The organism is Paenibacillus lemnae (assembly GCF_012933385.1).
Lineage (GTDB): Bacteria > Bacillota > Bacilli > Paenibacillales > Paenibacillaceae > Paenibacillus_AQ > Paenibacillus_AQ lemnae.
In genome coordinates this window covers 1-57,671 of record NZ_JABBPN010000014.1, presented here as the reverse complement: position 1 = coordinate 57,671, position 57,671 = coordinate 1, and the positions used below count along the sequence as shown (strand labels likewise).

Annotated in this window: 50 protein-coding genes and 2 pseudogenes (1 of these 52 running past the window's edge); 12 read left to right on the top strand and 40 right to left on the bottom strand. The window is 46.5% G+C overall.

Features of this window, described 5'->3' with window-relative positions; all coding sequences use genetic code 11:
• The 5 genes from HII30_RS14895 to HII30_RS14875 all read right to left on the bottom strand — a co-directional run.
• A protein-coding gene (locus tag HII30_RS14895) for an ABC transporter substrate-binding protein (protein WP_169505833.1) crosses the window boundary here: on the bottom strand, positions 1-439 show its 5' end (the start). The gene continues 944 nt to the left of window position 1, outside the view; 439 of the gene's 1,383 nt are visible here — the first part of the coding sequence; its start codon is at positions 437-439; its stop codon lies off the left edge, out of view.
• 111 nt (positions 440-550) lie between these two features.
• Positions 551-2,167 (bottom strand): response regulator transcription factor, encoded by a 1,617-nt coding sequence (locus HII30_RS14890; RefSeq protein ID WP_169505832.1) that lies wholly within the window; start codon positions 2,165-2,167, stop codon positions 551-553.
• Entirely contained in the window at positions 2,164-3,915 is a 1,752-nt protein-coding gene (locus HII30_RS14885; RefSeq protein ID WP_169505831.1) for a cache domain-containing sensor histidine kinase, read from the bottom strand. Before HII30_RS14885 ends, HII30_RS14890 begins: the two co-directional genes overlap by 4 nt.
• Before the next feature lie 43 nt (positions 3,916-3,958).
• On the bottom strand, positions 3,959-4,789 hold the full coding sequence (locus tag HII30_RS14880) for a carbohydrate ABC transporter permease (protein WP_169505893.1): 831 nt from the start codon (positions 4,787-4,789) through the stop codon (positions 3,959-3,961).
• A 77-nt stretch (positions 4,790-4,866) separates the two neighbouring features.
• A complete protein-coding gene (locus HII30_RS14875) occupies positions 4,867-5,763 on the bottom strand; it encodes a carbohydrate ABC transporter permease (protein WP_169505830.1) in 897 nt (298 codons plus the stop codon).
• A 226-nt stretch (positions 5,764-5,989) separates the two neighbouring features.
• On the opposite strand from HII30_RS14875, the gene HII30_RS14870 reads away from it, so the two are divergent.
• The 3 genes and pseudogenes from HII30_RS14870 to HII30_RS14860 form a co-directional block, all read left to right on the top strand.
• Positions 5,990-8,605, top strand: a complete 2,616-nt coding sequence (locus HII30_RS14870) for a heparinase II/III domain-containing protein (protein ID WP_169505829.1) — start codon at positions 5,990-5,992, stop codon at positions 8,603-8,605.
• Positions 8,606-8,621: 16 nt separating this feature from the next.
• Complete coding sequence (locus HII30_RS14865) at positions 8,622-8,942, top strand: cupin domain-containing protein (RefSeq protein WP_169505828.1); 321 nt, start codon at positions 8,622-8,624, stop codon at positions 8,940-8,942.
• 145 nt (positions 8,943-9,087) lie between these two features.
• Positions 9,088-9,555: pseudogene (locus HII30_RS14860) on the top strand (DUF2268 domain-containing putative Zn-dependent protease); the annotation flags it as partial.
• A 241-nt stretch (positions 9,556-9,796) separates the two neighbouring features.
• Here the strand turns inward: HII30_RS14860 and HII30_RS22015 are convergent.
• From HII30_RS22015 to HII30_RS14810, 10 genes and pseudogenes are all read right to left on the bottom strand, one after another.
• A pseudogene (locus HII30_RS22015) lies at positions 9,797-10,254 on the bottom strand (RidA family protein).
• A gap of 29 nt (positions 10,255-10,283) precedes the next feature.
• Positions 10,284-11,021, bottom strand: a complete 738-nt coding sequence (locus HII30_RS14850; RefSeq protein ID WP_169505827.1) for a hypothetical protein — start codon at positions 11,019-11,021, stop codon at positions 10,284-10,286.
• 21 nt (positions 11,022-11,042) lie between these two features.
• Positions 11,043-11,477 carry an HIT family protein gene (locus HII30_RS14845; protein ID WP_169505826.1) on the bottom strand — a complete coding sequence of 145 codons (435 nt, stop codon included), beginning with the start codon at positions 11,475-11,477 and terminating at the stop codon, positions 11,043-11,045.
• Between the two features lie 38 nt (positions 11,478-11,515).
• Positions 11,516-12,196: a methyltransferase domain-containing protein gene (locus HII30_RS14840; RefSeq protein WP_169505825.1), complete on the bottom strand. Its 681-nt coding sequence runs from the start codon at positions 12,194-12,196 to the stop codon at positions 11,516-11,518.
• Between the two features lie 204 nt (positions 12,197-12,400).
• A complete protein-coding gene (locus HII30_RS14835) occupies positions 12,401-12,922 on the bottom strand; it encodes an NUDIX domain-containing protein (protein WP_169505824.1) in 522 nt (173 codons plus the stop codon).
• Complete coding sequence (gene yqeK / locus HII30_RS14830; protein ID WP_169505823.1) at positions 12,897-13,532, bottom strand: bis(5'-nucleosyl)-tetraphosphatase (symmetrical) YqeK; 636 nt, start codon at positions 13,530-13,532, stop codon at positions 12,897-12,899. The genes HII30_RS14835 and yqeK overlap by 26 nt, the downstream gene beginning before the upstream one ends.
• A 28-nt stretch (positions 13,533-13,560) precedes the next feature.
• Positions 13,561-15,186, bottom strand: a complete 1,626-nt coding sequence (locus HII30_RS14825) for a glycoside hydrolase family 9 protein (RefSeq protein WP_169505822.1) — start codon at positions 15,184-15,186, stop codon at positions 13,561-13,563.
• 27 nt (positions 15,187-15,213) lie between these two features.
• Positions 15,214-15,888: a ribose-5-phosphate isomerase RpiA gene (gene rpiA / locus HII30_RS14820; protein ID WP_169505821.1), complete on the bottom strand. Its 675-nt coding sequence runs from the start codon at positions 15,886-15,888 to the stop codon at positions 15,214-15,216.
• 285 nt (positions 15,889-16,173) lie between these two features.
• Positions 16,174-17,688 carry a response regulator transcription factor gene (locus HII30_RS14815; protein ID WP_169505820.1) on the bottom strand — a complete coding sequence of 505 codons (1,515 nt, stop codon included), beginning with the start codon at positions 17,686-17,688 and terminating at the stop codon, positions 16,174-16,176.
• A gap of 14 nt (positions 17,689-17,702) precedes the next feature.
• The gene (locus HII30_RS14810; RefSeq protein WP_211184613.1) at positions 17,703-19,487 is read right to left on the bottom strand and encodes a sensor histidine kinase; all 1,785 of its coding nucleotides are present in this window, start codon (positions 19,485-19,487) and stop codon (positions 17,703-17,705) included.
• 184 nt (positions 19,488-19,671) lie between these two features.
• Here HII30_RS14810 and HII30_RS14805 point away from each other — a divergent pair, with 184 nt between their 5' ends.
• The 4 genes from HII30_RS14805 (at position 19,672) to HII30_RS14785 (ending at position 23,555) form a co-directional block, all read left to right on the top strand.
• Positions 19,672-20,985 (top strand): ABC transporter substrate-binding protein, encoded by a 1,314-nt coding sequence (locus tag HII30_RS14805; protein ID WP_169505819.1) that lies wholly within the window; start codon positions 19,672-19,674, stop codon positions 20,983-20,985.
• A 21-nt stretch (positions 20,986-21,006) separates the two neighbouring features.
• On the top strand, positions 21,007-21,879 hold the full coding sequence (locus HII30_RS14800; RefSeq protein WP_169505818.1) for a carbohydrate ABC transporter permease: 873 nt from the start codon (positions 21,007-21,009) through the stop codon (positions 21,877-21,879).
• Positions 21,879-22,709 (top strand): carbohydrate ABC transporter permease, encoded by an 831-nt coding sequence (locus HII30_RS14795; RefSeq protein WP_169505817.1) that lies wholly within the window; start codon positions 21,879-21,881, stop codon positions 22,707-22,709. The genes HII30_RS14800 and HII30_RS14795 overlap by 1 nt, the downstream gene beginning before the upstream one ends.
• A gap of 180 nt (positions 22,710-22,889) precedes the next feature.
• Positions 22,890-23,555, top strand: a complete 666-nt coding sequence (locus tag HII30_RS14785) for a hypothetical protein (protein ID WP_169505816.1) — start codon at positions 22,890-22,892, stop codon at positions 23,553-23,555.
• Positions 23,556-23,590: 35 nt separating this feature from the next.
• Here the strand turns inward: HII30_RS14785 and HII30_RS14780 are convergent, their stop codons facing one another.
• From HII30_RS14780 to HII30_RS14750, 6 genes are all read right to left on the bottom strand, one after another.
• On the bottom strand, positions 23,591-24,202 hold the full coding sequence (locus HII30_RS14780) for an HAD-IA family hydrolase (RefSeq protein ID WP_169505815.1): 612 nt from the start codon (positions 24,200-24,202) through the stop codon (positions 23,591-23,593).
• Positions 24,203-24,224: 22 nt separating this feature from the next.
• On the bottom strand, positions 24,225-25,046 hold the full coding sequence (locus tag HII30_RS14775) for a phosphotransferase (RefSeq protein WP_246246497.1): 822 nt from the start codon (positions 25,044-25,046) through the stop codon (positions 24,225-24,227).
• A gap of 370 nt (positions 25,047-25,416) precedes the next feature.
• Positions 25,417-26,094: an HAD family hydrolase gene (locus HII30_RS14765; RefSeq protein WP_169505813.1), complete on the bottom strand. Its 678-nt coding sequence runs from the start codon at positions 26,092-26,094 to the stop codon at positions 25,417-25,419.
• 169 nt (positions 26,095-26,263) lie between these two features.
• Complete coding sequence (locus tag HII30_RS14760; RefSeq protein ID WP_169505812.1) at positions 26,264-27,859, bottom strand: extracellular solute-binding protein; 1,596 nt, start codon at positions 27,857-27,859, stop codon at positions 26,264-26,266.
• A 79-nt stretch (positions 27,860-27,938) separates the two neighbouring features.
• Complete coding sequence (locus HII30_RS14755; protein ID WP_169505811.1) at positions 27,939-28,829, bottom strand: carbohydrate ABC transporter permease; 891 nt, start codon at positions 28,827-28,829, stop codon at positions 27,939-27,941.
• Positions 28,830-28,843: 14 nt separating this feature from the next.
• The gene (locus HII30_RS14750; RefSeq protein WP_211184612.1) at positions 28,844-29,767 is read right to left on the bottom strand and encodes an ABC transporter permease; all 924 of its coding nucleotides are present in this window, start codon (positions 29,765-29,767) and stop codon (positions 28,844-28,846) included.
• 390 nt (positions 29,768-30,157) lie between these two features.
• Between HII30_RS14750 and HII30_RS14745 the strand changes: the two genes are divergently transcribed.
• On the top strand, positions 30,158-32,419 hold the full coding sequence (locus HII30_RS14745; RefSeq protein WP_169505810.1) for an AraC family transcriptional regulator: 2,262 nt from the start codon (positions 30,158-30,160) through the stop codon (positions 32,417-32,419).
• A 117-nt stretch (positions 32,420-32,536) separates the two neighbouring features.
• On the opposite strand, the gene HII30_RS14740 is transcribed toward HII30_RS14745, so the two are convergent.
• From HII30_RS14740 to HII30_RS14710, 7 genes are all read right to left on the bottom strand, one after another.
• Positions 32,537-32,956, bottom strand: coding sequence for a hypothetical protein (locus HII30_RS14740; RefSeq protein WP_169505809.1), 420 nt, complete (start codon positions 32,954-32,956; stop codon positions 32,537-32,539).
• 76 nt (positions 32,957-33,032) lie between these two features.
• On the bottom strand, positions 33,033-33,473 hold the full coding sequence (locus tag HII30_RS14735) for an NUDIX hydrolase (RefSeq protein WP_343045112.1): 441 nt from the start codon (positions 33,471-33,473) through the stop codon (positions 33,033-33,035).
• 182 nt (positions 33,474-33,655) lie between these two features.
• Complete coding sequence (locus HII30_RS14730) at positions 33,656-33,976, bottom strand: rRNA adenine N-6-methyltransferase family protein (RefSeq protein ID WP_169505807.1); 321 nt, start codon at positions 33,974-33,976, stop codon at positions 33,656-33,658.
• 131 nt (positions 33,977-34,107) lie between these two features.
• On the bottom strand, positions 34,108-35,805 hold the full coding sequence (locus HII30_RS14725) for an ABC transporter ATP-binding protein (RefSeq protein ID WP_169505806.1): 1,698 nt from the start codon (positions 35,803-35,805) through the stop codon (positions 34,108-34,110).
• A 149-nt stretch (positions 35,806-35,954) separates the two neighbouring features.
• Positions 35,955-37,007, bottom strand: a complete 1,053-nt coding sequence (locus HII30_RS14720; RefSeq protein WP_169505805.1) for an ArsR/SmtB family transcription factor — start codon at positions 37,005-37,007, stop codon at positions 35,955-35,957.
• A 213-nt stretch (positions 37,008-37,220) separates the two neighbouring features.
• On the bottom strand, positions 37,221-37,781 hold the full coding sequence (locus tag HII30_RS14715) for a DUF5662 family protein (protein WP_281363491.1): 561 nt from the start codon (positions 37,779-37,781) through the stop codon (positions 37,221-37,223).
• Positions 37,782-37,874: 93 nt separating this feature from the next.
• The gene (locus HII30_RS14710; protein WP_169505804.1) at positions 37,875-38,201 is read right to left on the bottom strand and encodes a hypothetical protein; all 327 of its coding nucleotides are present in this window, start codon (positions 38,199-38,201) and stop codon (positions 37,875-37,877) included.
• A gap of 162 nt (positions 38,202-38,363) precedes the next feature.
• Here HII30_RS14710 and HII30_RS14705 point away from each other — a divergent pair, with 162 nt between their 5' ends.
• Positions 38,364-38,639, top strand: coding sequence for a GNAT family N-acetyltransferase (locus HII30_RS14705; protein WP_169505803.1), 276 nt, complete (start codon positions 38,364-38,366; stop codon positions 38,637-38,639).
• Between the two features lie 76 nt (positions 38,640-38,715).
• Here HII30_RS14705 and HII30_RS14700 read toward each other — a convergent pair whose 3' ends face one another.
• Complete coding sequence (locus HII30_RS14700) at positions 38,716-39,582, bottom strand: C40 family peptidase (protein ID WP_246246488.1); 867 nt, start codon at positions 39,580-39,582, stop codon at positions 38,716-38,718.
• A 422-nt stretch (positions 39,583-40,004) separates the two neighbouring features.
• Between HII30_RS14700 and HII30_RS14695 the strand changes: the two genes are divergently transcribed.
• The 3 genes from HII30_RS14695 to HII30_RS14685 all read left to right on the top strand — a co-directional run bounded on the left by HII30_RS14695 (position 40,005) and on the right by HII30_RS14685 (position 41,901).
• On the top strand, positions 40,005-40,235 hold the full coding sequence (locus tag HII30_RS14695; protein ID WP_169505802.1) for a hypothetical protein: 231 nt from the start codon (positions 40,005-40,007) through the stop codon (positions 40,233-40,235).
• 80 nt (positions 40,236-40,315) lie between these two features.
• Positions 40,316-41,179 carry a class I SAM-dependent methyltransferase gene (locus tag HII30_RS14690; RefSeq protein WP_169505801.1) on the top strand — a complete coding sequence of 288 codons (864 nt, stop codon included), beginning with the start codon at positions 40,316-40,318 and terminating at the stop codon, positions 41,177-41,179.
• 2 nt (positions 41,180-41,181) lie between these two features.
• On the top strand, positions 41,182-41,901 hold the full coding sequence (locus HII30_RS14685; RefSeq protein WP_169505800.1) for a pseudouridine synthase: 720 nt from the start codon (positions 41,182-41,184) through the stop codon (positions 41,899-41,901).
• A gap of 87 nt (positions 41,902-41,988) precedes the next feature.
• Here HII30_RS14685 and HII30_RS14680 read toward each other — a convergent pair whose 3' ends face one another.
• The 11 genes from HII30_RS14680 to HII30_RS14630 all read right to left on the bottom strand — a co-directional run.
• Positions 41,989-42,411: a MarR family transcriptional regulator gene (locus HII30_RS14680; protein WP_169505799.1), complete on the bottom strand. Its 423-nt coding sequence runs from the start codon at positions 42,409-42,411 to the stop codon at positions 41,989-41,991.
• Positions 42,412-42,737: 326 nt separating this feature from the next.
• Positions 42,738-45,206: a DNA topoisomerase IV subunit A gene (parC, locus tag HII30_RS14675; protein WP_169505798.1), complete on the bottom strand. Its 2,469-nt coding sequence runs from the start codon at positions 45,204-45,206 to the stop codon at positions 42,738-42,740.
• A gap of 11 nt (positions 45,207-45,217) precedes the next feature.
• Positions 45,218-47,194, bottom strand: a complete 1,977-nt coding sequence (parE, locus tag HII30_RS14670) for a DNA topoisomerase IV subunit B (RefSeq protein WP_169505797.1) — start codon at positions 47,192-47,194, stop codon at positions 45,218-45,220.
• 97 nt (positions 47,195-47,291) lie between these two features.
• The gene (locus tag HII30_RS14665) at positions 47,292-48,281 is read right to left on the bottom strand and encodes an ABC transporter permease (protein ID WP_169505796.1); all 990 of its coding nucleotides are present in this window, start codon (positions 48,279-48,281) and stop codon (positions 47,292-47,294) included.
• A complete protein-coding gene (locus tag HII30_RS14660; RefSeq protein WP_169505795.1) occupies positions 48,274-49,242 on the bottom strand; it encodes an ABC transporter ATP-binding protein in 969 nt (322 codons plus the stop codon). The genes HII30_RS14665 and HII30_RS14660 overlap by 8 nt, the downstream gene beginning before the upstream one ends.
• Positions 49,243-49,272: 30 nt before the next feature.
• On the bottom strand, positions 49,273-50,175 hold the full coding sequence (locus HII30_RS14655) for a GDSL-type esterase/lipase family protein (RefSeq protein ID WP_246246486.1): 903 nt from the start codon (positions 50,173-50,175) through the stop codon (positions 49,273-49,275).
• Between the two features lie 180 nt (positions 50,176-50,355).
• A complete protein-coding gene (locus HII30_RS14650) occupies positions 50,356-51,063 on the bottom strand; it encodes a CAP domain-containing protein (RefSeq protein WP_169505793.1) in 708 nt (235 codons plus the stop codon).
• A 179-nt stretch (positions 51,064-51,242) separates the two neighbouring features.
• Positions 51,243-51,698 (bottom strand): GNAT family N-acetyltransferase, encoded by a 456-nt coding sequence (locus HII30_RS14645; protein WP_246246463.1) that lies wholly within the window; start codon positions 51,696-51,698, stop codon positions 51,243-51,245.
• Positions 51,699-51,837: 139 nt separating this feature from the next.
• Entirely contained in the window at positions 51,838-53,706 is a 1,869-nt protein-coding gene (locus tag HII30_RS14640; protein ID WP_169505791.1) for an ABC transporter ATP-binding protein, read from the bottom strand.
• Complete coding sequence (locus tag HII30_RS14635) at positions 53,703-55,481, bottom strand: ABC transporter ATP-binding protein (protein WP_169505790.1); 1,779 nt, start codon at positions 55,479-55,481, stop codon at positions 53,703-53,705. Before HII30_RS14635 ends, HII30_RS14640 begins: the two co-directional genes overlap by 4 nt.
• A 309-nt stretch (positions 55,482-55,790) precedes the next feature.
• A partial coding sequence (locus HII30_RS14630) for a dynamin family protein (protein ID WP_211184611.1) occupies positions 55,791-57,671 on the bottom strand: 1,881 nt, incomplete at its 5' end.

The following is a 57,671-nucleotide window of genomic DNA, read 5'->3' as shown; positions in this document are numbered from 1 at the left end:
TCGGCAGCGAATATACTTTACCATCGATCATATTTTTCTCTTCAATGATCAGGTCCTTGAATCTTTCCTTCATCTCGTCGCTCATATGATCATCAAAGGGTTCAACATACCCTTTTTTCACCCATGTGGGCAGCGAGGTCACTTTAAGAATGTCAGGCGCCTGTTTGCTGGAAAAAGCGATATCCACCGACTGCGCGTAATTCTCGGCCATGACCTTCATCTCAATGTCAATCCCGGGATTCAACGATTCGTATTCTTTGATTTTGTCCTCTATATAACCCGCATCATGACGATCCATTGTCCAATACACCAGCTTGGTTGTTCCATCCGTGCTTTCTGCACTTGTCTCGTTCTCTACTGCTCCTGAGGAAGAGCAGGCTGTGAGTGCTGCCGCCAGAATGAGTGCCATGCTCGTATGAAGCCATTTGTTCTTTTTCATCGATGTCCCTCCTGTTTTGTAATCGCTTTCTTAAGGTCATTATAAAAGACCCTTCCAGCATGTAGTGAAGGAGAAAATAACTGTGGAAGGGAGAGGAAACAACTATGCTGCCTAACTTTCATTTAGATTATATTTTGCACGGAAATCCGTCGGAGTCAGTCCTGTATGTTTCTTGAACAGCTCCGTGAAATAAGGCCTGTCTTCGTAACCTAACGATGCGGCGATATCCTGCACCTGTATGCCTTCCAGAACCAATTCGCGGGCACGCTCCATCTTCCGGCTGATAATATACTGGGCCAGTGTAGTTCCTGCTTCTTTTTTAAACAGGTTGGAAAAATAGCTCGGGCTCAAATGCACCGACTTCGCACAATCCGCGATGGTAAGGTTACGATGCAGATTACGGTCGATAAATTGGATCGCCTGATCTACCACCGCTTTGGCATCGCTGATCTGTTTTGCCTGCAGAATCCGGCAGCCCAGACGGCACAAATGACTGATCTGCTCTCGAAGTTCATCAAAGGATACGGCCAGATTCATGGAAGAAAGAATTTTCTTCAGTTCCTTCGCTTCCTCCTCGCTGACCTTTTCCATAAAGACGCGAAAAATCGAATGTCCCATCTCCAGGCACATCGTTTTCATCATGCCGGGGTCCGGAAGATCAGACACAGACAGCCAGTCTGTCCATATTTCCTGAAGCTGCTGCACGGCTTTGTCGAGATTGACTGAACGGAGACAATACAGCAGCTCTTTTTCTTTCTCATAGGAATAATGCGGAATATTACCCTCAGATGCATCAGCGTACAAAAAGACACTGTCCCCTCCGGTCATAAACGTACGGGCCAGCGCTGACATGGACTGCGCATAGGAGAGCGGCAACTGATCCGCTTTTTCCACTGTAGTTCCGATTCCGATTGAAACGGTCTGATAGGAATACCGGCTCACGTTCTCTCTGCAGGTCTCTGCCAGCTGCTCACGATCCAGCGTCTCCGGCGGATTAAACACCATAATGTACTGGTGGATATGTTCCCGAAACACAATGCCGTGGGTATGGCTCTGGATCGTCTCCTCCAAAATATTCTGGACAGCAAACCGAATCAGCTCCACCTCGTGAACAGAGCGTTTCGAAGTTTTTTCGTCAAAAAAATCAATTTCGGCTGTCATCACACAAAAACCGCGGCGCTCCATATCAATGCCGTAGAAATCCCATGGTTTCTGCTGATGATTGGGTGCAGATCCATACCGGACGAGAAGTTTCATATGCTCCTGTCTCAGAAAGGGCAGGCTTTCCCGCAGCTGCCGTTCAAGTCGGTACTTTTGCTCCTGGTCATTTTGTTCCCGTTCCAGCATTTTTTTAGCTTTCAAAACAGATTCCAGAACCTGATCCTTCGTGAAGGGCTTCATAATCAATTCAAGAGCTCCCAGCTTAATCGCTTCCTGGGCGTGGCTGAAATCCGAAAAACCGGTCAAGAGAATCAACTTCATTTGGGGCTGCTCCTGAAGTACAGTCTTCATCATTTCCAATCCATCCATGAAAGGCATCCGTATGTCCGTCAATACGATGTCCGGTTTCATTTCACGTATCATCTGCAGTCCTTCTTCACCATTTGAGGCTGTCGCTGCGACACGAATTCCGTACTCCTCCCAGGGTATACGGGTGGACAGGCCGCGTACGACGGCTGGAATATCATCAATGATACAAATGCTATGCTGCTCTGTGACTGATTTCATGATGGAATCCGCCTTTCCACGGGAATGAGAATCCTCGCTTCGGTTTCTTCATTCACTGTTCTATGAAGCGATAATATGGCTTCACTGCCGTAATATAATTCAAGTCTGCTCATAATGTTTCGGAGCGCATACCCGCCTGATTCAGGTGAACGGTTGATATTATCTTCCAGCTTATCTTCATCAATTCCGGTTCCATTATCCTTAACAAGGATGATCAGAAATCCGTCTTGTTCGCTGACTTCAATATGAATTAAGCCCTGCTTTCGAATATCGCGGAATCCATGCAGAATGGAGTTTTCCACAAGCGGCTGGAGGAGAATTTTAAGGATCGGCATGTCCAGCAGCTCTGGCGGCACTGTAACCGAATATTGAAACAGACCTTCATAACACTGCTGCTGCAGCCGCAAATATTGTGTAACATGCTCCAGCTCCTTCCCCAGTGTTGTCATTTCCTGTCCGCCATTGAGCCCCAGTCTGAATAAGGAAGAAAGAGAAATCACCATCTCCTTCACATCCTCGTATTCATCCATCTCACATTTCCAGAAAATTGTGTTGAGCGTATTGTATAGAAAATGAGGATCGATCTGAGCCTGAAGTGCTTTGATTTCCGCTCTGCGTTTTTCTTCTTCATTGTCCTTGACTTCACCGATCAGATCCTCGATCCGCTCCACCATCTGATTAAATCGGCGTCCGGCATAACCAATTTCATCCTGGAATGGACTCTCGAAGCGCGCGCTCAAATCTTCCTGTTCGACCCGCACCATCGCTTTTTGAAGTTTTAGCAAGGGGGCAAGCAGCAGCCCAGAAAGATACCTTGCAAGCAGCAGCGCGATGCCAATACAGATGAACATGACCATCAGCACCAGCCATTGAATGTTTTGAACCGGCTGGAGAAGCTCTGTTTTTGAAAGATAGCTGATCAAAATCCAGTCTTTCGCAAACGTTGAGCGTTCAAAGCTGACCAGTACGCGGTCATCTCCTGTTTCATATTCGAAGCTTCCTCGTTCTTCAGAGAGCATGAGGTCCATAAATGCATCAGAACTTGTCCAATCCGGCCGCTGCCTCTCCTCAAACACACTTCTTCCTGAAGTGTCCATAAGCAGCAGCCGGCCAGCATCTAAAGGAGCTCCTCCCTTTAAGCTTTCTTTCAATAGATCCCCTTTTACATTTACAACGAGAAATAAATCGGGGATATAGAACTCCATCATGGGCTGCATGATGAAGGATATCACCGGCTTATCTCCTGCAAATAACTTATCATGATGAGTCTCCACCCAGCCAGACTCGGGGTCATCCTTAATTCGCTGATACAGCAGCGTCTCCTGAATCGGGATACCGCTTCGACGCAGCCTGGATGGATAAAAGTCCCCGCTTGGTGTGCTGATCAGAATCGAGTCGATCGATTGTTCAATCAGTTCTGTCTGTGAAAAGGAGGTTTGAAGCAGAGAAAAATTCACATAGTACTGACTGGTATTCCCGGCTTGAATATCCCTCATGGTCTCCTTATAGCTCTCGTTCAGCATAATAGTGGAGGAAGCAACAATAATCTGTTTCAACTTCTGATCCAGTACCTTAACGGACTGATGAAGTACATTCCGGTTCAGATTGACTGCGTTGTTCTCCATGGCTCTAGCTGCCGTGAAATAAGACCATATTCCCGTCACAGCAATGCAAAAGGCTGTTAGAACCGCGAACGATATCCAGGTCCTTCTTTTGAGAGAGGTTTTATAAATTAGCTGTTTCAACATGGCGGCGGCACCTCTTCAAAAAATGTAGGAACCGCCGGATGAATCATCCCTTGACCGAACCGGCGGTCATTTGCATAAATGATTTGTTAGCCAAAATATATACAATGATCATCGGCAGAATAGAAATACATGCACCGGCCAGCATGAGCTGGGATTGAGCTGCATCACCGACACCGTATTTTAGTGAAGCCAAGCCAACCGTAAGTGTCTGAAGCGATGGGTCCGTCATCGTAAATACCAGCGGCAAAATATATTCGTTCCATGCACCGCGGAATACAAGCAGTCCCGTGACCCCGATCGCCGGAGTTAATAACGGCAGTATAATTCTTAAATATACACTGTAAAAGTTGCATCCATCAATATACGCCGCCTCATCCAAATCCTTGGGAACAGCACGGACAAAACCGATGAGCATAAAGAAGGTTGTAGCATGTGCACTGATGAGGATAATGATTACGCCCCACAGGGATTTCTGCAGACCTAATGATACCATAAGATCAAATTGAGGTCGCAGTACCACCGCACCGATGGAAATGAACAAGGTAGCGGATTGAATCACAATATAGAGCTTTTTCCCTTTAAAGTTAACCCTGGCCGCCGCATAAGCAGCCATAGTCGAAACGAGGAGTGTGCCGACCGTGGTAAATATGCTGATGAACACACTGTTCCATGTAAACCTGGCAAAATTAGCTGCAGACCAGGCTTGAGCATAATTGCCAAACTTCCATTCCTGGGGAAGCACGGTGGAACCTGTCGTCAGATCCAGATTGGATTTTAAAGAACCCAGCACAGCAAGGATAATCGGAATAACAGCAAATGCTGCAACGACCAGCAGAAATATCCAAAGCAGAATTCGGGACAGCAGCTTTTTCATTCCGTCTGACCGGCTCACCGAGGAGGCTGACGTCTTTGCAGGTATATTTAATGTACTCATCTTATTCCTCCCTCTATTTAGTAAACATCATTCAATTTTTTAGAAATATAGAAATAAATCAGCGTTACCATACCGACAATAAGCGCTGTTACAAAACCGACCGCACTGCCGTACCCGAACTGCTGGATGCTGGTGCTGCCTGTAGAAACCGGGAAAAAGAGTTTATAGAGATACAAGTACATAACCTCAGTCTTGCCGTATGGTCCCCCCTCGGTGAGTACCATAATGCTCTCATAACCTTTAAGGGAAACGGTAATGGCCAGCATAATGATCATCTGAAGCACGGGTCCAAGCATGGGAATGGTGATGCTCCACATTTTTCTCATAGGTCCCGCTCCATCAATCGATGCTGCTTCATACAGATCTTCAGGGATATTTTGAAGACCTGCGATGAACAGCAGCATATAGTTTCCGATAGCTCCCCAAATCGCTATAATGATCGCTGTGATCAGTGCATAGTTCGCACCTAGCCAATCAATGGGAGCGTTTACAATGCCAAATTTAAGAAGAAGCTGGTTTACCATACCGTTGTAGGAGTTGAAAATGACATAAAACACAATGGCCATCACGGATGCGCTGATAATGGTTGGCATGAAATAAATGGCCCGCAGAATATGCCGTCCTTTCAGCGCCCTGTTTAAAATGACCGCCAGCAGGAAGGAGAGCGGAATCGTAACGATTAATTTACCAGCCGCGTAAATAAAGGTGTTCACGACTGATTCCCAGAATGCCTGATCCCTCATCATTCGTCCGAAATTATCCAAACCAATAAATACGGCCTCTCCATACCCCTGATAGTCGTAAAACATGTACTTTAATGCCCAGACTATCGGATACACACCGAATACCAATGTCAGTATTAAACTAGGAGCAATAAAGACCCAAGCGTTGACTTGGCGTTTCGCCTCATTCATGATGATTCCTCCCGTCTTCTCTTTTCATGGATGCTTTAAGCCCATCATAAAGACTTGGAGTGATCCATGGTTATGGAGAAAGCGACTGTATTTGGGGGAGAAATTCACTTTTTCAGTTAATTTGTCCCCTCTATTCCTCATGATTGTCTATCCCGGAGCATGTCACAAACCAGATACAATGCAGTATATAGACCGCATTCACAAAGCTTCTTTAGGGAGGGAAACCATGAACCAATCTAACTTTGAAGCACCGCTTCGCCCTTTCGGCTGCTACCGCAAGGAACGTCTCAATGATGTGTTGTCACGCATGGAGCAGTATCCCCTCATTCAACAGGAATACAAAAGACAGACTGAGCTCTCCAAACAGTATGCTCTTAAAGAAGCCGGTTCTTCTTTACGTCAGCTTGGAAGTTACCGGATCGATCCATTCGTGTTTAAAACCCCGCGTGATGCGGCTCATTTGCTCTTTTCCATTCATATTCGCGGTAAAGGAGAAGTACGTATCAGCAGTGTACAGTGGAGTTACAGTGAAAGAGGAATTCCTCAGTATCTGGAAAATGGAGATTTTAGAGAAGATTTAAAGGGGTGGCATGTGCATGTTACAAACACGGCCGTTTGCCAGCTAACCGAAGTAGAGAACGGAGTCATCACTCCTGCTGTACCTGGAGCTACCCCTGCCCGTCGTTCCGAGCAGCATACAGCAGCCCGTTGCCTTCACATCATCAATTCAAAGCCAGAGGATGAGGTGATCCTTCAATATTTGTCGCCTCTCCTAGTAAATTCAGATGAGCATTACAGCATTCAGGTCTCATTAAGCCTGATTGAGACGCTTAATCCGGGTGTTCATACTAAAGTTGAATTCCTGGATAATGAAAGACGAACGATATGGCCCACTGCTGTATCTGCACCTTTTCAACGGGCTACACCAACGACCTGGTCCACTTTGCATGAAGCCGCCGGAGCAGATGCCAGCTGTTATCTGGTAGAGGGAGATCTTGAAGCCGCCGAACGCTGCAAACGAAAACTGCTCTACATGCTCACAGATATGAGACAAGGTATGGATCTGTTCAAACGTGACGGCTGGCATGATGATGATACTTACGGCGCTGTGCATATCGGCAGAGGCTTACAGGTCACCTCAGTGATCTATGACATCATAGCCGCAGCAGGCGTATTCAGCTCGGAAGAAGAGGAACAGCTGCTTAACGATTTCAGATATGTGAGCAACCTCATGATGGATACCGGCTACTACAGCTACCATCTGGAGTCATTTCCTGACGAGAAAGGCGGAAAACGAAGCAATTGGAATGCTGACCGGGCTGTGGGACTCGGGGTATACGCCCTGCTGTTCCCAGAAGAAGAATTGGCAAGCCGCTACTTGGAGCATACCATGACGGTCGTGGATTGGCAGCTGGAGCATGTCGTGGATCATGACGGTGCGTGGCCGGAGAATATCCGGTATCACGGAGCTGTGCTTCACCGGTACTTTTTGTTCTTTATGTTACTGAAACAGTTGAAAGGAACGGACTACTTTGCACACACCAAAGTAAAGCAGATGTATCGTTTTCTGATCGAAACTGCTACATGCCATGACATCATTCAAGATGGAGCAGGCACTCCTGCCCTGATGTCACCCGCAGTAGGCGATGCTAATGTTAACGATCAGTGGTTCCGCCTTCTCGTATACGCGGCTCCCTTTTATAGAGACATTGATCCAGAGCTGTCGGAAGAAATGATGTGGACCTGGAGGCAGGGCGGCGCACAAGTCCGGGACAGCGGAGCTTCCCCCATTCCAGTGATTCCTCTGATCTGCGCCGTGCCGGACTTACCTGCTCGGCAGCCGGATATGAGCTCACGGCACTATCCGGACATCGGTTATGTTATTTTTCGGAGCGGAGTTGGCGAGCATGATTGTGGATTGGAGCAGATACATGACGAACATTTTGCCATTTACGAGGCTTCTCCCCTAACCTATCATGCCCATCATGATGAGGGTCACTTTTCCATCTGGGCGGGCGGAGTACCCTTAACCATCGATGCTGGTACCGGAGGATATTACAATGGAGACCGGCACTGGTATTTATCGGGTTCTGCGCACAACGTTGTCCAGTTCAAGAATGCTGAGGGCCGCTGCCAGAATGGACCGCTGACCAGTGAATGCTTAGAAACATTGTTCTCGGAAGAACTGGACTATGTCATCAGCCGAATTCCGGATCATAACGCACTAATCTATGAAAGACACTTTATGTTTATTAGAGCCGGATTTGATGTCTATCTGGTATGGGATCGTATCGAAGGAAGCTCTCCAAGTGTATGGAACCTTCATACGTTAAGCACAAATATAGAATTTTCAGGAAATAGTATGCATGCTGAAGGATTAGGTGAGATGAAGCTGACGGCTCACATCGTAGAACCGGAAGAGCCAGTCATCACACTATCAGAAGGGGCTGTCGGCGGCGGTTATCCCCTTTCTGTCCAGCAGCATGTTCAAATTCATGGGGAATCCGATCACGATTATGTCGTGCTGTTAGAACCCAGACGTAACACGGAAAAATCTGTAAAAATCATTACAGGGAGTGGTGAGAAAATAGCAGATGGGGTAAGCTTGTATCAAATCATTCATTCGAACGGTCAGCGGATTTATGCTGCGATCAATCGTTCGGAGCAAGCAGTCCGGCTCAATATTGAAGAATTGGGTATCTTCAAAGAGCTGGGGAGCAGCAAGGATGAACCTGTGTACCGGAACTTGAACCAGGAAGAAGAAATCCTGAATTTAAAGCCGCACAGAATTCATGTATTTTACAGTCCATCAGATTTGAAAGGTCTAGTTATCACATCATAACAGGAGGTATAAGGATATGAGTAAAATTGGAGTATGGGAAGACGCTGAGCCAGGAGTAAAACGGTGCATCTTAAATGCGGAAGGCAGCTTGATGATGATGGAAGTTCATTTTGCCAAGGGAGCGGAAGGATATGAGCACAGCCACCCGCATGAACAGATGAGCTACTGTCTGCGTGGCAGCTTTGAATTTCGGATTGATGGCAAGGCTTACACCATTTCTGCCGGAGACAGCATCGCCATTCCAAGCCAGGCCAAGCACGGGGTAACGGCGCTGGAAGAGGATTCAGCCCTGCTGGATGCATTCACCCCGATTCGTGAGGATTTGCTGAAATCATAAACATCATAGATTCTAAAAACGCCGGCGTTCAGAGGAATTCGTTCCTCCTGCGACGGCGTTTTTGTATGTTCATATATTAATTACAACATTTCCGGTTGACCTTCACGCTGCGTTAACAATTACACTTCGATATAGAAGATATTTTAATTTTCAAATGCTTCGGCTGCCAAGCGTGATTGCGCATGAATTCCATCATAATATCCGGTTCTCCTATTTTGACTGGGATCATGGAAACATCACCGTAGGTGATTACCTGGTCATTGAAGGGTTGGCAGAGTCTTTTGCAAAAGAGCTGTTTGGCGAGGAACTGATGGGTCCGTGGGTTACCTCATTTGATGAGGAAGATTTAGCATATTCCCTGGAAGTCATTCGGGAAGCCTTAAATATCAAAGGCTTTGCTGAAGTCAGCAGCTACATGTTTGGTGATGCAATCGCCAAATCCCAGGACTATCAGCCTGCAGGTCTGTCTCCATTTGCTGGATACGCTGTCGGTTACCATCTTGTCCAAGCCTTTATGCACAACAATCAGGTCAGCATTGCTGAAGCTGCACTAATGGATACTTCAGACATTATTAACAATTGCGGACTGTTTCGAATGGATAATTATTCATGAGATAATCCTGATCCTTTGTTAGCTTTAACGCCGGCGTCCTAACGTGCTGCTCCATTTGAAGTACAAGCCATAGCATGACAGCAGCAGAGTCAGAACAACAACAAATTCAACTAAAGCTTGTGGCCAAGAAAAGCTGTGCCAGTACAAGACGTGTACATTCTCATCAGCAGCAGTTAACGATTCCGGATTAGCCTCTTTCGGCACAGCACTCGATGTATTTAAATATTGGATCCTCATCCTTCTAATCCCAGCCACAATCAACTTCAAAAATGGAATCCACAATAATCGGCAGGTTGTCCCTGACAGATACAGCACCAAGCACGGATCGGGCGTGCTGCCCTGCTTCTCCAAATACATCCATCATGAGATCTGAAAAGCCGTTCAACACTTTATGATGTTCTTCGTAAGCCGGAACTGCATTCACAAAGCCCTGTACTTTGACAACTCTTTTCACTTTATTAAGCGATCCCAGGGCTTCCTTCAGAACAGCAAGCACTTCCAAACCGGTATCTCTGGCAAATTCATACCCTGCTCCGTTGTGTATCTCTCTCCAAGCTTTCCTTTTGGACTTCCGGATGGGCCTTTCCCGGACACAAACATTAATCCATTAACAATACAATAATTCGCATACTTCGCCGCTGGCTGACTGGCGGCAGGCAGATCAATTCCAAGCTGTTCTAAGCGCTGATCTATAGTCAATTTTAACTCATCCTTCCTTGTACGCTGTCTTATATACCGTATACTTCCAGGGCCTGAATAATCACGTCACGACTCATTCCAGTTACGCTATGTATACGGTGAGCCCATTCCTCTATACTATCCAAAGCATTTTCGTCAACTTTCCCGTTCATGGTACTGTGGAAACTTGAATAATCATCAAACTCCCAATGGGTCACCTCATCCTTACTAAACAGACGCTGCTCCACCAAGGGGCGGCGAAGTGTTTTTTGGGTTTGTTCTCCTCTTGCTGTCAGCTCTGCGTCACTCACCGGAGTCAACAGGTAAGTTTGCTTGCTCTCCTTCCCGTTTGGTCTTTTATAGGTCAGATCCAGATGTTCCTGCTGTACCTGCACCTTAATCTCCGACCCAGGAAAAAAGCCCCTCAGCCAATCCTCCGTATATTCCTTACTCCCACGTTCGATGAGCACAGGCTGGATCCACTGATCGCCAAGATCACATAAATATCGCTGACCCTGATCCCCAAGCACGATGACAGCCACATGATCATCGGGAGTTACAATGCCATAACAGTCCATTTTGTTCTGTCTCAGTTCTTCAAGCAGCCACAGCGCCAGATCGAAGCAGTTGCCGGAAGTACCGTACTGTTCCCGATGCATTTTCATCAAATCAACGGACCGTTGTTTCGGTTCATCTCCCGATTGCAAGTACCATGCTTTGGTCAGCGTCTCCATCGGAAAATGATCAAATGCCCGCCATACCTCCAGGATTTCCTTTGCCGCTTTCATAATGGCCACCCCTTCCCTTGATTAATGGATGATATAATACCCCGGTTTGCCTTCTGAATCAGGTTGCTGAAGTGATGGCCTCCGGTTTTCCCGGCTTTTGAACAAATACCTGAGCCCTCTGCCTGCCATAGGTTCATCAGCGTATCGGGGAATGACATGCATGTGGGCATGGAATACATGCTGTCCGCCTATTTCTCCGCAGTTCCACCCCACATTGTATCCATCCGGCTTGTGGCGTTGATCAATGTGCTGTTTGGCCTGATGCAAAAGCTCATATGTTGCATTCCATTCCTCCGGTGTCAGATCAAAAACCGTCTCCCGATGCTGCTTGGGCACAATAATGCCGGACCCCTCAATCTCCTGTATGGTGAGCTGCATGAACATGGCGTAGTCATTCTCAAGTACTACATTTTGTCCCGGGATCAGATCCGGATCGCAATATTCGCAGGATTTCATTAGAGCCTCCTATTTTATAAAGACTTCTGTTATATACTTTAGCCGGGCTTAACTGCAGTCCAGATATATTTATGTTCTCTAAAGCCGAACTCTTCATTGATCTTATACTGCGCTTTCAGCTCATCAAACGCGGCTTGATTTTGCGGCAGCATAAAGTCTGGATTACCTGGAACGTCCGAGAGGAATATCTTCAATTCATGCTCATCCGGAATATAAATGAAGGCGTCCTGAAATTCTTCTATAGTGGTATTTACATAGCCATTCTCTTTCAGCCTTTCTCTCACTTTATCTATGGATGTATGTATGCCGAACATCAGGCCTCCCGGAGAAAGAATTTCACTGTGATTCAAAATGGAGGCGGGGCCTCTCCGGTCATAAATGAGATCAAATTGTCCATCTTCAAACGGCAGCTTCTCTTTCGTAGTCGCTAAGACAAACACCACATTATCAATCCCGCTCTGCTGTAAAAGAGATTTCGCAATATGTATGAGTTCCGGAGAAAAATCAAAGCCAATGATCCGCTGAGCTAAGGAAGACATGTGCAGCGTAAACTCACCATGGCCGCATCCGGCATCCAGAACCTGACGAGACTGCGGAAGCAGCTGTTTGAGACGTTCTTCAAATATATCCTCAGCCGAGACACCTTCGACCCTAAACTTTGCCCTTGTCCGGTAACCTCCGTTGCGTATTGCAATTTGATTATACCAATCCAGTCCCACTTCAGTTCTCCTCTCATAACTATGCTCACTTAAAACTTATATAACATGTTAAATGATTCCAATTGAAGTGGCAATTCATTTCTAGAGAAAGAGAAAAACCGCCCGTATCAATGTATTCAAGTGGTTAGCCGATCTAACCGATCTAACCTCTTAAGATACATATTTTAGAACGGTCTTATTTGCTATGTTACTTTTAATAAGATTTCACAATGACGAAGTACACCATAAGTCAGCTCTTTTCTTAGCTTCTACAACCAGACCGAGGTGATCTGTGACCCAGCGGACCGCCTTCGCCTCTTCAAGTTCAAACAGCCTGCGCTCCGCGACTTCCTCATTGGATTGAAGCGGGTCAAGTCTATCCACTATTCCCCAGTAAAACACCATGCTGCTCTCCGGAAACGGATAGGTGTATCCCGGAGGCTTATCACCGGTGATATGTATGTTCATTGCGCCCAAGAGCTCAATATGCTTAAGTACCGCTCCCGTTTCTTCATATAGTTCACGTACCGCAGCCATTTCCGGTGTCTCGTTCTGTTCCAGATGGCCGCCGGGGATGTCCCATCCCCGATCCTGGAGACGAGTGAGCAGCAGTCTGTTATCCTGAAATGCCAGCACATATGCAGAGGTAATTGGACAATGGATAGGAAGATCCCCGGTCAGTAAAAGCTGTGTCTCATTAGGGCAAGGCAGCCACGCTGCATTAAAGTTTGTTTGAATGATACTCAACCTGTAATTTCAACTCCTCTCTGGCTGCTATCAGCCAGGAATGGACCAGCCTCAGCTGATCCCGCTGCTCCCACACATGATCCAGATATGTGAGCACGGCTTCATCCAGCCATCCTCCCTTCACTTGATCACGTATCTGGTCAAGATAAGGATGGTCTCCCGGCAGCTCCCATGATATTTTATCTGCAATAAATAATACCTTATCCAGCTGCGTCGGATTCTTCTTCAAGGTCGTATGGCATTCAATCGCATTAAGAATCTCCGGATCGCTAATTCCGAATAACTGCTCAGCCATCGCCATCGACAGCTTTTGATGCACGATACGCGGATAACGATATTCTTCCTCTGTTACCTGTATGCCAGAAGCTTCTGCGGCCTCCAGCATTTCACGTACAGGGATAATATTGCTGATATCATGAAGAAGCGCGGCCCGCTCGGCTTTCCAGCGGTCCACTCCGAATCGTTCTGAGATGCGAACCGCATGTTCCGCTACTTTCATGACATGATCCAGTGTATCGGGATCCTGAGCATGGTTGAATACAGCTTCTACATCGGCTCTTAAGTCTCCAGAAAGTGTGATCGTTATATATTTGCCCAGTGTCTGGTTCAATTGGCATCCCCTTTCTTAATCTACAGACTCATCGGTTCCAAAATGCTGTAACAAACACAGCCGGGGAATTCCAGTAGATGGTCACTTCATTTCCGGCATAGCTGTCTTCATGATCGATAAAGCAGGCCGCCGCCGGCTGCCCGGTGAGATGCTCCTTCATGCAGTCGTCGTTCAGATTCTTGTTAGGTCCTCCTGCCACCATTCCAGGTACCGGCTCCTCAATACTATCGCCAACAGAAGGACGATGGTGCGGATGAAGGACCGAACGGTCTCCGTAACCGGTCACATAGCTTAAATCAAGGACATTACGGCCAAGCAGGTAATGCAGATGAGATGCAGCGGTGTGGACGTAACGAGCGTCTGGCTGAATCTCGTGGGCCAGCAGCAAAAACATTCCCCGATTTAACAGCACCATATTGCTGCCCCAAATATAATCGTCTTCCTTCATGGCTACCTGATAACCATCACTCTCAGCCGTTTGAATATAGCTTATCGCTTCGGACAGGACATTCTGCTTCAAGGAAGCGTACAGTTCAGGATCCCCCTGCTTCGCTCCGCCAAGCAGATAACTGAATGTACCATAACCGCCTAAATCCGCCCAGCCCAGCTCCGTCTTAGAGAAATCTTCCTTGGCCAGCTGTTGAAACACTTGATGATATTTGACGTCTCCAGTAGTCCGATAAAGCTCTGCAGCTGCCCAGTATCGTTCATCGGTATCCGTCTCATCTCCATATTCACCAGTTGATATATCCGGCGGATTCTTAAACCCTGGTGTGTGAGGATGCTTCTCGAGCCAGCGGAAGCCCTGGAGGCTGGAACGCAGACAAGCTTCGGCAAAGCCTTTGTCGTACGAATGGTATATTCGTGCAGCTAAAGCCATGACAGCCGTATGAGATGCGGTAGCCGTTGCGCTGATTGGAGAAAACACAAGATCACCCAAATCATTTTCCGGCATTACATCAAGTCCTGGAAAATGCCTGGTCGTGAGCTTATGATATGATCCGCCGCTGTCTTGATCCTGCATTTTGAGCAGCCAGTTCAGCTCCACCTTGCACTCGTGAAGCACATCCGGCATGGTATCATTGCTTTCCGGAAGCGGAACCTGGGAACGAAACGCCTCCGGATAGAGTTCATAAGCCAAAAGAAGGTCCACAACAGCCTTAGCACCAGGAACGACGTACTTGCCATAGTCTCCTGCATCATGCCAGCCGCCGCTGGCATCCAGTTTCACATGCTCGCGTCCGTGTATGATCCCATCCTGTGTATGACAGGCTGCATGAGCCCAAGGGCCTGCAAACTCCTCCGTCAGCTCGGTTCCGCAGCGTAAATAATAGAACGCTTTCAATAAACCCTGCTGCAGTTCTTCATACGGCCTGTCTTCAATAATAAACGAAGCGGACCTCTCATTACCGTCTGCGGCTGCATAATAACGTCCCGGTGTCTGTAATTCGGTGAAGTCACCAAGGTAAACGGTTTTCCCGCTGGCCTGATCTTGTATAGGTCCATCACCTTCTCCGGTAAACACAACTTCTTCCGTCATTTCGTTTACTATGCTGAACTTGGGATCAGATCCGGTTATGATCAATGTCTTGACATCCAGAACCGGATACCCGATCTGATTCACAACCATGCTTCGCTTTATTCCGTTATTCATACTCAGCAGCCCCTTTAACCCTAAAATTTAGTTAAATCGATCAAACTCCTTCACATTCCCGTCTGAATAACCCGCTATGACCAGATCAGCCATATTCAAAAACAGTCCATGATCCACCACACCCGGAATATTATTCAGATGATGCTGGAGCTGCCCGGGATCATCAATCCTTCCAAAAGAACAGTCCGCGATATAGTTACCGTTATCCGTTAGGAAACGCTCACCATTTGCTGTACGAAAATGGACAGTAGATCCGAGGCGGTCCAGCTTTCGCAGCGTCATTTCACATCCGAACGGAACCACTTCTACCGGCAGATCAAATCTGCCCAGCTGCTGCACCAGTTTGCTTTCATCAACCACGATAATCAACTTTCTGCTGGCTGCTGCAACAATTTTCTCCCGCAGCAGCGCTCCGCCCCCGCCTTTAATCAGTTGGAGGTTCATATCCGCCTCATCCGCACCGTCGATGGTAACATCAATTTCGTCTATTTCAGTAAATGACACCAGCGGAATTCCCAGCTCTTGAGCTAAATTCTGCGACTCAACAGAAGTCGCAATTGCACGGATTCGAAGCCCTGCCTTTACCCGTGCTCCAATCGATTGGATGGCCCAGTAAGCTGTGCTCCCCGTACCCAATCCAACAATCATGTTATCCTGAATGTACTCTACTGCTTTTTCAGCTGCTATTTGTTTTGGATTCATATACTCACCCTTTGCTATATAGACTGAAGTAAATGTTAATATTCCAGCTTGCTGCGTTGTCAAGTGTTCTTACGACCGCTCTTGTCCCCAAAATGCTTGAAATCATTATTCATAGTGGCATTTTGGGGACAAAGGCGGACGCTACCGCTTCTCCAGAATCACTTGTCACCTCCGCTAAACGAGGGTACGACATTTACTTCATCCTCAATCCAAAGTTTACCTCTCATATAAACTTTAAAGTGCTTTGATGTTATTGTCTATAACAAGGTTGTGGTATTTCAAAGATTAACCAGGCTCTGTAAGCTGCTCTTTGTACACAGATGGGCTGACTCCTGTATACTCTTTAAATACTTTAGAGAAATACTGTGGATCACTAAACGACAACGCATCCGAGATTTCTTTAATTCTCATGTCCTGCTTCTCCTGAATCAGCCGGCAGGCTTCCTGAATTTTCAGTTTCATATAATAATGGACAAAGGTGCTTCCAGTATGCCGTTTAATGATTCGGCTGATATAGGAAGGGCTGACGTGAAAGCGGTCTGCTAGATCAGGAATGCTGACATAGGAGTAAATATTCATACTCAAATAACCTTCAAGCTGTTGAAAGAGCTCTTCTCCGCTTTTTTTGTTATTGGCCAGTATATGATCAAATAAGGCTTCCAAGACGTTCAGCAGTTCCTTCATAAAATTCTCATAACTTAAAGCATCCAGACTCCGGATGAGTTCATAAGCTGACTTTGGTATTTCCTTAAACGGGAGTCCTTGATTAATCGAAGATAATGTATCCAGCACCGACGACAGGAAATACTCCAGATCGTACAATCTGACATTGTCACTCTTCCATTTGGCCAGCTGTTCCGTTAGCTTCAGCAGAAAAGCATCCTTTTGGCGTTGAAGAATCATCTCTGTAAAACGTCCGGTTACAAGCTCTCTCTCTTTGCTGGGAGATGCTTCTGCCGAGAATGCATATTGAATCTCCAAAGGAGCGGTGCTGCACACGCCAAGTCTTTCGCCAAGGAACCGAACACCTTCCATACAAAAAGACGGCCATTCAACCCGGTAAACGGCCCTGAGCTGGCCCGCGAGCGCAGCTGAAATGCCGTGACTCTCCAGATGCTCCCATATCCCGTTCCATCCAGTACCATTCACCATCTGCTGCCCCTCGGTGACGTCCCAAATGGCCAGAAAATGCTCCGGTTCTCTTAATGAAAGCACCATTCTAACAGAAGGAATCAAGAGTTTCAGCACGGACTGAAGATGTGTGCGTTCCCAATTTTCTTTCGGTGTAAACGGTTGTCTTCGTATCACCAGCAGAAAGCCGGCAGCAGGAAGTTCTGTTTCAGCAAGCACGGTGTTCTCCAGCTGATCAGAAGCAAGAACATCACTCAGCGATATTTCCCGGGTGCCTGAAGCTTCCTGACGGTTTCGGGACAGCTCCTCGGTCACTCTCTTCAGCACTTCCTCAAGCTCACTCCGCTCAACCGGCTTAAGCAAATAATCAAACACCTGGAGGCTTAATGCCCGACGTGTGTATTCAAAGTCACTATATCCGCTGATCAGAATCACCTTCATCGCAGGAGCCAGCAGCTTCGCCTGCTCAATCAGAGCCATTCCGTCCAGTTTCGGCATCCGTATGTCTGTCAGCAAAATATCCGGCTGGTGCTGGCAGATCAGCTTTAAGGCTTCTTCCCCGTTTGCAGCGGTACCCGCCACCTGAACTGGCAGTAATAATGATTGAAGATGAGACTTGATATTACGCAGGATCGGCTTGCTGTCTTCTGCGATGATTACTGTAAACATGCCCAGCCCTCCATTTAATAAAAATCCTTGGTAAGCGATGCAATCAGCTGAACAGTGGCACCGCCTTCCTTCCCGGTATTATTGTAAATGTTAAAGAATAACCGATTCTTATACATCAGCTTTAGCCGGTTCACCGTATTCACGAGACCCATATTGCCGATGCCGACATCTGGATCATAAGGCTGTCTGCCCCCTTGTTCCGAATGTTGAATCGCAGACATAATGCTGCTGATTTTCTCAGGATGAAAGCCGCTTCCATTATCTCTGATCTCAATAGCCCACATGCCTTTATACACCTTCACTTCTATCCCTATGCACCACGGCGGATCGGTATTGGTGAACGCATGCTCAATGCAATTTTCAACAATGGGCTGTATGACCAGACGTGGCAGCTGAATCTGATGGTCTGCTTCATGCTCTGTGATTTCCCAAACCAGGTCCTCTTCATAATTCTGCTGTACCAGTGACAAATAATGACGGGTGTGCTCCAGCTCTTCGGACAAGGTTACATGCTGATAAGGTGACGACACTATATATCTCAAGCTTTCCGACAGATGCTTGCACATCTCGGTAACAACCGTGTTCTTGCCCTCCTGGGCAGCAACACTGATCAAATACAGAACATTATGGATAAAATGCGGGGCAATCTGAGCCTGCAGTGCCGAACTCCGGGCAGCCGCCTCCTCTCTGATCGCGTCCTTTTCATTCTCGATGGACTCCTGCAGCCGTTCCATAAGCTCCTGGAAAGCTGCGTCCAGCATGAGCAGTTCATTGTTTTGTGAACGGCTGTCTACCTTCACATTCATGTTACTGTAGTCGATCCGCAGCAGCTGATTGCGCAGCTTCCGAATGGGCAGGAGCAAATTTTTAGCGGATATATAAATATACAAAGCCGAGAAGACCAGCAGTGCAGTGATCAGGGCAATGGATAAATATTTCACGGAATTGACGGGACCGAGCACAGATTGTTTCGGAGAAATACTGTATGCCGTCCAGCCAGTTACCGGAGATGTATAATAGGCGATATAGTTTTCAGAGCGGTCCACATACATCCCATTCTCCTCAGAAGGCCGTTTCAGTGAATCCGGGACCGCCTCTGTTTCCGGTACACCGGAAGAGGTAACTACTGCTCCGCCGGAATCCAGCACCACGACTTGTCCTGAGGCTGCGGTTCCAACCGACTTTTGCAAATAGACCGGGTCCAGCTGTACCGTTAGATAACCGAAGACCTCACCATTCTGATTCATAATGGGCCGGATGAACGACAATATTCCGGATGTCGGACGTGTAATGAGGTAGCTGCTGTGAAGCTGTTCCCGTAACGCTCTATCAGATAAGACATGTTCCAGCGATGCGGGGCTCAGTTCGTTGCCGATAAACGAAGATATTGCATTCCCCTGCAGATCATGGACGTACATATCCCGGATGTTCATACTGGGACCAAGTGCCGAGAACATCACATCTTTCAGCTTACGGCTGCGGGCCAGCTTGTCCGCATCCCTTGATGCTGCATTAACGCCTTTCATGATTGCAAAAATCTCATGATTGGCCAGCACGCGCTGGGTTAGCTGATTTTGACTTGCAATATAAAAGTCGAGCTGTGTGCTTACATTTTCAGCTGTAACCAGCTGTTCATTTTCGTTTTTTTCCTGAAGAGGCTGAATCACGAACCACTGGACATACACCAGAAAGCAGCCAAGTACGATGACCAGTAAAGTGATAAAGGTCGTCACGAATTTGGTTTGCAAGCTCATCCGATGTAAACGGTTTCCCAATGATGAATCATTTTGAATTTCCATGCCCGCCCTCCTGCTGGTGAATAATTAAAAACTAATGTAACACCAGAAGCTGGCAGTCGACAAGGTTTTTCATGAGTTCAGAATTTTACACATGATCTGTCAATCACAAACATGTACGGCGCGAATCCATCTCACCTATAATCAATCATGAAAACGATAACAAATAGAATTTGGGGGGATTTACATGAGTTTCAACACAAAAAGATGGCCTGCCCTTCTGCTAAGCGGCCTGCTGTCCATATCTCTGGCAGCATGCGGATCAGGCAGTGAAAGCAGCTCTTCTGACTCCGGCAGTTCTGAAACACCGGGAAAAAGCAGCGCAACGATTGAGCTGGCTATTTCCAAGAGCTCTCAGGATTCACCTTTTATCGATGAGAGTTTACTGAAAGATTTCGAACAAGAAACCGGGATTAAAGTCAATCTGCAGCTTCTTCCGGCTGAACAGACAGCAACTGTACTGCAAACGAAACTGGCCGTGAATGAGACACCGGACCTGGTTCAATACAATCTGGCCAGTGCGACGACAGATCTGAACCTGGAACGGAATTTCGAAATTCTTGACGACGAAGCTTGGGTAAGCCGCTTGCAAAATAAGGAGGTGCTTTCCGCCTACGGTCACGTTTACAGCTTTCACGTAAGCCAGGATACCGGAATGCAGGGTGTCGTTTATAACAAGGATATGTTCAGCGATCTCGGTCTTGAGATTCCTGAAACCTTCGAAGAATTCCTCGCGGTCTGTGAAAAGATCAAAGCCAGCGGCGTTACGCCAGTCTTTATGCCATACAAAGATAACTGGGCTGCTAACATTTGGCCTGCTGCCGCTTTTGCCAATGCTGTAGCCGATGACCCGAATTTCTTCGATGATCTGAATGCGAACAAGAAAAAATGGACGGATGTTCCTGAGTTTGTGACCATTCTGGAACAGCAGTACGAGATCTTTAAACAGGGTTACACCAATCCGGACGTGCTGAGTGACAGCTATGACATGGCTGTGGGTAAATTCCTGAACAAGGAAGTTGCCATGATGTTCATGGGCGACTGGCTGATTGAAAACGTCGCGGAGAAAGACCCTGACATGAAACTTGGACTGTTTGCGATTCCATCTGGCGAAGGTGCCAAACTGGGCGCAAGTCCGCTGGGAGGTCAGCTGTTCATTCCGAAGAAAGCGAAGCATATTGAAGAAGCTAAGCAGTTTCTTGACTATATCGCTTCCAAGGAAGTGGCACAGAAAATGGTCGACGAGCGCGGTTACGTGTCCAACTTTAATGATGTAACGACGCCGGAACTCCCTGCATACAAACAGGAAATTGTAGACCAGTATATTACACCGAAGAAAACGCTGCTGACTACAGACGCTTATATGCTTGTTGACCGGAGCGAGCTTTACAGAGCACTGCAGGATCAGTTCGCCGGCTCCAAAACTTCGGAGCAGGTTCTGCAGGACTGGAACGACAAATTCATTCAGCTGATGAAGGACAAAGGTATTGAAGGGTTTTAACAACATGGAGGACTTAAACTGATGAAGACGACCAAAAGCTTATACTCCTATACACTGGTCTGGCCTGCACTCGCCATTTATACTGTATTTTTCGTGGTCCCGGCCTTAATCGGTTTTTATTACTCCTTTACCGATTGGCGTCTGGACCGGCTCGAAATTTCGTTTGTCGGATGGGACAATTTCAAACGAATTTTTACGGACGACACCTTGATTCTGGCCATGAAGAATACGTTTATCTTCGCCATTGCTACCGTGATCGGTAAAAATGTACTGGGCATCGCTCTTGCCGTGGCCCTGAATATGAAGCTGAAATCTCGAAATTTTCTGCGCGCCATTTTTTATTCACCATCCATTTTGAGCGTGCTGGTCATTAGCATTATCTTCACTCCGCTGCTGCGTACAGAAGGCGCTGTCAACGGCATCTTGAGTGCCATCGGGCTGTCTTCCTTGAACCAAGCCTGGCTGACTGACCCCTCGATCGTCATCTGGACGATTGCGGGGGTCTCCATCTGGCAGCATACCGGATTTCAGATGGCAATCTACCTGGCCGGTCTTCAGTCGATATCCAAAGATTATTATGAAGCAGCGACGATTGACGGTGCTGGCAGCTGGAAAAGCTTTCGCTATATCACGCTCCCTCTGCTGCTGCCAGCCATTAATATTAATCTCATGCTGACGCTGATTGGTGGATTAAAGGTGTTCTCGGAAGTCTTTGTACTCACTGGCGGAGGTCCGGGCAATGCATCTCAAGTCGTAGGAACGATTATTCTCCGTACCTTTGGTGAAGGGGCTTGGGGACTGGGGACAGCTATCAATACGCTGCTGTTTGTTGCGGTTACACTGATTTCCATTCCGCTGCTGCTGTTTATGCGCCGTAAGGAGGTTGCGGAATAATGAGTTATGTACAGAAAATAAAACTTCGAAATACTGTCGTGGAAATTCTGCTGATTCTGCTGTCATTAATTATTATTCTTCCGCTGCTGCTCATGATTTTCGGTTCATTCATGAACAGCACCGAGGTGCTTCGATTTTCGCTGAGGCTGCCGGAAAAGTGGCTCTTCTCCAACTATCTAACCGTATATGAAGTAGGCGGCCTTGGCAGAGCATTTATGAACGGCATACTGATCACCGGCGTTTCTTCCATCGTAAACATCCTGACATCTTCCGCCGCCTCATTCATCTTGGCGAGACGGGAGACGAAGTGGTCCAGCTTCCTGTATTTGTTCTTCTTTATGGGCTTGATTGCACCGATGTCCATTATTACAACCATTCGAATTGTTCAGTGGATGGGATTCTACGGAAGCATCACCAGCGTTATTTTCATCTACTCAGCCTTAAATACAGCCTTCAGCGTATTCCTGTACAGCGGTTTTATTCGTTCCATTCCGCGTGCACTGGACGAGGTTGCTTTTCTGGAGGGAGCGGGTACGATTGGGATTTTCTTACGGATCATAACCCCGCTGATCATACCGGTGAATGCCACTGTAGCGATTATGGTGTTTATGTCCGTCTGGAATGATATTACGATCCCGCTTTACTTCCTGACCGACAGCTCTACTTGGACGATGCCTTTATCCGTATACAACTTTTACGGCAGATACAGCCGGGATTGGAATCTGATCTTCGCTGATCTGGTGATGACCTCCATTCCGGTGCTGATCCTATATATCTTCGCCCAGAAGTATATCGTCAGCGGCCTGACTGCTGGTGCGGTTAAAGGTTGATCCGGTCGATAAACTTTTCAGCCCTTTCGCTTCCCAATAGGAAGTTGGAAGGGCGTTATTTGAATTTCGAACCATATCCCACGCTCCGCGTCTGGAGTTAGTCATGACCGACACGAATAAAAAGCTTGAGTTGTCTACTTATCCTTGTTAAGCTAATCCGCAAGGTGAAAGGAGATTGATATGAAATCTATTAAGCTTTTGTCTGGATTACTTCTATTGTTTACTATCATTTTAGCGGCATGTACCACTGAATCGTCCTTGGGACGTTCGGAAAAGCAGCAGATAGTGAATAATGTCAAAGCAGTTGAAGAGAGTGAATTTGATCTCACCTACTTTAACAAGTCATATACGCAATATCATAAAGTTCTAAGTGAAATCGTAAGTGAAGACTACTGGGCATCCACCAGAGATGAAATTCTATTTGGTTATAACGGTGCAACATTCAGCCGGGATGATTTGGCCAATATGCCGCAAGAAGAGTATGACAAACACAAAGAACATATGCTTAATATAATTCGAGGAATGGATATGGATAAGCTTAATGCAACGGTTCGCATATCAGATGTATATAAAGGGAATCAACCCCATCAAGTCAATATTTACACGATTGAAAATAAAGAGTTGAAAGCTCAACCGTTCACCGCAACTACTAAGAAATATACATTGGAGAAGCATAACGAGAAATGGCTTATTGTCGATGTGAAGCAAGATAAGTTTAATTATGAAAGTAAGCAGGCAGCAGAGGAATTGGAAAAGAGGATTAAGGCTCTTAAATATCAAACTCACGATGGAACGGTAATTGGTTATCCTACAGTAATGGTTTTATCAGGCGTAGGAAAAGAATAGCTAACAAAGATGAAAATGACCATAAGAAAACCGCTTTAATGATCTTCTACCACAGAGCGAAACAAATACTGCTCCACGATGGAAATCCAGCGGTGTTCCGGGTCGGCCAGTAAGGTCTTCCACCCAAGCTGACGGGCAGGCTCCAGGTTCTTATCCTGATCATCCACGTAAAGAATATCTATTTCCTCGTTTAACTCACCAAAATGATGTGAAACCAAGGTATATATCTCGGGTTCCGGCTTGCATAGTCCCACCTGATTAGAAACCGTCACGCTCTCTGCAAATGGCTCTATTAAAGGAAGCAGATGCTCCAGCCATTCCTGGCAGTGGTTACTTAATATATGGATATCTGCGGCTTCACTCCAGCGTTCCAATTGCTGCAGTGCAGGCAGGGGCTTCAAGGCGGAGATTAGCCAGCGCTGCGCTTCTTCCTGAGGAATTTGCTCCAGTCTGCTGCCAAGCCAGATCCAGAAGTCCTTCTCTCTGAGTTTTCCTGTCCAGAGGTCCTTACGGATATAGCCGAATTGCTGCTTCATTTCCTGGAAAGTGGCCCCGCTTTCGTTCTCCAGCCTCGGCCAAAATGTTGGCGAAAAGTTACTAATTAGCACACCTGCCAGATCCAGAACCAGCTGTGGTCGAGCCCTCATCCTTTCACCTCTTCCACTTTATTTAGACATCAAGCACATCCAGCTTATTAGGTCTTGCATCATTTGCAAGTCTTACACGTAATTGATCCACAATCTCCTCACGGTAAAGACCCTGCATTTCATGAATCCGTGCAGCCAGTGTCGGAACCATCCACTGCTCCAACACCTTAGAGTCTAATCCCGACAATGCCAGATACTCGCTGAGATACTCCTTATGAAAATAATCACGGGCTTCACGATCATTCAACCAGCCAGGAACTTCCGGCGGCAATGAACTTGACGCCAGCATCATGGAGGTGCGGGTCACATCCGCTTCAGGGCATCCTGCCAAGGCGTTCAGCCAATCGATAATAACCGGGCCTCCCGGTGACATGATAATGTTGTCTGGATGAAAATCATAGTGGCATAAGAAGCTGTCATTTTGCAGTAAGTTCATTGTATCCAGTATTGAATGCTTTTGAAGTTCGGGGAACTCCTGAATTCCTTGAATGTGATAGGTAAGCCGAGCTTGTAACGGCTGCAAAGCTGAAGCATCCAGGGTGTTCATTTGAAACTGCAGCCTGGCCATAAGCCTGGCATTATTCGATAAGCAGTCGCATGATGAATCCATTTGCTTCAGCATCGTGGGTCCGGTTATTTTCTCATAGATGATCCCCAGTTGTCCTTCGATTTCAATCAGCCCGTTATATTGAGGTGTTCTTAGTTCAAGTCCGCTGATGATTTCGGCGTTTCTAGCTTCATGCTTGGCAGATTCGTGATCGTAAAAAACTTTAACAACCTCGTTTTTTCTCCATTCATATACCTTGGCTGTGTTCCCTACACCGGTTAATTCGCCGATCATCATTGAGCTAAGTCCCCTTCCATTCTAATCTGGTTCCACGCTATTTAAAAAATAAGTTGTGTACAAGAGCGAATTCCAGAACTGTTATTAACCCGCAAATGAAGAGAAAAAAGGTCAGCTTTGTTTCCCCGATCCAGTCTTTGATATAGCGTCCGCGGAACAATGAGATGATATCCGGTGTAAATGTATATTTAATGGATTCATTCAGATCATCGCGATTGATAAACAGTAATCTGTATAAAAAACGATATACCGGCAGGTTGAGAATCATTAGCATGATAAGTATAGCAAGTTCCATAATATCCCTCTTTTTAATTTTTTACGGATATTACGATACCGACATGCATGTGGTTTCAAGAATTCTTCACTTGCCTCAGTCACTTAAAGGTGCTACTTCGTTTCTTTCAAGCAGCAGCTTCAGCTCTGAAATATGTTGTATTGTGCCGTCCGGGATCACTCCCATGGCGTTCATCTTGACCAGGTCGGCCTGATAAGATACGAAACGTATTCCTGCTGAATGGGATGCCTTCCCGTCTATCCAAGAGCCTCCTACCGATATCCAATCATCAACGGATACATGTTCGTAAAGCTGAAGCACATGCAAAAAAGCGTCCGGGGATGGTTTAAGAGCTGAGACCAACTCTCTTCCTACGACATGCTCAAACACCTTCAAAATATCATGGCGTTTAAGAGCGGCTTCCGCTGCTTCGACCGCGTTATTCGTAACTACGACCAAATGATATCTGTCCATCAAATGGTGAAGCAATTCCGTAACTCCCGGCTCCAGATCCGCATCCTTCATGCCTTCGACTTCGAATGCTTTAGGAATATCCCACAGTGCTTTAAGCAGCTCCGCTGTCATTCTGTGCGATCGCTTTGCTTGCTCAATGAATGTCGAAGTGGTGTGCTGCTCCAGTTCCATCCCTGCCGGCAATAATCCCTGGTCTATACAGAAACGATAGGTTTCCCGCTTCATGGAGTCGAAATCAATGGATGATTTCAGCAACGTATTATCCATGTCAAAAATGATGCCTTTCGTAAAAGTGCTCATAGGTTTCCTCTCCTCATGCCTGCCAGCCCCGTATAACCAAAGATTAACATACAATCTTCACACTGAATATTATTTATAACGCAAGAGATCAAAATTTATAACGAACGGTAAAGCTTTTCCAAATGAAAGCAAGCGGCCCCTTAGGACCGCTTACATTACACACAAGACATTATTTGATGCCCTGCTCACTTACATACTGAAGCCACTGCTTCTTGTACTCCTCTTGTATCTTATCCAGACCGGCTTGCTTTGCCTTCTCCATAAACGTATTCAAGCCTTCATCGATGTTCCCCACCAGACCAGCATTTAGCGGGAACAAGTACTGCTTCTCCACTTGCTCAAGGGCAGCCCGTTCTGCTTGATAAGAAGAATAATCCTCTGCGAATCCTGTAAATTTATCCGGCACCTGAATTTTATCCAGCTCGTCAAAGATAGCCTTCACGCCGTCGTAGTTTTTATCAAACAGCATATATTCCGGATTTCGCCAAGCCCAGCCATTCATGCCTTCGCGCGGGAATCCGTTCGAGTTTCCGTCACCGATCATTTTGTAATAACCGTCCACGACTTCGTAGTTCTTTCCTTCAATGCCATACTGCGTAAGGAGATTATAGCGCTTGTCGGTGACCATTTTTTCATAGAAAGCCAGCGCACGTTCAGCATTCTTACTGCTCGCTGGAACAGCAAAACCGTTATGAATGGGGTGAACTGGAGTCGCTATGCCATTCGTCAGTGGGAATGGATGATAAGCCAGCTTCCAATCCGGATGTGCCGCCTGAACTTTAATAAGTGTATCGTTGAATCGGGTCGGGTTATCGCCCAGCAATGCCGCTGCTTTGCCGCTTGTAATTTGGTCTTGAAGGGTATCCTTCACAGCCAGCACGTTCTTCACCATATATCCGTTATCCTGCCAGCGTTTCATCGTCGTCAAATCCTGTTTATGTTCCTCCGAGCCCCAATAGCTGTACACTTCGCCCGGATTTTCATAATCGATGCCAATTCCGTATGGTGTTGCACCAATCGGTTTGGCATTGATGCTTCTGAACACATCCATCAGATTGCCCTTCACATCCGAGTTCATGGATAATGGAACCATATTAGGCTCGTTTTTCTTAATTCCATCAAGATACTGTTCGAATGTCGCGATATCTACCGGCTTCGGGAGATTGTACTTCTCTCGGAGATCTTCGCGCCATACAAAACCGTTCGTAACATATTCCTTATATGTTGCCGGTACAGTGTAAATCTTGTCATCGATTTTAACGGCTTCCCACATATCCTTCGGTACGAATTCATACAACTCTGGCGCTGCTTTAGGAACTAGTTCATCCAGAGGCTGAAATGCTCCCCGTTTCGCATAGGATTGATACTGAGTCCATTCTGCGGTGAATATCAAGTCTACTTGCTGTCCAGAACCAAGCAGCAATTTATATTTTTGGTCCCAGTCCGTCCAGGAGGTATAGTTGAATTTAACGGTAGCATTCAGATCTTCCTTTGCCATCTTGTTAATTTCATCTTGAATGATGGCAATATCTTTCGGGGCATCACCGAGCATATAGAACTGCAGCTCCACTTCTTTAGATGTGTCGATTCCGGCCGGACCGTTATCCGGCTTTTCTTCACTTGTGCCGGTTAGTTTCGGCGGATCTGCAGGTGCAGCTGTGCCTCCGTTTCCGCTGCTTCCACCTCCAGAACATGCCGCCAGCATGGCGACCAGCATCATGAGGGTTAGTAACAAAGAAGCTGCCTTTACTCCTTGTTTCTTCATGTGAATCCTCCCTTTTATACATGTTATCTATGTTAGCCGCTGTTGGAGACTGCAGTGCCGCAGTTCTCTTCTCAGGGTTCTAACCTTTCACTGCGCCGATGGTTAGGCCTTTGACAAAATAACGCTGAATGAACGGATACAAAAAGAGAATCGGTCCTGTAACAATGATCGCCATCGCCATCTTGGTGGATTCTGTCGGCATATCACCTAGTGAAACTCCCGTTCCTGCACCCATTTGAGCCACAAAACTCATCGCGTTAATGACGTTGTACAGATAATATTGCAGCTGATACAGGGTAACATCGTTGATGAATAAGGATGAGGTAAACCAGTCGTTCCAGTACTGCAGAGCCAGAAATAGACCGACCGTTGCAATGCCAGGCATGGATAAGTGCAGAACAATTCTGCTGTATATCGTAAAGTCGTTCGCTCCATCGATTTTGGCAGACTCGACCACTTCGTCCGGAACCGCTGAGCGAATAAAGTTTTTCATCAAGATAATCAGAAAAGGTGTCATTAAGCCAGGGAAAATCAACACGGTGATGGTATCTGTCAGATTGAGGTATTTGGTCATCAGAATGTACCAGGGAACTAACCCTCCGCCAAACAAAGTTGTAAAATAAATCATAAAGGAAAAGAAATTGCGATATTTGAAATCTCTTCGCTGCAGAACATACCCCGCCATCGTCATAAAGAACAAACCGAGTGTTGTACCTACAACCGTTGTCAATACCGTCACTCCGTATGCCTGAAGTACCTGCTGGGGAAAGCGAAATACCGTTTGATATCCTTCCAATGAGAAGACCGTCGGTATCAGATTATATCCATCTCTTATAATCGCTTCATTCTTCGTAACAGATGCCGATATGATCAGCAAAAAGGGAAACAGACAGGCGATCGAAGCGGCAATGATTACAACAAACGCAATCAGACGAAACCATTTCATATGTTGGTCATCTTTAATTTTCATGAGCATGCCCCTCCTTAGAATAATGCGTAATCCGAGTTGATTTTCTTAATGATGCTGTTCACAGTCATAATGAGAATGAATCCGAACAAGGACTGGTAAAGTCCAGCTGCCGTAGACATACCGATGTCAAACGTGACCTTAAGAGAACGGTACACGTAAGTGTCAAGAATATCTGTTGTATCATAGAGCATCCCATTGTTACCCACGAGCTGATAAAACAGATCAAATTGTCCCTTCATAATGCTGCCCAATGCAAACAGGAGAAGCATAACAAAGGTCGTTTTCAGCATGGGAACGGTAATGTACCAAATTCTCTGAAAGATGTTGGCTCCGTCAATCTTGGCCGCTTCGTAATATTCTTCACTGATTCCCGTAATGGTGGCGAGATAAATGACCATGCTGTAGCCGAGATTTTTCCAAAGATAAAACAAAATGATGAGAAACACCCATACCCACGGCGTATTGTAAACATCGACCGGTTCCGCACTAAACTTAGCCAGCAGTGTGTTCAAGAAACCGCTCTCATAATTAAATACGTTGTACACGATGACACTTAAAATAACGAAGGATACAAAGTAAGGAAGAAACATAATGGATTGCGTCAGTTTTTTAAACCACTGGGTCTTCAGTTCACTCAGCAGGATCGCCAGAGCAATAGCCAGGACATTTCCGAGCAAAATAAATGCAAGATTGTAACCGATCGTGTTCAAGGTCAGCTTCATCAGCACGCCGGACTTCCATAGAAACTCGAAGTTCTTCAGACCAACAAACTGACTGTTGAACAAGCTGGTGTTAAAATCGAACTGGGTGAATGCATAATAGATGCCCACCATCGGGGTGTACGAATTAATAATGAAAAAAATCAGAGTCGGCAGCAGCATCAGAAACATGATTCGGTTAGTGACGAGCTCCCTTAATAATCCGTGTTTTTTTGGCATGCGGTTACTTCTCCTCTCAATCAGGTCAATATGTATGAAGTCAATAACACCGGTCGGCATGTGACTTGTTCTTAGTGTAGACAGACCGCTGATTGTGCGGTAGAGCAAGTTTATGATGTTTATGTACTTTGCTGCTTTTACTCGTATGAACGTTTACCTGCATGGTGTAGAAACCGTACATACCGCACTATGATGTCAAATGATCAGTTTTGTTCACACCTGTTACATTTGTTCACTATAGCTCCATGCTTGATCGGACACTAAACTGCGTTTATTTCATTGGCTGAACGTGACACAGCATACTATAATAAAAATGCACCTCAACTTGGCAAGCGCTTTCAAAATCATAAGTGAAGCAACAATCCATATTACCTTCAAGGAGGAGAGGCCATGAACACCGTCCCGCCCACACGCAAGGGCAAACTGTACAGCAGACTGCTTATCACCATCACGTGCTGCACAGTATTGACACTATTGGTATCTTCCCTGTTTTATTTTGTGATCTATAACCAGATTGATCTTAAAAAAGCTTACCAATCCGATCTTTCAAGTCTCATGCAAAACAGCAAGGAAGTCGTCAGTATGACAGAAAGTGCACAAGCTGTTTCTTTCCAAATCTACCGGACGTATGCTGTCTCCAAGCTGATGTTCTACACCAATCCAAATATTTATGACGAAATGGCCGCCATGCAGGAGTTGAACAATTATTTGAACTCCATGCCGTTTATCGAATCCATCTATGTGTACAATTCTGATAACGAACGTTTCTTTACCGCGAGACAACAAGGACAAGGCGGAACACTAAACAAAGATGAGCTGGAAGATCAAAATGTGCTCGAAGTGCTGAATAATTTTCAGCAGTATCGTCCGTTTACTCCTATTCCCCGTACCTACACGGTGAATCAGATCAACGGAGAACAAACCATTCGGGCGTATACCTATCTGGGTTATGATGCCATTGGCCATTCACAGAAAATTAATTCTGCTGTTGTCGTCAATATCTCCTCGGATTGGATCAACAAAGACATTGCTGCAGTGAACCCTGAAGCGGATGCCGGCAAATCATACATATGGGACAACAATCAGAACCGGCTGCTGTCCGGCGATACGCTGGAGCCGAAAGTGTTGAATCCTGAGGATGCATCGCTTCTGGATGCACACATCAAAAATAAACCGTCTGGTTACATCGTCAGCAAAGTTTCAGGGAAGAAATCGTTGGTCTCTTTTACCTCACCTGACCCATTGGGCTGGCAGTATGTTCGTATTACGCCCTACAGTACCATTACGGAAGCCGTTTCCTCTATACGAAACGTGACGATCTGGATCGCGTGTATCATTATGGCAGCAGGATTATTCATTTCTTGGATTACCTCCAAGATGCTCTACAAACCGATTCATCAAATCGTCGATGAAAAGAACAGGCTGGAACACGAAAAGCGAAACAGCTCCTACACCATCCGGCAGAACCTGCTTCGCGGCTTACTTCAGGGAGTAAAGCCGCTGCAGACGCCCGCCCAGCTTCTTAATCTTGTCCAAAATGGTATTACCTTTGATTTTTCATTAGGCTACTGGGTAGTCCTGCTTAAAATTGATCATTTCTCAGCGTGGAAGGAATCGAAGGGAAACGATCTGCTGGTTTATAAATTTGCGATTATGAATATCGGATGGGAGAACGGTCTGAAGCATTTCCAAGTGGAAACGGTGGATATGGAAGATGATGGTATCGCCATTCTGTTCGGGCGGAAGGATGATGAACTGCAGGAGAGTGACGAAACTCTGCTGCAGGAGGTATTGTCGCATATCCAGCAATCCACACTGAGCTTTCTTAAACTTAGCATTTCTGCTGCATACAGTAAGGAAAGTTACGAACCTCACCGATTGTCCTCTCTTTACAAGGAGGTGCGTGAAGCAGCGAAGCACCGGATGTTCAAAGGACCTGGCTGCATCATTCGCGCACAGGATATCGCCGAACTGCAAACGAAAGAATATGTATTTCCGGCTGATAAGGAACGTAAGATGAACGACGCCCTCATGAGCGGTAAAACACAGGATGCTAAAGTCCTGTTCGCGGAAATTGTGGACGAAACAGAGTTCTTTCCGTTTCATGTGGTGAATTTGGCGATCTCCCATCTTACAATGTCTGTCAACCAGACGCTGTATGCCATTTACAAAAACAACAGTCTGGATTCTCTGAATCGTGCATGCCTGGCCACACCATCAAGTGAACATTTCGAGACGATAGATGAGGTAAAGTCGGTGTTCTTCAAGCTGTTTGATGAGATTCATCATAAACTTTCCATCAAGCGGTCAACTAAACAGCATGAGCTTGTGAGAAAAGTAAACGATATTATTCATAAAGAGTTCAACGATCCAAATTTAAGCTTAAACCGGATATCAGAGGAACTCGGACTGTCTCCCATTCATGTGAGCCGTGTTTATAAGCAGCATACCTTAAGTGCCATCGTGGATGTCATTAATCAGGTGCGCATGGAACAGGCGAGGGAGCAACTGGAGCATACCAGCCATTCTGTTGTCGATATCGCCCAGAAATGCGGATACACCAGCAGTTCTTATTTCCATCGCATTTTTAAAAAGAACTTCGGTGTCACTCCTGCTGATTATCGCCGGGTGAAGGCTCAGACATCCTCATAAATGATGAGACGGTGCTGTTTCTGCCACATCCAAATTAAAAATTGTCTATCATAAACATCAAGACCGGACCTGTTTGGAGAATTACAGACTCCGGTCTTGTTCTCGTTCTTACAGACATTAATCTATATCGTATATTTTCCAGCCCACTCCGTCTTTTTTGGCCTGAAACACATTGTTCTGCTCCTGAATCGAAATTTCACTGAGTAAGCTGATTTTCATGATCTTATATGATGGAAAGCTATTCAGCGGGCTCCCCTCTTGAATCAGCTTTAAATAATCGGTTTCGTTGTTTCCCCAAAGATATTGGATTCGTTGATTCAAGAGCTGTACAATTTCAAGCTGGTCACCCTCATAATCTCCCAATTCTATATATACAGGCGCTTCAGGTTCGGCCAAAGATGGTTCTTCCACAGATTGTTCTAACTCAGCTGGTGGATGTTCAGGACTTGTCCCCACTGGCTGACTGTCATTCGAAGGCTTGTTGTTACATGCTGTCATCAAACATATTATCATGACTGACAATATAATTCTGTTCATGACAATCTTCCCCCTTCTATAAGAATATACTTACCTTTCTGTTTTTGTCGTTCGATAAAATCTTGAGGCTGCATGCTCAGTCACCTCCCGCTCCCACTTCCGCGTAAGAGTCCATCATCTCCCATACTTTATTATTCTTAAAGTCTTCCAGAATGGCTTTCGGCAAATAGTGGTAGGTTTCTGCCTTGCTTGCCCAGTGGTAGTTGCTGTGTTCTTCTGAGATGGAAACTAGATTAGAAGGAGCTTTACACCAATAGCATAAAAGAACAATTTGTCTATGGGGATCCGTGAAAAAAGTTGTGGCGTACAGCAGCTTCTCCACCTTCACTTGAAGCCCTGTCTCTTCTTCAGCTTCACGGATCAGAGCTTCCTCCAGTTCTTCCCCGAATTCTACACCACCACCTACCGTCTCCCACTCACCCGCACCGACCTCATCATGAACAGAACGCTGAAGCAGCAATATCTTCCCTTGATGCTCTATAACACCCTTGACGATGACGATCATCTGATTAGTCATTTTCATCCCCCACAATATATAGTTATTATTTCTTCTTTAACTGTTCCAGAGCACATGACTATTACGGCTTCTTGCCGCAAGCGGTAATAAAGTTCATCATGGCATAGGCATCAGGTGAATGTTCAAGAGATGCAAAAGCCATCTCCATTTGTTCAAATTCTTCATCTGTAATCACGTTGTGCTTATGTAGTTGAATGTACAAATTGGATACGGTCCGCTGAAATATCCTGAAGCTGTTCTTGGGAAAAATCATGCAGTGTACGATCATCAATCTCCAGAGCCGTAATCCGGACATCAGGCAAGCTGCAGAGCAGCTGCCGTGTCACAAATCCCGGACCGCTCCCTACCTCCAGGACATTCTGTTTATTCTGCAAGCCATACCATTTCAGATTCCGAAGTTCCTTTTGCCAGCCCATAGATGCCTGAAGCTTTAATCGTTCCATTTCCTCGCTGAAATTCAATGTTGTGTTTCTGACACTATAAGTGGAACGCTCGACTCCCATAATCTCCTCCAACCCCTAGCGATAATAATGTTATCAGTATAATTTTCGACTCTACTGCTTGATCCATCATAACTTCCCATAACTCCAAAGAAAGTCATTACAATTATTTTATTACATTTTACAGTTTTATGTTATATGGCTTCTAAAGTATCCAGTGTGATGAATTTACGAAATCTCTCATGCTGTTGCAGCAGTTCCTCGAAACTGCCCATTCCAGCAATGCGTCCTTCCTCCATGTAAATGATCTGATCGTATAAACCTAATACGTCTGGATTCATATTGTGGGTGATCGTGATCAAGGTCAGGTCCGGAACTGCCAGCAGCCTGGTTTCGATCTCATAAGCAGTCTGCATATCCACAGCCGAGGTACCTTCGTCCAAAATAAGTATGGGCAGATTTCGAATCAGCGCTCGCGCGACAGCCATTCTTTGCCGCTGTCCTCCCGAAAAGTTGGAGCCGTTTTCTCCTACAGCGGAAGACAATCCGTTTGGCAGCTGAGAGATCACTTGTTCAATTCCGCTCTTTTGAACGGCAGATATGATCTTTTCCTCCGAATAAGATTCATATAAACAAATGTTATCCCGAATATCTGTATCAAACATATACACCTGCTGATGAATGGTCGATGACAATTGCTGCACACCGGCTCTGTCCAACTGCTTCAGCTCCACACCATCATATGTAATCGTTCCATCATAGCCTGCATAGCAGCCCGTCAGCAGCTTAACGAGCGTTGACTTTCCACAGCCGCTTGGTCCAACAAGGGCATACTTTTTACCTTTGAGCAGCGTCAGGTCTATATTCGAAAGAACATTTCTCCCCTCTGTATAGGCAAAACTTAGTTGGGAAGCCTCCAGCTTGTGGTGAAATGCGGGTTGGATCTTTCCTTCGAAAACGTCATTCTCATAATCGGCCAGGGCGTTGAATCGCTCCACTACCGGCTTGACACCCTGAATTCTTGGCACATTTTGCATGATCATCATAACTGGTCCCACAAAACCGTTACTCAATTGGACAAGAGCAACAAGACTTCCTGCCGACAACTTTCCTGTGAGGATCAAGTAGGCGGCAATAAAAACGACAGCAAACTGGGTTAATGCTCCGAGTATTTCGGATATGCCTTCATTAAGGGCAAGTGTACGATCGGCCGTAAATTTTGTGTTGGCGGCGGTTTCGTTCTCTTGTGCAAATATCTTTTCTACATGATGGCTCATCGAGTAAGATCTAATGACCTCATAGCCCGACAGCATATCCTTAAGCTTTGACGTGAATAGAGACATTTGTATGGAAACGGCTTTCTGTCTCTTTTGCAGAGCCTTACCGAAAAGGGTGGGAACTGTAAACAACAAGACCACACAGCCGATCAAAATTCCAGTAACCAGTGGGCTGATAAACAGCATGAGTAGAAGCGAAGCAACAAAAATAATCATGTTCTGTAGTGTGAGCAGGAGAGGCTGCACATAATTTTCTTCGATAAGCTTGATATCGTTGGACAAGGCGGACAGATAGTCAGCCGTATTGGTCTTCGAAAATTCTTCGAAATCTCTTCTCAGAATTCCGCGAAATACATTTTCTCGCAGAGTTACCGTCCATCCCCTGATTAAGGCCTTACTGCTGATAGAATACAGATAACCAAAAAGGCCCAGCAGTGGTACATAAAATACGGAGATGAAAAGAGTTTGTTGGAACAGCTCCATATTACCTTTTACAGCGGCATCGATGATTCTTTGCAGTAAAACAGCGACCAACACACTTCCTAAAGAGACAATGAGGCTGAAGAAGATGGTAAGCGCGATAAACCCCTTGTTTTTAAGTAATGCAGTTTTCATAATGATCCCCCTTGAATTAGATTAACATCTAATATTCAACAAGATCATATGATAATAATAAGTTATTTGTCAATATTATTAGATATATGTCTAATACATATAAAGAAATACACCCTCAGTAATGAGGATGTATGGTAATCACTTATTGGTCAGAGCAGGAATTGTTCTAGATCATCTAATAGATCTCTAATGTTGGCTTGATCAAGGTGATAATACACTTTTCCATTCTTCTTCTCGATTTCGACCAAGCCGCAGGCGAGCAGTACATTCATGTGGTGAGACATCGTTGCTGCCGTCAGCCCTAGATGCTCGGCAATTTCGAGATTGTACTTCGGACTTATTTTGAGGGAAGCCAAAATTTGCAGTTTACTCTTATCTCCCATCGCCTTCAGTCTAAGAGATAGCAAGTCTTGAGATTTCCCGTTTGAATGGTTCTGAATTGGCAGAGCATCAACCATAAGCCCATAATAACACCGCTCCTTGTACATGATCTGCATCATAGGCATGATCAAGGTCGGGTATATGTCGGCTTGTTGGTATTGAAATACCTCAATAAATTTAAAAAAATGTTTTCCTTCTTTATTCTCCACAGATTGACCCAGCTTTTGAATCAGCTTGTCTACTACTTTATGAGTCTCCATCCGTGCATGTTCGAATGCCGGTAGATGACGATTCACTATATCTGTCAGCTTCTTGATCTGCCCCAGGGGATCGTTCAAGAGGATCATGAGCTTCCATTTCATTTTTTCATCAAATGGTGTTTTGGCCAAAAAGGCAATGATCTCTTCTGTTGTCTGGATATCTTCAATCTGAAGATTTTCAGACTGCCCATCATGTACCTCCTCATCACTGGCAATTAGCTTCAGGATCTCTAATCGGCCTTCCTCTTGCCGGATGATTTCGGGTTCAGTCATCCAATATGGATTCTCGCATACGACGCGCAATAATAAATGGAAGAACTGGTCATTATCATCTCCAAAGAAAAATTCAGCTTGCTCATCCCATTCCCTATGTTTGGAGAAAGCTCGAATATATCGATCGAAAGGCTTCAAATGTTTGTTGTAAAATGTTTCTCCATCTACTCCGAATTTATTGAGTTCAGCAACACTGATTTCTTTGACTTTATCAACATTGCTACTGTAAAACAGAAGTCCCAGCGTTTCAAAAACCGGATCGAGTTCAAATTGAAAATTAAGGTTCATGATACCTCCATACAAAATTAGAGTTCGGTCAATGTCTAATATATCATATAATTGTTTAATTCTTCATTCAAGCCTGCGACGATCATCTTGATAAATCACAAAAAAACAGCTCAACATGGAGCTGCTAAATGTTCAGTCCTATTCTTATCCGTAATCTGCCACCCGCCATTATTTCTGGTCATTGAAAGAATTTTTTGACTTCCCTATCTTTGTTTAATCATCAGATCCAGCCTGTTCGTGATTCGTTCCTGATTCTCGTACCGCCAAAAATCTTTCGAGCTCTGCTCTGGTTTCCGGATGCAAAATTACGCCTTCGGAATTCATCATCCGATCGACCAGTTGAGGTTCCTTCACTTTTCGGCCCCATTTTCTGGAGAAAGCTCTCCAATCACAAACCATTTCAACCCAGTACTTTCTCGGCATAGGCAGTGCTTCTTGAGTATGTTTATTTACGATCCAGTATTCCCAGTGATGTTTATTGTGGTTTTGGTGGTGAAGCCACGCCTTCTTCCAACGGCTATCTGTTAGCTCGTCTTTTCGTTTAGAGTAAAATTTATGGGCGTAAGGAAAGAATTCCACAGGCTTAAACTTCGACATATCGTGTATGATTCCTTGAAAGTACAACCCTTCCTTCCAGCACTCCACCAAGACATTTGTTTTATGGTCTAGAACATATAAGAAGTAGCGCCAATACTCACCGATGATTACACACCCCCTCCGAATAGCAGAATCATTCTTAAATAAAACAGTATGAGACTTTCCATCATTATACATTTCATATTGAAGAATGTAACTATTAAGGGCGCTACTGTATACAAAAAAACAAACCCGTACCAACAGTACAGGTTTGTTATTAACTGAAAGCTACTATAACAACAACGTGAGTGTTAACAGGTCAAACAAGGCCAGCGGAAGAATCACATTGGATGGGTAAAATGGCGGTCTTGGCGGATAATAGCCGGGATAAGGAAAAAAAGCACGCGGTGAGGTTTGTTCCATGCTTAAGTATATAAAATTCTTATCATAACCGAGAATTACCCCTTCTAGAACCTCATCATCCATCGTGTGAACACGCACCTTGCGATTGATGGCAGGCTGCAGTGCCTGTTGCATTTTAGCCTTCTGCTCTTTCATGGTATGTGCCATATGTTGATCGCACTGATAGACTACCTGATGACTGGGATAGGCTGACATTGATATCACTCCTTGTAATTTCCTATATCCGCATTGTATGCAGGTTATCGGAACAGGGTGAATGCCTATTCGAAAACATTGTTTAAACGGTCATCTGAACGGGTAATATTACTTTTACTTCATATAAACTAGAGAAAAATCATCCACAGTGGAGGAGAACCCATGAACGAAATTCAATCAAGCAGCGGTCGTTATTATGTGGAAGAGCAAGGAAATGTACAGGCGGAGGTCAACTTCTCGTCTCAAGGTGACGGTGTGATCAGCATTGATCATACGTTTGTATCCCCAGAATTACGCGGACAGGGAGTAGCTGAGCAGCTGATTCGCAAAGTGATCGAGTATGCCCGCCAAGAACAGTTAAAGATTATCCCAGCTTGTGCATATGCAAGTCATCATTTTGAAAAGTTTCCTGATGACCGGGATCTGCTGCAGCAGTAATATGCACTCCTTAAATCAAACAAAGATCCGTACAGCATGCTGTACGGATCTACAAACTTCATTTCATAGTACGCGTTTATAGTACGCGGTTTGCACCGTTATATTTCGGACCCCAATAAGAACTGTTCAAACTGTCAACCTTAATACCGCTGCTAGTTGCCGAGATAAATTTGTTGTTACCTAAATAAATACCGACATGAGATGTAGAGACTTTATTTGTGATGAAGAATACCAGGTCACCTTCTTGAAGATTGCTCTTCGCAACCGGTGTTCCGTGGTTATTATGCATAGAAATCGAGCTGTGCGGTAAGCTAACGCCTACTTTTGCGTATACGTACTTAATATAACCGGAGCAATCAAATCCGGATGGAGTTGATCCTCCCCATACATATCGGGTACCTAAGTAATTTTGAGCGATCGAAGTCACTTCAGAATGATTTGTTAACTTTAACTTTTGTACTGGTGCTGTCCAGGCTGCTTTATGACTTTGACCGTCTGTACTGATCATTGCAAGCCGATTCTTGGCGTCCCATTTCAGACTATATCCAAATGTTTCTGATATAAAACGGACGGGAACGTACGCTTGTCCGTCAACAACTCGTGCAACAGTATCCATCTTCACTCTTTCAGACCCCACCTCGGCATAACTCGATCCTGCATGCAGGACTGCTTTGGTTGCCCCCTTGCTGATGGTAACCTTTACGACAGACCCCGATTTTTCGAAATGAACCGATGCGCCCAGTTTTTCTGTGATCGCACGGACTGGGACCTGAGTAAATCCTTTGCTGTCAATAAAAGCACCTTTGCCTGTTAATGAAAGCAATGAATCATTAATTTGGACCTTTACAACGGGTGTGGCGGCACTTGCCGCATATGGGTGCAATGACAGGCTGGTAACAGCAATTGTTCCTGCGATAATAACTTTCTTAAATAGCGATTTCAATGATGTAATCCTCCCCCTAAGCTTCCAGGCATCAGATATAAGTGTTTATCAATGCCCGTACCGGACGTGTTGTATGTCCGATTACAGCTTCGTTCAACCAAGTCTACCCATCTAAAGTAACATACCCCTTTTAAAAAGTTTGGCGCGAAATGTGTCGAAATTATGAAATTGTGAATGTTTTGTAACTATTAACGTACACTTTGATACTCTTTTGAAACTATTGGAAATTGAATGAGAGATTTTGATGTCGGTGAACGTTTTTAACTAACCCAATTTCTTATGCTTATGAAGAGCTGTGTAATTAGTTAAGAACAACGGATATCCATTGAAGCCAAGAGAAGGTTTCCATCATGGCGACTGTCCATCCGTGCTGCTTAGCAGTGCGGATTTTTTAGTATCCACTCTATACGGGTGGTTTGCTAATGACAGCTGCGATCCCTGGACACGAACCGATTCGGGCAGAAAATGAACCTATTGTTCATTTACTGCCTTTTTTTGTTTTATGGTTAAAATCCTGGAAAATACCACCGAATATGGATGGAGGTGAAATGAACATAATCCGAACAAAAAACCAAACAGGCTTACTTGCAAGTGCAACATGTAATGACGTCATGAATGTCGAATATCGCTTCTCTCAGGTTTTCATAAAATAACGTCAGCACTATTGGCATCCTTTCCGTAAAATGTTGTACAATATAGTCTAAATGACGATTTGAAGGATGGTATTCACACTATGTATGTAGCAGATGATTGGAAAGATTACGAAGTTATTGATACCGGTGGCGGAGAAAAGCTCGAACGCTGGGGGGATGTCATTCTTCGGAGACCGGACCCTCAGATTATATGGCCCCTTGCGAACGATTCCGGGGCATGGAAAGATGTACACGGACACTATCACCGCAGTTCATCCGGCGGCGGCAGCTGGGACATGAAAAAAACGCTGCCTGAACGCTGGAGTATTGGCTATGATAAACTGAAATTTCATATCAAGCCGACCAGTTTTAAACATACCGGCCTGTTTCCGGAACAAGCAGCTAACTGGCGCTGGATGATGAATAAAATTGCAGATGCGGGACGTCCGATCCGTGTGTTGAACTTGTTCGCTTATACCGGGGGAGCCACGGTTGCTGCAGCTTATGCAGGTGCTGAGGTGGTTCATGTCGATGCTGCCAAAGGCATGGTCCAGTGGGCAAAAGAAAATGCCGCACTTTCCGGCCTGGCTGACCGTCCTGTCCGTTATATTACAGACGATGTCTTTAAGTTTGTGCAGAGAGAAAAGCGCAGAGGCAATCAATATGACGGAATCATTATGGATCCACCGTCTTATGGTCGTGGACCAAGCGGTGAAACCTGGAAGCTGGAAGAGAGCCTGTACCCTTTCCTGTCGGAATGTATGGACATCTTGTCAGACCGGCCGCTGTTCATGCTCATTAATTCCTACACGACAGGCATCTCTCCTACCGTGCTGCGTAATATGCTGACCATGACCATGCAGCCGAAGTTCGGTGGTAATATCAGTGCTGGAGAGATTGGCCTTCCAATCACCACATCCGGTATGAACCTGCCTTGCGGCATTCTGGGCCGCTGGGAGTCCTGACAGTGAATAAGACAGGCAATGCGTCACCTGAAATTCACATTCTGTTTGAGGATAACCATATACTCGGTGTCAGCAAGCCCGTTAACATTCCTTCCCAAGAAGATGCCACCGGCGATCCGGATATGCTCAGCTTGTTGAAAGAAGATATTAAGCAGCGTTATAACAAGCCGGGCAATGTATACCTTGGTCTAGTCCATCGTCTTGACCGGCCTGTCGGCGGTGCTATGGTATTCGCCAAAACATCCAAAGCGGCTTCCCGTCTGTCCGAGGCCGTCCGCAGCCGGAATATCAAGAAGCAGTATGCTGCTGTAATTCATGGATCACCCGTTAAATCATCCGGCCAGCTTCGGGATTATCTAATGAAAGACAGCCGCACAAACACCGTGACCGTCGTTCCCAAAGGCACAGATGAAAGCAAGGAAGCTATTCTGGATTACAAGGTACTGGAAGAGAAAGACGGGTACTCCCTTCTGTTGATCGAGCTTCATACCGGTCGCTCACATCAGATTCGAGTGCAGCTGAGCCATGCTGGACATCCGCTCTATGGGGATCAGAAGTATGGCAGCCATCATAGCAAGCCGGGGCAGCAAATCGCCTTATGGTCGGTGCTCGTAGGCTTTCCGCATCCGGTCACCAAGGAAGAGGTTTATCTGCGTTCTGCTCCGCCGCTGTCGTTCCCTTGGGACCTGTTCTCAGACACCCACTTGTCACATACGGACTAGCTCCGGGGCATGACGTGTTATCCACTATAAGCCGAGGTTCAGCTGGACTTCGGCTTTTTTGTCATGCGGTATGATACGAAGCGTCGCCTATCCCACTTCCTGTGGTACGGTGCCCACTTTGCCTAACAAGTAAACGAGCAGCTGCTGGTTATGTGAAGAAATCCGGCTTAGTACATGTGATAAATATTCATTTCTTACCTGGATTCCACGATCCACTTCCTGACGTCCCTTACCCGATATGGTGACCCATACCAGTCTCCGGTCCCGTTCATCACGGTCACGGAGTATAAGACCGTTCTTTTCCATTCGATCCAGCAGCATCGTCACAGCAGCCGGGCTGGTGGCCAAATAGGGAATAAAATCAGACGGCTTCATTCGGCGGCGCTCCTCCAGCACTTCCAGCACCGTCAACTGCGCCTCTGTTAAAGAAGGCCCCAAGCCATTCTCCATATGCATTTTATAATCCTTCGCTAGTCTGGACCATACCTTTGCAAATTCATGTGTGTGCATCATTATTGTCTCCTTCCAAAACCATATTTGAAAGTCCCAGATAACGCAGACCAGAGTGACGATTCCATTCTTGTGTCATTCATAGCGTTAAGTTTCGTTCCGAAATGCCAATATTCCTGCTGAAATTTATAAAAAATAAAACTTCCAACAAAGCGACAAATGACGCTATCCCTTTAGTGACAAGGTATTTCAGACGTGCCCTGAATTCGACAGCAGCGTTCACTTTCTGCATTTTTACATATAGAACGATAAAGAAGACATTCGTTTCCGCTTCAAACGGATCACGAATGTCTTCTTCGCTGTAACAAAAATCACTTCATATTTACTTACGAGGTACCAGCACCTGGATTAGGTTTCAATTCAGGCAAAATCAACACTTCACGAAGCTCGCCTTTCTTACCGACATCCGCCAGCTGCCTGCCTGTGGACTTGCGATCTGTGATCGGAGCCTGTTCCGAGCTAAAGTTATATACACTTCCATCCTGCGCATAAGCAGCCACCGCAAGCGGTTCCCTGCAGTAGAAGGCATCCAGGATCTTGTTTCCATTCGGTTTAATCCGCTTGCCTTCTTTAAACTCAAAGGTTACGATTCCTTTGCCGCCTCGGCTTTGTGCCGGATAATCCAGCAGCAGGGTACGCTTGGCATATCCCAGATCACTGATGACCAGAACCTCCCCTTCATCCTCGCCAACCCAAAGCGCTGCTGCCAGTTTGTCATCGTCACGGAGCTGCATTCCTTTTACACCACCGGATACACGGCCCATGGTATTCACTTCCGACTCATTGAAGCGAATGCTCATACCGCCTTCAGAGATCAGCATCAGATCCTTACTTCCGTCACTTAAAGCTACCTTGATAACATGATCCTCAGCCCCCACCTTTATGGCTGCTACGGCACCAGATCTCTTGGTCGCGTAATCCTTCAGTGCCGAGCGTTTCACCTGGCCTCCTGATGTTACGAACACAAGTGTGGAATCATTCTCATCAAAACTGGATACCGGAATAACGCCTGCAATCTGATCTTCCTTCGCTAACTGAATCACGTTCACGATGGCCGTGCCGGCATCCTTCCATTTATATTCAGGAATCTGATGAACCGGCAGGACAAAATACTGTCCCCGCTGTGTAAAGATCAGCAAATTCTCCAACGTACTTACCTCCAGAACGCGGGTAACATAATCGCCCTCTTTCACCCCTGCGCTGTCCAGCTCTCCGCCCGAACGGTTAAACGACAGCCTGCTGGTTCGTTTAATATATCCATCCCTGGACAACGTGACCAATACATCCTCAGCAGCAACCATCACTTCCAGATTAACCTTGAGTTCTTCTACTTCTTCCTGGATTTTAGCCCGGCGCTCTATGCCGTATTTGTCACGAATCTCCATCAGTTCCTTACGGATAACGGAGATCAGTTTCTTGTCACTATTCAGGATACCTCTCAGGGTATCAATCTTTTTCGTGAGTTCATCCAGTTCTTTTTGAAGGGAGTGAATTTCAAGGTTCGTCAAACGATACAGCTGCAGGGTCAGAATAGAGTCCGCCTGTCGTTCTGTAAACCCAAACATCCACTGTAGGTTGTTTTGGGCATCTTGTCTGTTCTTCGAGGCCTTGATGGCCGCAATAACCTCATCGAGAATATTCAGAGCTTTGACGAGACCTTCCAGCACATGTGAGCGGTCTTCGGCTTTTTCAAGCTCGAACTGTGTCCGGAAAGTTACAACCTCACGCTGATGATCGATATAGGCCTGCAGCATTTGCTTGAGTCCAAGCTGCTGCGGCGCTTTGTTTACGATCGCAACCATGTTGAAATTATAGTTGATCTGAAGATCGGTTTTCTTAAGCAGATAGGCGAGGATGCCGCTCGCATCCGCCTCCTTCTTCAGCTCAACGACGATCCGTAGACCTTCACGCCCGCTCTCATCCCGCACTTCGGCAATGCCGTCGACCTTTTTCTCCAGACGGATATTTTCCATTGCTGTAACCAGGCGGGCTTTAACAACCTGAAAAGGAATTTCGGTAATTACAATTTGCTGCTTGCCGCCGCGAAGAGATTGTATCTCTGTCACTGAACGCAGATATACACGGCCTTTGCCGGTGCGATAGGCATCTTCAATGCCTGTTCCGCCCATGATAATACCGCCTGTCGGAAAATCCGGACCTTTAATAAAGGTCATAATTTCGTTCAGCTCAATCTCGGGTTTCTGCATCACTGCGATACATGCATCAATCACTTCCCGTAAATTATGCGGCGGAATTTCTGTAGCAAAACCTGCCGAGATCCCGCTTGTACCATTCACAAGGAGATTCGGATAACGGGATGGCAGGACAACCGGCTCTTTTGCTGTATTATCAAAGTTGTCCTTAAACAATACCGTCCGTTTCTCAATATCTCGAAGCATCTCCATTGCAATAGGGGACAACCGTGCCTCGGTATATCGCATCGCGGCTGCCGGATCATCATCCTGTGATCCCCAGTTCCCGTGACCGTCTACAAGTACATGACCCATCTTCCAGGGCTGAGCCATTCTCACCATACCTTCGTAGATGGACGAGTCACCATGCGGATGATAGTTACCCATTACATCCCCTACCGTTTTGGCAGACTTACGGTATGGCTTGTCCGGTGTATTGCCGGAGTCATACATTGCATACAGAATTCGGCGCTGTACCGGCTTCAAACCATCCCGCACATCGGGAATGGCACGGTCCTGAATAATATATTTGGAATACCGGCCGAAACGGTCTCCGACGACCTCTTCCAGAAATGCCGGAAGAAACTGCTCTGATAAACTCATACCTTCACCTTCTATTCCTCAAACTCTGCGAAGTTTACATTTTCCACAATCCAACGTTTTCGAGGGTCAACCTTATCCCCCATCAAGGTGGAAACACGCCGTTCCGCCTTCGCCGCATCATCAATCTGGACCTGCAGCAGCGTTCTGGATTCAGGGTTCATCGTCGTCTCCCACAGCTGGTCCGGATTCATCTCGCCCAGACCTTTGTACCGCTGAAGCTCATAGCTTTTGAATTCCTTCAGGTAGTTCGTCAGCTGTCCTTCCGTCCAGGCATACCGCACGGTTTCCAGCTTGCCGGATTTGCTTGCGATCTTGTACAGCGGCGGCTGAGCGAGATAGACCCTGCCTTCATCAATCAGCGGCTTCATGTACCGATAGAAAAATGTTAACAGCAGCACCTGAATATGTGCGCCGTCGGTATCCGCATCAGTCATAATGATAATTTTAGAATAATTGCTGTCACTCGCTGTAAATTCAGTGCCGATTCCTGCACCAATCGCCGCAACAATAGCACGGTATTCTTCATTTTTCAGAATATCAGCAAGCTTGGATTTCTCCGGATTCATCGGTTTTCCTTTAAGCGGCAATATAGCCTGAATTTTGGAATCCCGTCCCTGCTTGGCAGATCCGCCAGCGGAATCTCCCTCCACAATGAACAGCTCTGTTCTGGTGACATCTTTGGATTGTGCAGATGACAGCTTGCCGCCCAGATTGGAGCTTTCGCTCCGTTTCTTGCCCGAACGCATCTCGTCTCTCGCCTTACGGGCTGCTTCACGGGCTCTGGAAGCCTGAATGGCCTTCTTCAGCAGGGTTTGGGCTACCTGCGGATTCTCCTCCAGGAAGATCTGCATCTTGTCCGTCACAATGGCTTCCACCACACTTCTTGCGGATGCACTGCCGAGCTGATCCTTGGTTTGACCCACGAACTCCACTTCCGACATCTTCACACTGATGACAGCCATCATGCCTTCCCTCAGGTCGCCGCCTTCCAGGTTCTTGTCCTTTTCCTTGATCATGGCATTCTTGCGTGCATATTCATTCATCGCCCGGGTATATGCGGTTTTAAAACCGGTCTCATGTGTACCACCGCCCCGTGTAGGAATAGAGTTTACAAAAGAAGCCAGGGTTTCCGTGTAGCCGGCATTATACTGCATCGCAATTTCCACTTCGATATCTTCTTTTTCGGCATTGAAATGAATAACATCATGAAGAACATCCTTGCCCTCGTTCAGAAATGCAACGAACTGACTGGCTCCGCCCTCATAAAAATATTCATCCGCATTCCCGCTTCGTTCGTCCTTGAGCACGATGCGCAGCCCCGAGTTCAGAAATGCGATTTCCTGCAGCCGCTCAGACAGTGTCTCATAATTCAAATGGATGCCTGCCGAAAACACACGGGTGTCCGGCTTGAAAGTGACCTTGGTGCCGGTTTTGTTCGTATTGCCTATAACTTCAAGCCCTGTGACGGGCTCTCCTACATGCTCTTTATCTTTCTTGTCCATCCAGTATTCGAAACGCTGGCGGTGGATCTTTCCGTCCCTGTAGATCTCAACAACCAGCCATTCTGACAGTGCGTTCGTAACCGATGCGCCCACACCATGCAGTCCGCCGGATTTCTTGTACCCGGAACCTCCGAACTTGCCCCCGGCATGCAGGATCGTGAATACGACCTGAGGTGTTGGAATCCCGGTCTTGTGCATGCCGGTAGGAATCCCCCGGCCGTTGTCATATACCGTTATGGAGTTGTCTTTGTGTAATGTGATTTCGATTCTCGAGCAGTACTTTGCCAGATGTTCATCCACCGCATTATCTACGATTTCCCACACCAGATGATGCAGGCCGGATGAACTGGTGCTGCCTATGTACATGCCTGGCCGTTTGCGTACTGCAACTAGGCCTTCGAGCACTTGAATGTCGTCAGCATCGTATCCCGGGCGGCCTCCGCCGCGCTGTGATGACTCTGCAAACCCATCGATCTGTTCGACCATTCATGCTCCTCCTTCTTTATTTCGCTTGAACACTGCAAATGATTGTAAAGGTATTTACACCCAAAATGCAAACAAATGTTTTTATACTTCGTACATTTTAATTCAAAATATCCCTTCTCGTAAAGACAGTGAATGAAATGATTACAGCAGCCAGTGCCCAAATGCCTAAAACGGCCAGTGAAAAATTGAGTGTCATCCCTTCAATCGGAGGCAATGACCCTTCCAAATAGCTTGTCAGATTCAAATTGACCATAAACAAATATTTGGCACTTGTCCAGGCTGATGCCATATTGGTCAGAATGGTTCCTGAGATGAGTGCAGCCATCATGACCACGATGCTGGCTGCTGTGCTTCTTACGAGCACTGACACCATGAACGCCAGCATTGCGACAGACAGACTGACAAACCAGACCAGTCCGGCCTGCATCATCAGATACTGCCACTGGGGAACGGCATGTACGGACGACACGTCTACATCTGAGCCATTAATTCGGAATCCCGTAAACACCGGAAGCTGAAAACCTTTATAACCGAACGCGAGGCCTGATATTCCGTAAGCAATTGCATAGGTGGCAAGTATTATCAGGGAGACAAACATCACCAGCGTGACCAGCTTGCTGAACAGAACCTTCCACCGTTTCACCGGGCGGGTTAACAGCATTTTAATCGTACCGTTCGTCCGCTCTCCTGATACAAGATCTGAGGCGATGGCCATAATGAGCAGCGGTATAAATAGAGATACTGCATTGTTCATAAATTCTCGGGTGAAATTCACACCTGTTGGCTGATTAGGATTGACATCCTGATCTAAATAATACTGCATTTGCTGAATAAAAATTAGCCGGTATTGCTTCCATTCTTCCGGAATCCGGTCACTGCCCAGTGAATTTTGGTTATCCGTAATGCGCTGCTGAAGCTCCAGACGCCAGTCGTCATTAAATTTCCCCTGGTTTCTTTCAGCAGATTTGACCTGTGCGTATGTAAACATGGGGACCAAAAGGAGAATGACGAGTAAAATCACGTAAAAACGTTTCTTCTTGATGACCTTAATACATTCATTCTGTATGAGCGGCAGTATATTATTCAATGCTCTCCCCCTCTGTCATTTGCAGGAACAGCTGCTCCAGCGTAGGATTGATTCGATTGACTCCAAGCACCTGCACATTGGAAGATACCAGATGATGAACCGCGCGGGAGATGTCTTCTTCCTGAATCCGTGTGACAACAGCTCTTTCTGACATTCCGGCCAGCACAGAATCATCCAGCACCTCTGACGGTGTTTCAATAACTTCACACTCTGGCATCTTATCCAGCAGCTGAAGTCCTAGGTCAGGAGGAGATACATGCCACACAACATAGCCGGAGCTGTCTTGAATCAGCTCTTGTACACCGCCGACAGCCAGTACATTCCCGCGGCTGATGATTGCCACCCGATCACAGAGGAGCTGAATTTCACTCAGCAGATGACTTGATACGAATACAGCCATTCCTTCTGCCGCCAAACGATGGATAAACTGCCTCATTTCTTTAATTCCTTTTGGATCCAGTCCGTTCGTAGGTTCATCCAGAATCAGCAGCTTAGGCCTGCCGAGCAGGGCCTGCGCAATGCCGAGCCGCTGCCTCATTCCCAGTGAGTAGGTGCTTACCTTGTCATGAATCCGCTTGTCCATCCGGACAATTTCCACGACTTCACGAATACGATCCTGATCAATGCCGGGCTGCATTCTGGCAAAATGCTCGAGATTCTCCCATCCGGTCAGGAAGCTGTACATCTCGGGATTTTCAACAATGGAGCCGACGTACTGCAAAGCCTGCTCCTGCTGCCGGTTCACATCATAGCCGCACACCTTGATCATACCCTCGGTCGGTTTGATCAAATCCACCAGCATGCGAATCGTAGTCGTTTTACCGGCTCCGTTCGGACCGAGAAAACCAAATACCTCGCCTTCCCGAATTTCAAAACTTACATCTTTAATGATCCATTTTCGTCCGATCTTTTTCTTCACATGATCCACAGACAGGACGACATCTGATTCTGTTCTGCTCATTGCTCAAGCCTCCTTTATGTCAGAAAGATGTTAAAGTATGCCCTTCGCAATCCGCTCGGCGATTAACTGATAGCCATCTCCGTTCGGATGAAAATGATCGGAAGATAAATACTGTCCCAGCTTGCCCTGGAACAAGTCAAAGGTAGGCACGAGCACCATATTAGGATCCTCATTAATAATCTGCTGAGCAGCATGATTCCACGTAGAAACAGCAATATTACCGGGAATCAACAGTTCCTGAAAGTCTGCGAATGGATGATATAGTCCAATATAAATGACCCTTGCGGTTGGATTAAGCTGCCGGATGTTTTGAAGAATTTCCTTCAGCCTTTCAGAAGCTCGAGGAATTTCCTGGACCAGCTGTTCTGGCGAGAATTCACCTGCACCTGCTTGTCCGTTTTCCACCAGACCGCTTCCTTGAAACAGATCATTGCCGCCAATGGACAGCAGTATCAAGTCCGCCTTTTCCAGCGCATATCGGATACCCTGATCTTCCAGTCTGGTCAAAAGTCCCTCTGTCGTCAGTCCGTTGATCGCCAGGTTGTTCAAAAGCTCACTCTTGCGCCCGTTCTCATTCAATTGCTGGATGCTGCGCCGAACATAACCTTCACCTGTATTATCTCCGGTTCCTTTTGCCAGCGAATCACCAATGGCTGTGATTTTAATATCATCAGGCAGAGGGGGCAGAACCGTAGAAGGCTCTTTACTGATATCGTTATTGTCTTCAGACTCATTGGCTTCATCGGGGTTATTCATGTCAGGGTTCTCCTCTTCCGTGCTTCCTGTAATCTGATCTTCTGCAGCACTTGGTTCGGTATATGAACCATTCACATCCTGGAAAGCATTAATAAATCCTACAACGAGTACGACCGTTGCTATTGCTGAAATCCATGCGGTCACTCGCCAAATCCATTTTGATGAGTTCAAGGTCATCCCTCCGGCTAAGATAGGTTAAAAGTACCAGTGTGTACAACGTTTGTTGTACGGTTGTATGTACTTAAACATAAAACTTCCGGGAACAATTTGCAAATAGAGCTTGAAGTGCATGAAAAAAAGCAGGAGGCCTTGGCCTCCTGCTCCTTCGGCTTTGAGGGGAAAAGCCGAATCATAATTCTACTGACTGATAAACTCTTGTACCCAATGTCCGTTATAATATCCTACGCCAATCATTGTGAAGTTCGGAGACATAATATTTTTGCGGTGTCCCTCACTGTTCATCCATGCTTTCATGACTTCTTCCGGTGTACGCTGCCCTTTAGCTATATTCTCTCCTGCATAGCTGTAAGAAATGCCGTAAGCTTTCATCATATCAAATGGTGATCCGTACGTTGGAGATTGATGATCAAAGTAGTTATTATTGCTCATATCCTTCGCCTTATCGAGCGCCATAGCGGCCAGTTCATCATTTACGCTTAATGCAGCAAGTCCGCTTTTCGCACGTTCCTGGTTAACCAGATCTACGACCTGTTGGGTATAAGCCGATTGTTCTTTTGAAGCAGGCGCAGCTGGTGCTTCAGGTTTAGGCTGCTGGGCAGATGGGGTTGGTGCTGACGGTGCATCAGAGCTGCCTGGATTTGCTGCAGGCACATTCGGCTGCTCCGGTTGCGGCTGATACTGCTGCGGTTGCTTCGCAGGCTGTTGTATTACCCACTCAAATTTGCTCCAGCCCTGGCTTTCCAAATATTTTTGAATTTGCTGCTGCAGACTTTGCAGCTGATCTTGGGATGGGGCTGCTGATGCTTGTGAAGGCAGCATAATGCCCACAGACAGGATGGCTGCCAAACTTCCTGCTGCCACTTTTTTAATAATATGTTTGTTCATGAATCATCATCTCCTTAGGTAACGAATTAGTTACAACTTTGTCATCAACACGTAGACAGTGTAACATGGCCAATCAAATTCGCCATCCTTCAAATGTTGGAAATGATACTTCAGTTCAGATGTCATAAAAAAAAGAAAAACCCGGTCCTCTAGGAGACCGGGCGAAGAAAAGGGTGGGTTTACAGTTGTTTCGTAAACTGATAACCAGCTTTCTCAAATCCAATATGTTCGAAAAATGCATGTGCCGGGGCCAGACCTTCCCGGTTGCCGCTTGTGAGAAACAAGAGGTTGCTTCCCTGCTGTTTTCCCCAGTTCTCTCCCCCGCGAACCAATCGTTTGCCGATTCCTTGGCTGCGGCAGGTTGAGGTAACAATCAACGAAGTAATTTGAGTGATACTGTCGATCTTTGTGTAGGACTTGACTTGACGAAGCATAATCATGCCAACTACTTTGCCATCCAATTCCGCGATCATGTTGCAGCAGCCCGGATTACAGGCCATGCTTTCCATTTGTTCCCGCAGCACATTCAGCGTTGTCGGATAGTTCAACTCACGCATTAGGGACGTGACCGACTCCAGATCTTTGTTCTCAAACGTTCGAATCAGCAGTGCAGGCGCAGACATAACGCTTTCCATGCTCATTTACCCTCATGCTTCCCTTCTACTATGATATGGTTTCCACTCTCCACACTCTTATTTTCTTCGTTTCCGAGGCAGATTGCAAGTCCATATCGACAAATTTCTCGGCGTTTCTCCAGGTTTCTTATCCCGAATCTTACAGAAATTTGTATTGTGCTTCAATGAGACCGTAATATGTTCCCTGCTGTTTCATCAGCGCGGCGTGATTTCCTTCCTCAATAATTCGTCCATGATCCAGCACAACGATATGATCTGCGTGACGAATGGTGGAAAGACGGTGAGCAACAATGAACGAAGTCCGTCCCTGGAGAAGCACCTTTAACGCTTCCTGAATTTTAAGCTCTGTCTCCGTATCAATCGATGCTGTTGCTTCATCCAGGATAAGAATTCTTGGGTCTGCCAACAGAGCTCTGGCAAAGGATAGCAGCTGTCTTTGACCCATGGAGAGCATGTTGCCGCGTTCTTCAACTTCTGTATCATAACCACCCGGCATTGCAACGATAAAATCATGAGCGCCAACGGCCTTGGCCACAGACTCGATATCTTCATCTGTTGCATCCAGCCGCCCGAAGCGGATATTATCCCGGATAGTACCGGAGAAAATAAAGGTGTCCTGCAGAACGATACCAATCTGGCTTCTCAAGCTTTCGACTGTTACTTTGCGAACATCGTAACCGTCAATCGTAATCGATCCGCTGGAAATATCATAAAACCGGCTGAGCAGGTTAATGATCGTGCTTTTACCAGAGCCGGTGTGGCCCACAAGCGCGATCGACTGACCTGCCGTGACGTCCAGGTTGATTCCTTTGAGAGCCTGGCGCCCTTTTTCATATTCGAACACGACATCACGCAGCTGGATATCCCCTTTGATCTTCGGAATTTTCCGCGCATCTTCACTGTCTGCAATGTTCGGCTTCTCATCAATAAATTCGAATATACGTTCAGAGGAGGCCATAGCGACCAGAAGCTGATTGTACATCAGACCCAGACGGTTGATCGGCTCCCAGAAGTTACCCACATAGTTCGAGAATGCGATCAATAAACCGATTGTTAGCTCATTGCTCTCGATCAATGAGGAACCCAGCCAGAACAGGATTAATGTACCGAATCCGCCTGTGATTTCGATCAGCGGTCCGAATCCCTGGTTCATCGCTGAAGCTTTGTCCCATGATTTTTTGCTTTCCATGTTCATTTGGTCGAAGAATTTCATGTTTTCTTCTTCCTGTGTATAGGCCTGGGTCACGCGAATCCCTTGAATAGACTCATTCAAATGGGAATTAATCCGCGAGTTTTTAGCACGCACATCCTGCCAGGCACGACGGATTCGAACACGCAGCGTGGTAGAAATAAAGAACATGATCGGCACGGTCACGATAACAGCCAAACCGAGCTTCCAGTTAATCGCTAACAAAATAATGACAATACCAAGCAGCTGCACACAATCAATCAGCAGGTTGACAACCCCGTTGGTAAAGAGATCCTGAAGGGAGTTAACATCATTTGTAACCCGCACCAGCACAGAACCTGCCGGTCTTTTGTCATAGAAATTAAAGGACAGTTTCTGGATGTGTCGGAACAAATCCGTTCTTAAATCATAGATTACGCGCTGGCCAATGATATTCGTGTACTTGATTCGGAAAATCCCCGTGATGTATTGAACAACATATAACAGCAGCACGGCAATCGCGATCTGGTACAGCAGGGTCAAGCTTGTTGAGCTTCCTGCTTCTGCACCCAGCGCTTTATCGATCGCATAACCGGTCAAATATGGAACCGTCAGCTTCGTGACCGTTCCAATGATCATCAAAATGACGATGAGCGGAATCATCTGCTTGGCATAAGGCTTCATATAAGAGATCAAACGTGTCAGCTGTTTCCAGTTAAACGGTTTTTCGATTGCATCATCATCTTGGTAAACAAAACGTTCACCCGTTGTACCGAAGTTTTTCGGGTCCCGGTTTGTTTTCTTTTTCGGACTTCGTCCGAGATTCACTTCCGCACTCATGCCTGCACCTGCCCTTCATTCGTGTTCAAGGTTGCACGTCTGGCAATCAGGTCGGCATACTGAATGTTATATACATCCTGGTACGGCCCTTCCATTTCAATCAGCTCATCATGCTTGCCGCGCTGGACAATACGTCCTTCATCCAGAACCAAAATTTCGTCGGCATGACGCAGTGAAGAAATCCGGTGAGCAATAATAAATGTGGTCCTTCCGTTCATGACTTCCTGGAAACCGGATTGAATTTCATGCTCGGTTTCCATATCGACCGCACTTGTAGCGTCATCCAGTATCAAAATTTTCGGATCTTTAAGCAGTGCACGGGCAATCGCAATACGCTGTTTCTGACCGCCGGAAAGGCCCATACCCCGCTCCCCGACTACCGTATCATATCCATGCTCCATCTCCATGATGAAATCATGGGCTTTGGCGAGCTTGGCTGCACGGATCACATCATCCATATCGACATCTTTCATACCATATGAGATATTGTTGCGAATGCTGGAGGAGAACAGGAAGGTTTCCTGGAATACGGTAGATATCTGGCTGCGTAAGCTCCTCACTTTAATATCTTTAATGTTCACACCATCCAGTGTAATGCTCCCGGAATTGACATTATAAGCATGCATAAGCAGCTGAATGATCGTCGATTTCCCGGATCCTGTACCTCCCAAAAATCCGATAACCGTGCCAGGAGGAGCATTCAAATTAATATCCTTGACGGCGGCCATTTTATTTCCGTATGCAAATGTAACCTCATCAAATACGATATGTCCTTTCACTTTGGCCGGATCCAGAACGACCGCATTCTCGCGGTCTTCCACATCCACAGGCTGATGCAGCAGCTCCAGCACCCGTTCCCCGGAGGCTTTAGATTGCGTGTAGTTGTTGATGTGAAAACCAATTCCCCACATCGGGCCGATGATGTACCAGATCAAGCTGAAGAACGCAACCAGCTCACCTAATGTTATTTCCTGATTTATGACCATTGTTCCACCGACCAGCAGCAAAATCACAACACTTACGTTGGCGAAAAGCTCCATCAAAGGGAAGAAACGCGCCCACAAAGAGGACGCAAAAATTTGATTGCTCTTGTAGCGCTCGTTACGTCCAGAGAACTTCACCACTTCATGAGGCTCCCGGGCAAATGACTTAACCGTCCGAACGCCCGTAATATTCTCTTGAACAGCAGTCGTCAGTGAGCTAAGAGCAAGCCGCATTTCCTGAAATGCGGGATGAATCTTCGATTCGAACCGCAGAGCTGTAATGACCAGAAACGGAATACTGATCAGAGTAAACAGGGTCAGCTTCCAGCTGATTGAGAACATCATAATCGAGCCGAAGGTGACCATCAGCACCAGATTGAGAAGCTGTGCGAAGCCAAATCCGATAAACTGGCGGATGGCCTCTAGATCCCCTGTGAGCCGGGACATGAGATCTCCGGTACGTGCCGTGTCATAATAGCGGAAAGACAAGAATTGCAGCTTCTTGTAACAGGCGTTACGCAATTCATAAGCCAGGAAATTGCCGAGCCTTCCTCCGAAAAAACCGTGTAAAAATTGAAGAAATGCTTTGACGGCAACGACGCCCACCACGGTAAGGGCAAGCTGTGGTACTAAACTAAAATTTTCCGGTCTGATCGCATCATCGATCAGCCGCTGCAGCAGGTACGGGTATACCAGTCCAAGCGCGGTTGCCATCGCCAGACACAGTATGGAAAGAAAGAGATAGACTCGTTTCTCCCAGAAGAAGCCCTGCAGTTGCCTGAGAACATTCATGTTTTTCCTCCTTGGATATGTACGTTCAGTTATGTAGCATTTATGAAGTTTATCACCGACCTGTTAAACCAGCAAAGACAGAAAAAGGGCTAAAAGGACCCGTTCTGACCTTTTGAAAGCGTTTAGTGCAAGTTATCCTTTCTTCATAATCAAATAATCGAAATTTCTCCTTAATCCTGACAATATGGTGACAATTTCCTGAGGGCATATCAGGCACGCTCCAATCGCTGAACATTTGCAAAAAAAGAGAACCCGAACTGCCGCTTCCGGCCGGGTTCTCAGTCCTTCTATTTATTTTCCTGCCACCTGTTACGATCCTGCCATACTCTCAAGATCACGGGCCAGCTTCCGCCATGCATCCGCAGATTGCCCTCCTTGAAGAGATGACTTCATGGTGTCCACAGACTGCTCCAGCTGTTCCTGAAGCTTGGCTGTATATTCTGCAAGTGCTGCATGTGCCTCGGCTGTATAGTGATCTGTCAGCTCGCTGGCACGCTGCTCTAAGACAGCAGCAATCTCATCTTTCAAGACAGGTTCTGTGCTTTCTCTCAGCTTCGCGCTGCCTTTTCCTTCGAAGTAATGCTTCGGGTTCTTAAAGGCATTCCAATAGTGGTGCCAGTCTTCCGGGCGACTCAGCTCGGTCTCCGGCAGAGCCGGTGCAGGCCAATCCCGTTCCAGCTGTGCAGACAGTCCCAGTCCCTCTTCCAGCGAAGCGATACTGTCCAGTACTCTCTGTACGGTATCGGCAGCCAGACGCCGCCCTGCTGCTTCCAGTCTCAGGGTGGTAGCCCACAGCTCCTGGTCCAGCTCCAAGGCGAGTGTTCGCTGCAGATCTCTGCCGCACGCTGTAAACGCCGTTTTCAAACTGCCTGCATCTTCTCTTAGAATAGATGGGTGGAAGGCTTCCTGATAAAACCGGCCCATCGCATAATCCAGCCGCTGGCGGACATGAAACAGAAGCTCTGTGCTTTCGTCCGAAAGATCCCGCCGGAGATTGGCAGCCGATAAGTTTTTCAGCAAACTGGCGGCTTGAGTTCTAATCTGCTCCAGGCTCTGCAGACGGTTTTGCCGGGTATCCTCATCCTGTTCGGCCATTTCTGCCCAGCGCTCTGCTTTTTGGCGTGCTGACTTCACTTCATCCAGACCGGCCCGCAGTGATAAGCCCGGCAGTTCCTCGGCAGCAAACTGGTTTAAGGACGTCTCAAACGGCAGAAAGCCAGAGGCTTCCAGACGGTCGTCAACATCCAGCTGTTTAGCCTGAAGCGCATCGAGGCTGGATACCGGGAAGATGTTTGGTCTGCCGACCCCATTACGATTCAGGTTATCCCGGACATGCTTCACAACCTGTTCCAGCTCTTCCGGTGATGAAGCAAGATCCGCAGCATTGACAACAAAGAACATTTTATCCAGTGTAAAGCTATCCTTCACCCGCCCTAACTGGGCCAGAAACTGACGGTCTGCCTTGGAGAAGGCATGATTATAATAGGTAACATAAACAATCGCGTCTGCATTCTTAATATAACGGAAGGTCACCCCCGTGTGTCTGGCATGCAGCGAATCTGCCCCTGGTGTATCTACAAGTACGATGCCCTGTTCGGTCAGCGGTGAGCTGTAGTATAGATCGATTCCGTCCACGTAGCAGGATTTACTCTCATCGGCTACAAATCCGCGGTACTCTTCCAGCCCAACGGTTTGGACGCTGCCCAGCTTGTGCTGCATTTCATCCCAGCCAGCGGCTGCTGCTTTCAGGAATCCGTAATGCGGCAATCCTGCCGGATGTACCCCTTCCGGTGTCAGAGCCTCTGCAGATGATCTCCAGTTATCTGACGTTGGCTTATCCAGTCCGAGCACGCTGAATGAATAGGTCAGATCATCCCACCACACGTCAAAGGTTTTCATCGTCACATCGGCGGTGCCGTGTGCATGATCATCCGTAGGTGCCAATATCCGGTTCACCGCGGCCGTTGTCGGATGCGGGGATACCGGCAGCACCCGTTCGCCGAGCAGTGCATTGGCGAACGAGGACTTGCCGGCGCTGAAGGCACCGAACAGCGCCATCGTGAACGAGCCGCCCGCCAGGCTGTCGGCGCGGGCGTGCAGTTCCCGCGCGGACTGCGCCAGCGCGGGATGCGGCGCCAGCAGCTCCGCTGCGCCGCGCAGCTGCGCGGCCGCGGCTTCCAGCCGCTGGCG

What these genes read in the sequence shown, in the direction of transcription:
- HII30_RS14640 (WP_169505791.1), bottom strand. Translation starts at nt 53,706, where the DNA reads ATGAGTGCGGAAGTGAATCTCGGACGAAGTCCGAAAAAGAAAACAAAC.
- HII30_RS14740 (WP_169505809.1), bottom strand. Translation starts at nt 32,956, where the DNA reads ATGAACAGAATTATATTGTCAGTCATGATAATATGTTTGATGACAGCA.
- HII30_RS14875 (WP_169505830.1), bottom strand. Translation starts at nt 5,763, where the DNA reads ATGAATGAGGCGAAACGCCAAGTCAACGCTTGGGTCTTTATTGCTCCT.
- HII30_RS14775 (WP_246246497.1), bottom strand. Translation starts at nt 25,046, where the DNA reads ATGATGATCGGCGAATTAACCGGTGTAGGGAACACAGCCAAGGTATAT.
- HII30_RS14690 (WP_169505801.1), top strand. Translation starts at nt 40,316, where the DNA reads ATGTATGTAGCAGATGATTGGAAAGATTACGAAGTTATTGATACCGGT.
- HII30_RS14885 (WP_169505831.1), bottom strand. Translation starts at nt 3,915, where the DNA reads ATGTTGAAACAGCTAATTTATAAAACCTCTCTCAAAAGAAGGACCTGG.
- parC (WP_169505798.1), bottom strand. Translation starts at nt 45,206, where the DNA reads ATGAGTTTATCAGAGCAGTTTCTTCCGGCATTTCTGGAAGAGGTCGTC.
- HII30_RS14795 (WP_169505817.1), top strand. Translation starts at nt 21,879, where the DNA reads ATGAGTTATGTACAGAAAATAAAACTTCGAAATACTGTCGTGGAAATT.
- HII30_RS14705 (WP_169505803.1), top strand. Translation starts at nt 38,364, where the DNA reads ATGAACGAAATTCAATCAAGCAGCGGTCGTTATTATGTGGAAGAGCAA.
- HII30_RS14880 (WP_169505893.1), bottom strand. Translation starts at nt 4,789, where the DNA reads ATGAAAAAGCTGCTGTCCCGAATTCTGCTTTGGATATTTCTGCTGGTC.
- HII30_RS14765 (WP_169505813.1), bottom strand. Translation starts at nt 26,094, where the DNA reads ATGAGCACTTTTACGAAAGGCATCATTTTTGACATGGATAATACGTTG.
- parE (WP_169505797.1), bottom strand. Translation starts at nt 47,194, where the DNA reads ATGGTCGAACAGATCGATGGGTTTGCAGAGTCATCACAGCGCGGCGGA.
- HII30_RS14815 (WP_169505820.1), bottom strand. Translation starts at nt 17,688, where the DNA reads ATGTTTACAGTAATCATCGCAGAAGACAGCAAGCCGATCCTGCGTAAT.
- HII30_RS14865 (WP_169505828.1), top strand. Translation starts at nt 8,622, where the DNA reads ATGAGTAAAATTGGAGTATGGGAAGACGCTGAGCCAGGAGTAAAACGG.
- HII30_RS14745 (WP_169505810.1), top strand. Translation starts at nt 30,158, where the DNA reads ATGAACACCGTCCCGCCCACACGCAAGGGCAAACTGTACAGCAGACTG.
- rpiA (WP_169505821.1), bottom strand. Translation starts at nt 15,888, where the DNA reads ATGAATCCAAAACAAATAGCAGCTGAAAAAGCAGTAGAGTACATTCAG.
- HII30_RS14850 (WP_169505827.1), bottom strand. Translation starts at nt 11,021, where the DNA reads ATGAAAGCGGCAAAGGAAATCCTGGAGGTATGGCGGGCATTTGATCAT.
- HII30_RS14710 (WP_169505804.1), bottom strand. Translation starts at nt 38,201, where the DNA reads ATGTCAGCCTATCCCAGTCATCAGGTAGTCTATCAGTGCGATCAACAT.
- HII30_RS14755 (WP_169505811.1), bottom strand. Translation starts at nt 28,829, where the DNA reads ATGAAAATTAAAGATGACCAACATATGAAATGGTTTCGTCTGATTGCG.
- HII30_RS14805 (WP_169505819.1), top strand. Translation starts at nt 19,672, where the DNA reads ATGAGTTTCAACACAAAAAGATGGCCTGCCCTTCTGCTAAGCGGCCTG.
- HII30_RS14810 (WP_211184613.1), bottom strand. Translation starts at nt 19,487, where the DNA reads ATGGAAATTCAAAATGATTCATCATTGGGAAACCGTTTACATCGGATG.
- HII30_RS14645 (WP_246246463.1), bottom strand. Translation starts at nt 51,698, where the DNA reads ATGGAAAGCGTTATGTCTGCGCCTGCACTGCTGATTCGAACGTTTGAG.
- HII30_RS14735 (WP_343045112.1), bottom strand. Translation starts at nt 33,473, where the DNA reads ATGACTAATCAGATGATCGTCATCGTCAAGGGTGTTATAGAGCATCAA.
- HII30_RS14695 (WP_169505802.1), top strand. Translation starts at nt 40,005, where the DNA reads ATGACAGCTGCGATCCCTGGACACGAACCGATTCGGGCAGAAAATGAA.
- HII30_RS14720 (WP_169505805.1), bottom strand. Translation starts at nt 37,007, where the DNA reads ATGAACCTTAATTTTCAATTTGAACTCGATCCGGTTTTTGAAACGCTG.
- HII30_RS14800 (WP_169505818.1), top strand. Translation starts at nt 21,007, where the DNA reads ATGAAGACGACCAAAAGCTTATACTCCTATACACTGGTCTGGCCTGCA.
- HII30_RS14635 (WP_169505790.1), bottom strand. Translation starts at nt 55,481, where the DNA reads ATGAATGTTCTCAGGCAACTGCAGGGCTTCTTCTGGGAGAAACGAGTC.
- HII30_RS14760 (WP_169505812.1), bottom strand. Translation starts at nt 27,859, where the DNA reads ATGAAGAAACAAGGAGTAAAGGCAGCTTCTTTGTTACTAACCCTCATG.
- HII30_RS14715 (WP_281363491.1), bottom strand. Translation starts at nt 37,781, where the DNA reads ATGTATAATGATGGAAAGTCTCATACTGTTTTATTTAAGAATGATTCT.
- HII30_RS14890 (WP_169505832.1), bottom strand. Translation starts at nt 2,167, where the DNA reads ATGAAATCAGTCACAGAGCAGCATAGCATTTGTATCATTGATGATATT.
- HII30_RS14650 (WP_169505793.1), bottom strand. Translation starts at nt 51,063, where the DNA reads ATGAACAAACATATTATTAAAAAAGTGGCAGCAGGAAGTTTGGCAGCC.
- HII30_RS14785 (WP_169505816.1), top strand. Translation starts at nt 22,890, where the DNA reads ATGAAATCTATTAAGCTTTTGTCTGGATTACTTCTATTGTTTACTATC.
- HII30_RS14655 (WP_246246486.1), bottom strand. Translation starts at nt 50,175, where the DNA reads ATGACCTTGAACTCATCAAAATGGATTTGGCGAGTGACCGCATGGATT.
- HII30_RS14780 (WP_169505815.1), bottom strand. Translation starts at nt 24,202, where the DNA reads ATGAGGGCTCGACCACAGCTGGTTCTGGATCTGGCAGGTGTGCTAATT.
- HII30_RS14725 (WP_169505806.1), bottom strand. Translation starts at nt 35,805, where the DNA reads ATGAAAACTGCATTACTTAAAAACAAGGGGTTTATCGCGCTTACCATC.
- HII30_RS14730 (WP_169505807.1), bottom strand. Translation starts at nt 33,976, where the DNA reads ATGGGAGTCGAGCGTTCCACTTATAGTGTCAGAAACACAACATTGAAT.
- HII30_RS14845 (WP_169505826.1), bottom strand. Translation starts at nt 11,477, where the DNA reads ATGAAATCCTGCGAATATTGCGATCCGGATCTGATCCCGGGACAAAAT.
- HII30_RS14680 (WP_169505799.1), bottom strand. Translation starts at nt 42,411, where the DNA reads ATGCACACACATGAATTTGCAAAGGTATGGTCCAGACTAGCGAAGGAT.
- HII30_RS14750 (WP_211184612.1), bottom strand. Translation starts at nt 29,767, where the DNA reads ATGCCAAAAAAACACGGATTATTAAGGGAGCTCGTCACTAACCGAATC.
- HII30_RS14870 (WP_169505829.1), top strand. Translation starts at nt 5,990, where the DNA reads ATGAACCAATCTAACTTTGAAGCACCGCTTCGCCCTTTCGGCTGCTAC.
- HII30_RS14825 (WP_169505822.1), bottom strand. Translation starts at nt 15,186, where the DNA reads ATGAATAACGGAATAAAGCGAAGCATGGTTGTGAATCAGATCGGGTAT.
- HII30_RS14660 (WP_169505795.1), bottom strand. Translation starts at nt 49,242, where the DNA reads ATGAGCAGAACAGAATCAGATGTCGTCCTGTCTGTGGATCATGTGAAG.